This is a genomic window from Nocardia sp. NPDC059154 (genome assembly GCF_042755705.1).
Classification (GTDB): domain Bacteria; phylum Actinomycetota; class Actinomycetes; order Mycobacteriales; family Mycobacteriaceae; genus Nocardia.
Genome location: NZ_JBHZCS010000040.1, coordinates 55905 through 100632, shown reverse-complemented (window position 1 = coordinate 100632; position 44728 = coordinate 55905). Strand labels below are relative to the sequence as shown.

Here is a 44728-nt window from a genome sequence, read left to right as displayed (position 1 = left end):
CCCTCGACCTCCGCCGTGGCACTCGATGCCCCGGCGCCGACGGGCGGGGCCACCACCTCCGGCGCCCCGGCTCCGGCGGCCGGGAACCCGGTCTCCGCGACCAGGCCCGCGTCGCAGCCGGGCGCGGCCAATCCCGGCAGCCCGGCCACCACCGGCGCTGCGGCCCCCGCACCGGCCGCCGCCGACCCGACCACCCCCGCCGCGCAGGCCGATACCCCGGCGCCGCAACAGAATCCGGCGAGCCCCCAGCCGCCGCAACAGCAGCAGCAACAACAACCGGTCCAGATGCCGACGGTGCCGCAGATCCAGCCGCCGACGGTCCCCAGCGTGACGCTCCCCACGGGCGCACTGAACAATGCAGTTGATCAGCTCGGCAACGCCGTTCCACCGGTCGTTCCGCACACCGGCCGCTGAGAGTTGGTTCCTCGTGACAGGCATGACCCCCGTCGCACTGGATTCCATCCCGTGCGCCCGTGAGATTTTCCGGGACCTCGATTCCGACGATTCCGCCTCGGTGCTCTACCTCGTCCGGGGCCGCTCCGGCACCGGAAAGTCCACCCTGCTGGGCGCCCTCCGAGCGCGGTTGCGCGCCCGGGGCGTCCCGCACACCGACAATCCGGCGCACGCATTGCGCGCATCGGCCCCGGGCCGTGCGGACGGCAACAGCCGCGCCCGCGGCGCCCTCATCGTCGACGACGCCCACGCGCTGAACCCGGCCGAATTCGACCTGCTGTGCGCCGCAGCCGAATCCGGGGAGTACCCGGTGGTGATCGCGCTGCGCCCGCGCCCGCACGACCCCCGGCTGCGGGGCCTGACCGATCTGGTGGCCCGCCGCGGCCGGGTGGTCGATCTGCGCGCCCTGGGCGCCACCGAGATCGCCCCGTTCGCCCGCGAACTGGGCATGATGGTGCCGCGCGGGCTGGCCCAGCACATCCACCGCCAGACCGGCGGCATCCACGGTGGTGTGGTAGCCGCGCTGACCGCCGCCTGCGCCACCCGCCTGGACGCGGGCGTGACCGCGGTGGACCAGGCGGTGACGGCCTGGGCGCGAGCGCGTCTCGACGACGCCGATCCGGACCTGCTGGACGCCCTGGTGGTGGCGGCCATCGGCGCGGGCCTGGATACCGGCGAGCTCACCGAGGTGCTCGACGTCTCCCCGCCGGCCGCCCAGGATCTGGTGGACCGGGCCCGGGGCAGCGCCCTGGTCACCGATGCCGATCTACTGCTGGCCCCGGCCGTCCCGCCGCTGCGCACCCTGGTCGGCGACCGCCGCTTCCTGACCGTCGCCCGCCGCCTGCTGCACGCGCGCCTGGACGCCGGACTGCTGCGCGACCACACCGCACTGCTGCTCGCCGAATCGGGCGTCCGCGACGAGCGGCTGGCCGAATTCCTGTGTGCCGCAGCGGAACGCGCCGGTGACGAGGCGGTCCGGCACTACGCGGCCGCGGCCGCCGCCGGCGCGGATCCGGAGGCCCTGGCCGTGCGCTGGGCCGATGCCGCCGCCCGGGCCGGGGACGGCGACACCGCCCTGCGCCTGGCCGAACCCACGCTGGCCAATCCGGCGATCCCGCTCGCGGATCTGGCTGCCGCCGTGCGCATCTGCGCCGGTGTGTGGACCCGGCGCGGCCTGGCCGGCCGGGCCGCCCAGCTCTACACCTGGCTCGGACCGACCAGGGTCGGCCCGGACTGGGCGGTCGCCGCCACGGTGCTGTCGCTGTCCGGTGACGCCCACGGCGCACAGGCGCTGTCGGTCAATGCCGCCCAGTGGCCGCCGACCGAGGCCACCGCGCGCGCGGCCTCGATCGCCAATGCCCTGTTCGACACGATCGGATCGACCAGTGCCCCCGGCGATTTCAGCGCGGCGACGCGCACCGATCGCGGAAACGGCCACACCGGCACCCCATTCCCGCCGCCGCACCGGACTTTTGCCGCGCCGGCCGCCGGAACCGGCGCACCGGCCCGGGCCGCGAGCCCCGCGGCCCGGCCCGCCGGCGACCGATCGCGCCCCGACGACACCGCACCGGCGAGACCCGCTGCGAGCGCGGCGAATACCTTCGGAGCCGGGTCGGCCCCGACCGGTTTCACCGCCGAGATGCGGGCCATCGCGCCGACAACCCTTGCCGTACAGCGCTTCACCAGCCCCGCGCAGGCGCGGCGCGGCGCGGCCGTCACGGCGGCGTCCGCGCTCATCCACGCCGCGCACTCCGGTCCGGCCCCCACCGATGACGGCGGCGATCGCTTCCTGCCGTGCTCGGCGGTGTCGATCGCGGTGCTGCTGTGCCTGAGCATGGGCGATCCGCGCCGGGCCGCGGACGCCCTGCGGCAGGGCACCCAGGACCGCGGCCCCGGCCGCGATCCGCAGAGCCTGGTGCTGGGCGCGTGGGTCGCCATGCTGGGCGGCGACGAACATTCGGCGGCCACCCTGATGTCGGAAGTCCGGCTGACGGAACTGGATCCGCGCGATCGGCTGCTCGCGCACGGCGTGATCGTCGGCCTGGCCCGGCGCAGCGGCGATCACGCGGCGCTGGCCATGGCCTGGCAGCAGGCCTTCCCGCTGTTCGACGAGGTCGGCGCGGATCTGCTGGCGCTGCTGCCCATCGGCGAGCTGTGGCTGGCCGGCATCCGCCTGCGTGACGAGGCCCGGATGACCGCCCTGGTGACCGGCGCCGACGAACTGCTGCGCCGGCTCGGTGAACCGCCCGCCTGGTCGAATGCCTTCCACTGGTACGCGATTCAGGCTGCCATCGCCCAGGAGAGCCCCGAAGCCCTGCTGCCGCACGCCCATCGGCTCAAGACCTCCGCCGCGGCGGGCGATCCGCAGGCCGCGGTGCTGGCGGACGCGGGCCGCACCTGGGTGCTGGTGCTGCGCGGTCAGGTGGTGCGCGAGCAGGTGGAGGGCGCGGTGGCCCGGCTGGCCGGGCTCGGCCTGCGATGGGACGCGGCCCGGCTGGCCAGTGAGGCCGCGCTGGCGGCGGGTGATTCCGCCACCGCGACCGCGCTGCTCAAGCTGGCGCGCACGGTGCGCGCGCAGTCTCGGCCGCCGGAGTCTCCGGTGCGCGCGCCCGAGCCCGCGGCCCCGCAGCCACGCCCGGAACCGATCACCGATACCGTGCTGAGCGAACGCGAGCGTGAGGTGGCCGAACTGGTCCTACTGGGGTTGACGTACCGGGAGATCGGGGCCCGGCTCTACATTTCGGCCAAAACCGTGGAACATCACGTGGCTCGGATGAGACGTCGAATCGGTGCCGGCTCGCGTTCGGAGCTATTGTCAATGCTTCGCGCCATGGGTCACGGTTCACTCCTCGTCTGACCTCGGCGCGGAGAGCACCCGGACGCATCGAGCGAGGTAGAAGAGGATGGCCACTGGGGTGGGCCTGCGGATCGCGGACGACGAATCCGTCGTTGCCGTGGTGACAGGCGATGACGCCACACTCCCGGTGCACTACACCGTGCGCGAGTCCGTGCTGCACATGTCCGAGGACGGCGACGCCGTGCTCGGCGGCGACGCACCGGAGGGCTACAGCCATTCCATCCGGGGCTTCGTGGGCGCGGTCGGGGATCCGGCCGGGCTCGCGGTGGACGACGGTGAGGCGTACCGGGCCGAGGACCTGATGGCCACGGCGGTCTTCTGTCTGATCAGTCAGGCCGCCGAACATCTCAACGGTCCCGCCGAGTTCTATCTGGCCCACCCGACCGGCTGGCCCGACGCCCACGTGCGATCCCTGCGCGAGGCGCTGGACTATCTGGGCCTGAAGTCGGTGGTGCTGGTCAGCGAGCGGGACCTACCCCAGGCGGACGCGGAGACCGGGAAGACCCTGGCCTACAACGCGGCCCGCGCGGCGCTGGCGGCGGTGCTGTCCACCCCGGCCGGCCTCACGCCGCCCGATGCCACCGCGGCCACCGAGCACGCCGCCGACGTCACCGACGTGCTGCCCGCGCTCAAGTCCTCCGAACTGGCCCAGGCGTATTCGGCCGCGGTCCCGGCCGTCACCACCGCCGAGCCGGCCGTCACCCGAGCGACAGCGGCGGTCGCGGTCACCCACGCGCCACGCGCCAACCGCGGCCCGTACATCATCGCCGCGACGGCCGCCCTGATCGGTTTGCTGCTCGGTGGCGTCGGGGTGGCGGCCGTGTTGCGCACCGACGACTCCACCCCGGGCCCGCCGCGCGGCGAGGTGCGTTCGGAGCCGGTGGCCACCGCGGGGGTGGCCCCGCCGCTGCTACCGCCGACCGGTTCGGACAATCCGACCGCGGCCGCGCCGCCCGCCGATGCCGCGGACGTCCCGGTCACCTCGGACCCCTCGACCACGCCGCCACCGCCGACGACCACGCCGGACCCGCCGGCCACCACACCGAGCCCCACCCCGCACACCACGCCGCCCACGACGACACGCCCGTATCCGCCGATCTACCAGTATCCGTCGGTGCCGACCTTCGAGCTGCCGCAAGCGCCGGTGCTGCAGGATCCATGGGGACAGAATCCGCGTTGATTTCGTAGAGACCTTCGGTGGTTGATGCCCTAAAGTGGTGCGCTGACCGACCTTCCGGAAGGTAACCGGATCCGGGCCCGGGACATCGGTCTGCTGGTGCACTTACGAAGGGACTCCATGCGCAAGTTCATGGCGCGTCGCGCCACGGTTCGAGCAGCCACCGTCGCGTTCGCCTCGACCGTCCTCATCGGTCCCTTGCTCAGCACCGCCACCGCCGACCCGGCGTCCCCGGATCAGCTTGCCGCCGACAAACTTCCGGCCGAGCTGGTCACCGCCATCCAGCGCGATCTGAAGATGACGCCCGCCGAATATCTGGACCGGGCCAACCAGGCCCAGCAATTGCGGGACTACGCAACGACTTTCCGCAGCCAGCGTCCTGACGACTTCGCGGGCGCGTGGCTGGGCACCGACGGCAAGCCGGTCATGGCCGTCACCTCGCTCGATGCCGCCAAGATCGCCGCCGCCGACGGCTACCAGACCCGGCTGGCCCCGATCAGCGCCGACAACCTCGAGAGTTCGGCCGATCAGCTGAACATGTGGATCACCAGCCTGCCGCGCGATCTGTCCAATGCCATCAACTCGGTCGCCATCGACTTCCTCAACAGCCAGCTGGTGCTCAGCGTGGCGAACACCCCGGCCGGGCATTTGCTGAATCTGCCGACGCTGATCGCGAATATCAAGGTGATGCTGTCCCCGGATTCCGGCGGGCCGGTCGAACGGCGCCCCATGGGCGGTGACACCTACATCACCGCACCGACCGCGCTCAGTGATTCGTCGCTGCGCAGCGTCGATGTGTGCTCGTTCGGCTTCAACAGTGTGGATTCCGCCGGAAACGCCCTGAACATCAGTGCCGGACACTGCAATCCGAATGTGGACAAGGGCACCAGCGCCGATGTCTACATTCCGAATGTGAAAAACCTGGTGTCGAGCCCGAAGGCCGGCAGCTTCGTCTCCTCGAATCTGGGCGGCAGCAGCGCACTCGACTATTCGGTCATCAAGCTGAACGACGACGCGGTGCGGTCCGGCATGGATCAGCCGTCGGTGCGCGGCGCCAACGGCACCACCCTGACCATCACCGGGGTGGCCGACCCGATCACCGGCGCGCCGGTCTGCAAGTCCGGTCAATCCTCCACCTTCACTTGTGGTTTCGTGGTGGCCGACCGGGTCGAGACCCAGTTGTTCACCGCCGAGGGCCAGTCCAAGACGGTGCGTGGCTTCGCCTCCAGCGCCTGCACCCTGGGTGGTGACAGCGGCGGCGCGATCGTGACCGGCACGCTGGCGCTGGGCATCACCAGCGGCTCGAATGCGGCCGACGCGCCGAACTGCAACGAGGCCAATACCGCGCTGGCGCAGTACGGTGGTACCGCGTCGCTGGGCATCCCGGTGCGCGCGATCCTCACCGAAATCAACGCCAATTCCGGCGGCGGCGTCGGCAGCGGAATTCAGGTCCGGACGCGTTCCAACGCGTGATGATTCGCGGCCCGTACCAGCGGGCCGCGAAAATCGGACACCTTTCTCTTGGCGTGTTTGAGGCACGCCCGCCGTTTGCCCGCCGAATACCGAAACGTCATCTCACAATAAGTAGGCATAACCGGCCCGACACCATATAGTCGGGGCCATGCTCCTGCCACGTATGCGCTTCTCCATGCCTGCTGTGGGCCGCCGCCCACGGTCCCTCGTCCGTACTGCGGCGATCGCGGCCACCACTGTGCTCGTCGCCGGACCACTGGCGGCGAGTGCGCACGCGGAGCCCGCGACCCCCGCGGCCCCGGACCTGCCGGCCGAGCTGGTCACCGCCATCACCCGCGACCTGAAGATCTCCCCGCAGGACTACCTGCAGCGCGCCGACACCGCGCAGAAGGTGGCCAGCTTCGCCACCACCGCCCAGCGGCAGTTCCCGGGCGTCTTCGGTGGCGCCTGGCTGGACGAGACCGGCAAGGCCATCGTGGCGCTGGCCCCCGGCGACAGCCTGGACCAGGCCCGCAAGGCCGTGGCGGACGCCGGCTTCACCGCCAAGGACGTCGCCAAGAGCGAGACCACGCTGCGCGGTGAGAAGAACGCCTTCCAGCAGTGGCTCAAGGACCAGCCGGAGTCCGTGTCCAAGGCCATCCGGGGCGTGGCCGTCGACACCCTGAACAACAGCATCGCGGTGCGGGTGGACAAGCCCGACCTGCCGCTGCCCGGCTTCGTGGACCCGGCCCGTGTCATCGTCATGACCGCCCCGCCGGTCGGCGGCGAGGGCCAGGACGTCCCGAAGGCTTCCGACATCGCCGGTGCCGGCCCGCAGACCATGGCCGCCGGCCAGGCCTACGCCTCGGTGGCCGGTCGCATGTCGCTGCGCTGCTCGCTCGGCTTCAACGGCACCGATGGCAACGGCAACGTCGTGAACATCACCGCCGGCCACTGCAACCCCAACATCTCGGCCACCCCAGGCGCCAACTCGCCGGGCGTCTACCAGATGGTCGGCGGCGAGAACCTGGGCCCGCAGGTCGGCGTGTTCCAGAAGTCGGTGCTGGGCAACCAGGACTACTCCATCATCGGGATCAGCGACCAGTACCGGGACGCCTTCTCCAACCCGCTGGTGAACGTCCCGGGCGCGGCCCCGGTCAACATCACCGGCGTGGCCGTGCCGGTGGTCGGCGCCCCGGTCTGCAAGTCGGGTGCGCGCACCGGCTTCAGCTGCGGCGTGGTGAACGCCGTCGACCAGACCGTCCAGGTCGGCGACCGCATGCTCACCCAGTCGTTCTCCGCCAATATCTGCGCCCTGCCCGGTGATTCGGGCGGCCCGCTGGTGACCGGCACCCTGGCCCTGGGCATCTCCAGCGCCTCCTCGGTCGCCGATTACCCGGTCTGCGAGATCCCGAACCTGATCGGTCTCATCACCGGCAACACCCCGCAGCTGTTCGCGCAGCCGGTGAGCACCGTGCTCTCCGACAACCCGGGCCTGCGCGTGCGCACCCTCTGATCACAGCACCCTCGAAAAGGCCGGTAGCCCAACCGCTACCGGCCTTTTCGCATTCCGGGGTACCCGGGGTGTGCCCTCGGATGGCAGCGCAGGGGCGGCGGGCGGCAGCGGGCGGGGAGCGATCGGGCGTGGTCCCGGCGAGCCCCGGTCGGGCATGCTGGGGTTATGTGTTTGGTGTTGCTCGGCTGGCGGGCGCATCCGGAGTACCGGTTGATCGTGGCCGCCAATCGGGACGAATTCTTCACCCGCCCAACGGAATCGCTGCGGCCCTGGGGCGAGGTGCCCGGTCTGCTGGCGGGCCGGGATCTGGGTGCGGCGGGGCCGGTGCCGGGCACCTGGCTGGGTCTGCTGTCCGACCGGCACCGCTTCGCGACGGTCACCAATGTGCGCCGGGCCGGCGACTTCCGCCCCGATGCCCGCTCCCGGGGCGCGCTGCTGATGGATTTCCTGCGCGGCGATCCGGTGCCGGAGAAGTTCGTGCGCGGCGTCGCGGCCGCGCCCGACGACTACAACGGCTACAACCTGGTGGTCTCGGATCTGGAAACGCTGTGGTGGCACAGCAATCGGAGCGATCGGACCCCGCACGAACTCGCGCCGGGTTTCCACGGCCTGTCCAACAATGCGCTCGTGGGATCCCTCGAACCCGACGGCAGCGTATCGACCGGCACCGATGATCCGGCCTGGCCCAAGGTCCGCGAGGGCGTGCGCGCGCTGGCCGCCGTGGCCACGGCCGATCCGGGCGATGTCGAGAGCTATCTGGCCGTCCTGGCCGACCGCACCCCCGCCGCCGCCTCCGAATTGCCGGAGACCGGACTGGACCCGCTCGCCGAACGCGCGGCCTCTGCGCGCTTCGTCGATTATCCAGTGCACGGAACCCGATGCAGCACAGTTCTTCTGGTGCGCGAGGACGGCAGCTACGTGATGACCGAGCACACCTTCGCCCGATTCGCCCACCGCCGCGACACGGTGTCGTTCACCGGCCACCTCGAACTGCCGGCCTGACCGGTCCGATCCTCACCGCGGAACGCATTCGGCCCGCCTCCAACGAGTGGGGGCGGGCCGAATGGTTCAGTGCGCGGAGGCCGAGACCCCCGCAGTTCTCAGTTCTGAGTGACCGGTGCCGGAGCAGGGGTCGTGGTAGCTGCCCACTTCGTGGTGCCGTCCGGAGCCTGCAGCGTCTGCAGGAGGTCGATACCAGCGGCGACCAGAGTCGGGCCACCCGCGGCGATGGTGCCGAGGATGCCGCCGATGCCGGCGCCGGCCACCAGGCCCGGAACGCATCCGGCCACGATGGTCACGACGCAACCGATGAGCGCGCCGAGCGCGGTGCCCACGAAGCTGCCGATGCCGACGGCCAGGCCGAACTGGGTGGAGAAGTAGCTCATCGCCGACTGGTTCTCCGACGCCGAGGCGATCGGCTTGGCGGCGAGCACGGTGGTGCCGGGCTGGAAGTTGTCCGGCTTCTCCGGGACCACCTCGAGCACCTTGCCGTCGTCCTTGACCTCGGACTTCACCGGGATGTCGGTGCCGTCGGCGTCGAACTTCAGCGGGAAGGAGATGGCTGTCGCACCCTGCTGGTCCTTGACGTTCACCACCGTGACCTTCGGGTCCTCGGGCGTCGCCCCGTCCTGCTGGGCGAGCTCGAAGGTGCCGTTCTTCAGGGTGGAGACGATCGTCTTGCCGTCGACCAGCTTGGTGGAGTAGTTGATTCCAGCAGCCTGTGCGGGAGCGTCGTCGGCGTGGGCGGTCGTCATCCCGACGGTCATTGCGCCGATGACCAGGGCAGCAGCCGCAGTGGTACTGCGAAGCTTCATTCGGTTGGTATCCAATCCGTCATGAGGTATATCCGCTGTGCGCTTCTTCGCCACGCGAGGCCCGGCTTCCCTCGGGCCATGCCACGCGCTAGGACGAGTCCTCCCCGAGCATGTGAAGACGCGCACAGCTGTTGGACAGCGTGAGCCTAGTCGATCACCCTACGATTTGCGAGATCCGTTTCTTTCTGCTGGACACCGCGTTTCGCGAGTAAGCCTGCCCTTGGTTACCGCACCGATTTGCCGGGATTTACGGTGTGGGAAACCCTGGACAGCTAAGTTACCGACGGGTAACTTACCGTCCATTAGGATACGAGCAACTCGAGGCGGAACCAGGCTGCCTCGCAAGACGCTCGTAGAACCGTAAGAGAGGTCGCGACATGAATGCCCTGACAGTGACGCTGGGCACGATTGGGGCGGTGTTCACAGTCTTCTGTTGGGCATCGTTCATCGGAGGTGTGCGGAACATCGCGCGCACCGTCATGGTCGGGCAGTCCGCACCCGATCGCTGGCGGCCATTCTTCCCCCGTTTCAAGACCATGATCGTGGAATTCCTCGCGCACACGCGCATGAACAAATTCCGCACGGTCGGCTGGGCCCACTGGCTCGTCATGATCGGCTTCCTCGCCGGGTTCATCCTGTGGTTCGAGGCGTACGGCCAGATCTTCGACCCCGAATTCCACTGGCCCATCGTCGGATCCTGGGGCATCTACCACCTGGTGGACGAGATCCTCGGCATCGGCACGGTGATCGGCATTCTGGTGCTGATCGTCATCCGCCAGCTGAATCACCCGCGCGTGCCGCAGCGGCTGTCCCGGTTCAGCGGTTCCCGGTTCGCACCCGCGTACGTCATCGAGGCGATCGTCCTCGTCGAGGGCCTGGGCATGACCTTCGTGAAGGCCGGCAAGATCGCCACCTACCACGAATCCCACACCTGGAGCGATTTCTTCACCGAGCAGGTGGCCAAGCTGCTGCCCGACTCGGTGATCATGGTGTCGATCTTCGCGTTCATCAAGCTGGTCTCCGGCGCGACCTTCCTGCTGCTGGTCGGCCGCAATGTCACCTGGGGTGTGGCGTGGCACCGGTTCGCCGCCTTCCCGAACATCTATTTCAAGCGTGAGGCCGACGGTGACGTCGCTCTCGGTGCGGCCAAGCCGATGATGTCGAACGGTAAGCCGATCGAGATGGAGACCGCGGACCCGGACAACGACACCTTCGGCGTCGGCAAGTTCGAGGACTTCTCCTGGAAGGACATCCTCGACGTCACCACGTGTACCGAGTGTGGTCGTTGTCAGTCGCAGTGCCCGGCCTGGAATACCGGTAAGCCGTTGTCGCCGAAGTTGTTGATCATGTCGCTGCGTGATCATGGTTACGCGAAGGCCCCGTACCTGCTCGCTGGTGGCCGTAAGGACATGGGCGGCGAGGAGATCGGCCTGGTCGACGCCGACGGCAAGCCGGACGAGCGTGCGTTGGCCCGGGTCTCGGAGGCGGCGCGTGCGGAGGCGGAGCGTCCGCTGGTCGGTGGCGAGGATGTCAACGGCATCATCGATCCCGAGGTGTTGTGGTCGTGCACGACCTGTGGTGCGTGTGTGGAGCAGTGCCCGGTGGACATCGAACATGTCGATCACATCATCGATATGCGCCGTTACCAGGTGCTGATCGAGTCGGAGTTCCCTTCCGAGCTGGCGGGGTTGTTCAAGAATCTGGAGAACAAGGGCAACCCGTGGGGTCAGAACGCCAAGGACCGGCTGAACTGGATCTCGGAGGTGGACTTCGAGATCCCGGTGTTCGGTCGCGATGCGGATTCCTTCGACGGGTATGAGTATCTGTTCTGGGTCGGCTGCGCGGGTGCGTATGAGGATCGGGCGAAGAAGACGACCAAGGCCGTCGCGGAGTTGTTGGCGACGGCGGGTGTGAAGTTCATGGTGCTGGGTCAGGAGGAGACCTGTACCGGTGACTCGGCGCGTCGTGCGGGTAACGAGTTCTTGTTCCAGCAGTTGGCGATGCAGAACATCGAGTTGTTGAACTCGGTGTTCGACGGTGTGGAGCAGGCCAAGAAGAAGATCGTGGTCACGTGTGCGCACTGTTTCAACGCGCTCAACAACGAGTACCCGCAGGTCGGTGGCACCTATGAGGTGGTGCATCACACGCAGTTGCTGAACCGTCTGGTGCGGGGCAAGGCGTTGGTGCCGGTGTCGCCGGTGGCGCAGAACGTGACCTATCACGACCCGTGCTATCTGGGCCGGCACAACAAGATCTACAACGCGCCGCGTGAGTTGATGGAGGCCTCGGGTTCGACGTTGGTCGAGATGCCGCGTCACGCCGAGCGTTCCATGTGCTGTGGTGCGGGTGGTGCGCGGATGTGGATGGAAGAGCAGCTCGGTAAGCGCATCAACATCGACCGCGTCGATGAGGCCCTGGACACGCTCAAGGGCGGTAACGAGCCGTCGATGATCGCGACGGGTTGCCCGTTCTGCCGGGTGATGCTGACCGATGGTGTGACCGCCCGCAAGGACGGCGGCGAGGTCGGCCAGGGTGTCGAGGTCGTGGATGTGGCGCAGTTGATGCTGCAGTCCATCAACCGTGTCGAGGCCGCGACGCTGACCGAGAACCTGAAGGTTGTGCAGGCACCGAAGGTCGAAGAGCCCGAACCGGTTTCGGTGCCCGAGCCGGTCAAGGCCGAAGCCGCGGTGGCGGCTCCCACCGAGGCTGCGCCGAAGGCTGCTCCGGCCGGTGGCGGTCTGGGCATGAAGGGCGGCGCGAAGGCTCCCGGTGGTAAGGGTCTGGCCATGAAGGGCGGACTCAAGGCCCCGGGCGCGAAGGCCGCCGCCCCGGGCGCGAAGGCCGCCGCCCCGGCCGCCGCTCCGGCCGAGGCTGCACCTGCCGCCGAGGCCGCGTCCGAGGCGACCGCGGCTCCGGCACCGGTCAAGGGCCTGGGCATGAAGGGCGGCGCGAAGGCTCCCGGCAAGGGTTTGCAGATGAAGGGCGGTCTGAAGGCGCCGGGTGCGAAGGCTCCCGCCGCCGAATCCGCTTCCGCCGCTGCGGCTCCCACCGAGACCCCTGCCGCAGAGGTCGTTGCGGAGGCTCCGGCGGCTCCGGCTGCCAAGCCGGGCGGGCTGGCCATGAAGGGCGGGCTCAAGGCCCCCGGTGGCAAGGGTCTGCAGATGAAGGGCGCCGCCAAGGCGCCGGGCGCCAAGCCCGCCACCGCGGCCGAGACCGTGGAGGCCGCCGCCCCGGCCACCGCGGTTGCCGCCCCGGCCACCGAGGCTGCGGCTCCGGTCGCCGAGGCCAAGCCGTCCATCGCGCCCAAGGGTCTGGCCATGAAGTCCGGCCTCAAGCGCCCCGGCCCGAAGGCTCCCGGCGCTGCGGCCCCGGCCGCCGCTCCGGCTCCGGAAGCGCCTGCGGCTCCGTCGGATTCGGCTCCGGCCGAGGCCGCTCCGGCTCCGGCCGCCGAGCCCGCCGCTCCGGCCGCGACGGAGGGCAATGGCACCTCGGAGGGCAATGGCGCGGCCAAGCCGCCCGCCGCCAAGCCGGGTGGCCTCGGCTTCAAGTCGGGCATGAAGGCTCCGGGCCGGAAGAACTAGGCCCCGGCCCGAAACAGCGGGCAGCCGAACCTGATTGACGAGGGCGGCGCTACCAACCCGGTAGCGCCGCCTTCGTCGTTCCCGCCGCGTACCAGCCCGTTCGCGCCGATTCGCCGGGGCGCTGCGGCGGCAATTCACGGGCCATTCGCAGCCCGTTGGCTAATCTCAGGCAACATGAGGGGCCGGAGTTCGCCATACTGCAAGGTATGACGGATGCGCGGGCGGTGCGGGTCGAGATCGGGGTGGAGTCTCTGGACGGGGTCCGGATCGCCGAACAGGCGGGGGCCGCACGGGTGGAATTGTGTACGGGGCTCACGGTCGGGGGACTCACACCCGGGCCGGCGCTCATCGAGGCGGCGGTCGAGGCGGCGGGACATACCCAGGTGCACGTGCTGATCCGGCCGCGACCGGGCGATTTCCGCTACTCGGCCGACGAGGTGGCACTGATGCGCACCGATATCGAGCGGGTGCGGGCGGCGGGTGCGCACGGGGTGGTGATCGGAGTCCTCGACGAGGACGGCCATGTCGACCCGGCCGCCAATACCGAGCTGCTGGCCGTCGCGGACGAGCTGGAGGTCACCTTCCACCGCGCGTTCGATGTGTGCGCGGATCCGTATGCGGGTTTCGACCAATTGCTGGAGCTGGGCTTCACCCGGTTGCTCACCTCGGGGCGCCAGGAGTCGGTGCTCGACGGCGCGGCCCTGATCGGCCGGCTGGTGACGCTGGCCGACGGCCGCATCGACGTGATGGCCTGCGGCGGCCTGCGGGCCGACAATGCCCGCCGGGTGATCGAGCTGACCGGAACCCGCGATCTGCATGCGGCCGTGCGCATTCCGGTGCCCGGCCGCCCGCAGTCCGACTCCGAGGTCTCCTTCGCCGAATTCGGAGTGCCCAGTGGCTTCGATCATTTCGCCACGGACGCCGACGGCGTATCGGCGCTCTGTGAGGCGGCGCGGAACACACACTGACGGTCGCCGCCCAGAAATCAGGACCGGGAGTGCCGTCCGCCACGCGGCGGCTCGGGCGGCCATCCCTGATCATCGGAGAAGCCCTGATCCTGCTGCCACCCCTGATCCTGCTGCCGGGCCTGGCCCCGCGTTCCCGAATCCGACCACGGCTCGCTCGGATTGAACCACGACGAGGTCGTGTACTGCCGCTCCTCCGGCGGATTCGGATTCGGCTGCACCACACCGGTTCTCGGCACTGTCGGCGGCTCACTCCCACCGGACACACCGGGCTGGGCGCCGGTTCGCGCCACCGGCTGTTCCCCGGTCCACGAATCCCGCTGTTGTGCACCGGTTCTCGGCACGGCCTGTTGCTCCCCGCTGTACGGTCCGCTCTGCTGAGCACCTCGGCGCACCACAGGTTGCGATCCCGAGGCGTACTCGCCGGCACTACGCATCGCGGGCCGGGATCCGGTGCGCGGCCCACCCGCGCGGCGCGGCGTATTCCGTTGCGCCCCCGCACTTCGCGTCCGCTTGGCGCCCGCACCCGCGCGCACCTCGGCCGGCTTGGCACCCAGCGGCCGGGCCAGCAGTACCGCGATGGCGGTGGTGAGCGGCACCGACAGGGCCAGCGCGATGCCGCCGACCGCCGACCGCGCGATCTCGATGCCCACCGCGTCGCCGGTCAGCACGTCCCGCATGGGCCGTCCGGCCACGCTGAACAGCAGCAGCAGCGGCAGCGCCCCACCGGCGTAGGCGAGCACCAGGGTGTAGACGGTACTGGCGATATGGTCCCGGCCGACCCGCATGGCCGCGGAGAAGATGCTGCGGCGGTTGGCCTGCTGGTCCAGCGCCGCCAGCTCGAAGGCGGCCGAGGCCTGGGTGATGGTGACATCGTTGAGCACACCGAGCGAGCCGATGATGAATCCGGCCAGTAGCAGCCCGGTAATGCTCACGTGCTGGATGTAGGCGGCGACATTGGTGTTCTGCTCTTCGGACAACCCGGTGAGATGGGTGACCTTCAACGACACCCAGGACAGCACCGCCGCCAGCACCATCGAGGTCAGCGTCCCCAGCAATGCCGAACTGGTGCGCAGATTCACCCCGTGCGCCAGATACAACACGGAGTAGAGGATCACCGCCCCCGCGACCAACGCCACCGGTATCGCCGGCTTCCCGTCCAGCAGCGCCGGCAGCAGGAACATCACCAGCACCCCGAATGCGATGACGAGCCCGATCAACGCCCGCAACCCCCGCCACCGCGCCACCGCGATGATGACCACCGCGAAAACGATCCCGATGATGCTCAACGGCAACCCACGCGCGAAATCATCGAACGAGTACAGCGTCGCCCCACCCGGATCCTGCGGCGTCTTCGGCGCCGCCTGCGGCACAATCCGAATCTTGTCCCCCACACTCAAATTCGGCTGATCCGGCGTAGGCGAATTGACGAAGACCGTCCAACTGCCCTTGTCCGCCCCCGAATCGATCGAGATCACACTCCGCGCACACTGCCGCTGAGCCGCCGCGAGCAACTCCGGCTCGACAGTGAAAACCTTCCCGTTCGACACATCCCCACAGGGCCCGAGATCCTGCTTGACCACGGTCCCCGCCTCGGAGTGCACCGCACCCCCGCCCCCGTTCTGCATGGGCAACGGAATATCGATGTGCTGAGAACTAGGCCAAAGCCAAACCAGCCCAACAACCACCGCCACCCCGATCACCGCCAATAGCGCGACAACGACACGGCCCGCATTCGTCCCAATAGCAATGGGTCCGGAGTGGTCATGATGATGGTGATGAGAGTGCTGGTGATCGCTCACCCGCAGAGCCTAAACGAAAACCATTCCTGACATGCTGAGAGGTTCGCCCCGCCCGTCAAACGAAGGTTTCTTCCCGATCCCCAAGGCGACAACTGATTTCGCAACGTTCGGGGTAACTCACCGGGTACCCCCAAAATCATCTCGGCTTCCAACGCAGGCACGGATGCGAAACCGACAACGGCTCCAAGCTGTCCGCTAAACACTCGGGGAGGCGGGGGAGCGGGAGGGGCGGCGGAGAGCAGGGGGATGTCTCCGCCGCCCGGGTCAGCGGCCCAGGGGGGGTAGGCCGGCTAACCAGGGCCGGACGGCCCAGGGGGGGTAGGCGGTCCGGCCGGGCACCTGAGTGCCGAGGACCACTGTACACAAAAGACGGTTCTTTGCGCTAGCTAAGTCTCTAAAAACCCAACTTTTTCGTACCAGCGGTTTGTTTTAGCCAGGGTCTCACCCGCGCCATCCACCCCGAGCAGGAGTGTCCACGGGCGGACAAGACCGAATAACCGCAGGTCAGACCAGGTGTTCGCGAAGGCGCGCCGGTACCCCACCGTACCCCGCGCGTACTCGGTGGTCGAGAATTTCCGGCTGGAATTACTGGCGATAGCTCGCGAGGAAGTTCCCGAATCGCTCGATGGCGACCGAGAGATCGCGGGCCCAGGGCAGCGTGACGATGCGCAAGTGGTCATGGTGCGGCCAGTTGAACCCTGTCCCCTGCACCATCAGGATCTTCTCCTGCAGCAGCAGATCCAGCACCAGCTTCGAATCGTCGTGGATCTCATGGACTTCCGGGTCCAGCCGCGGGAACGCGTACAGCGCGCCGGTGGGCTTCACGCACGAGACGCCCGGAATGGTATTGAGCTTCTCCCAGGCCACATCCCGCTGCTCGAGCAGCCGCCCGCCCGGCAGCACCAGATCGTCGATGCTCTGATGTCCGCCCAGCGCCACCTGAATGGCATGCTGCGCGGGCACATTCGGGCACAGTCGGGTGGAGGCCAGCAGGTCGATGCCCTCCAGGAAGCCGCCCGCGTGATCCTTGGGACCGGTGATGACCAGCCAGCCCGAGCGGTAGCCCGCCACCCGGTACGCCTTGGACAGGCCGTTGAAGGTGAGGCACAGCAGGTCCGGGGCGAGCGTCGCCAGCGAGACGTGCTTGGCGCCGTCGTAGAGGATCTTGTCGTAGATCTCGTCGGCCAGCAGCAGCAGCTGATGTTTGCGGGCCAGGTCCACCACCTGCTGCAGCACCTCGGCGGAGTACACCGCGCCGGTGGGGTTGTTGGGGTTGATCACGACAATCGCCTTGGTCTTGTCGGTGATCTTGGATTCCATGTCGGCGATGTCCGGCTGCCAGCCATTGGACTCGTCGCACAGGTAGTGCACCGGGGTGCCGCCCGCGAGCGAGGTCATGGCCGTCCACAGCGGATAGTCCGGCGCGGGGATGAGCACCTCGTCGCCATTGTCGAGCAGCGCCTGCATGACGATGGTGATCAGCTCGGAGACGCCGTTGCCCAGGTAGACGTCGTCCACATCGAATTCCGGGAAGCCGGGCACCAATTCGTAGCGGGTGAAGATGGCCCGCCGCGCCGGCAGGATGCCCTTCGACTCCGAGTAGCCCTGCGCGTAGGGCAGCGCCGCGATCATGTCGCGCATGATGACGTCGGGTGCGTCGAATCCGAACGGCGCGGGATTGCCGATGTTCAGCTTCAGAATCCGGTGCCCCTCGGCCTCCAACCGTGCCGCGTGTGCGTGTACCGGACCCCGGATCTCGTAGAGCACGTTCTGGAGTTTGGTGGACTGTTCCAGGACGCGGGGGGACCGATGCGGAAGGTGACTCGATGGGCTCACCCCGTTAATGGTGCCATTCGCCCGCAACCAGGTTTCTTCGTGTCCAGCACAGGACTACCGGACGGTAGCGGGGCGGCTACCTCGAGGTATCGGGCGGCAGCACGCTGCGGGCGGCGGTGGAGCCGCAGAAGTCCTCGATCCTCTCGTCCAGGTCCTGCGCTTCACCGGCGTCCCGGAACTCCGGGCCGGCCAGCCGCTGGCGCACCGCGCTGAGCCGTTCCTCCAACTGCGCGATCCGCTTGTCCTCGTCCAGTTCCAGCACCGGCTCCAGGGCGGCAGCGGCGCCGTCGAGGCTGCCGTTGATCAGGTGGGCGGCCGCATTGTCCACCCGGGCCAGCGACTCCGCGCCGTAGGAGCGCTTGTCGGTCGGGCCGTTCACGTACAGGTCGATGGCCCGGCTGGTGGCGTCCAGGGCGGGCTCGGCCTGGCCCAGATGGATATAGGTGGCGCCGGCGTAGTAGTGGCTCTTGGGCTGGTCGAACCCGAACACGCCGCCGACGTCGTCGTGCAGGTTGTCGCTGGATTCGCTGTCGCGGGCGTCGTCGGCGGCGCGGATGCAGCGCTCGGTGTCGGCGGTGCTGCCCAGCCGCGACCAGATGCGGGCCTCGATGTTCAGCAGCCGCACCCGCGAGGTCGCGGATTCGGCGTAGCGCTGGCCGCTCTGGGCCAGCAGGACCGCGCGGCGCGGCCGCTCGGACCGGTACTCGATGAGCGCCTGCATGCCGCGGGTCCAGGCGCGCAGCGGATCGTGCTCGCACAGTTCGGCGTAAGCCCAAGCGGCCCTTGCCTGTTCACCGGCCGCGTCGAAATAGCCCAGATCCGTACTGGCATTCGCCAGCAGACCGGACAGGGTGCCCGCCAAAAGGTACAGGTGCGCCGTATCGGACGGACGCTGATGGCCTTCCAGCAACCGGTAGACCCGACGCCGCACCCGCAGCATCTCCACCATCATCGGCACCGGCGGCATGTGTACGTAATCGTTGGCGATGCGCGTGACATCCGCATCGAGCTGTTCCAGCAGGGTCGCACCCACATTGGTGCCCTCGGCCCTCCCCGCGTGCTCGCTTGCTTCGTGAGCAGCCGCCATGATCAGATCCCTCTCCGAAATCGCCGCTAACGCATCGCCCCTCATCGCACCCGTATCGACGAGTGCCAGCAGTTCCGCGTCGCTGGAATAACTGGCCTGCGCCGGCATCCCGCTCCGAAACTCGGAACCGCCTTGGCGCACATCGAAACCGGGAACGGCGGGGCGGTCGATCAAGGGCTGGTCGATCAAGGCCGCGAACCGTGCCCGCACAACATCGTCGGACCTGGCAAGGGAAGTATCGAGGGCGGCCTGATTGATGGGGCGGGGATGCACCCGATCGCCCCCGGCCTCCCATTTCGAGACCAGTCGTTCGTGCACACCCAGGTGGGCGGCGAACTCCCGGATACTCATGCGTTTGGCATCGCGGAGGGCCCGGGCCTCTTTGCCTGACCAGTGCCGGACCACGGTGCCATCCCTTCCGAACGAACTCCGAACTCCAGGGTACGAGCGGAAAGTGGCCGCGACCACATCCGAAACCTTCTCGGTACCAGGCGTTATACGCACCGGTAATAGTGGCGGCGGAAAGGCAGCGGAATGCGGGTGTACGGGCGTTCTCACCGTGGCACCCGGCAGGCGACCCTGGTGACCGGGGGAAGGAGGCGGGGACGTGAACGCGGACAGGCTCAGAACAGTCGAAGACTGGGTTTCCTACTACCGGCACGAGTTCGGGCTGCCGGTCATCGAACGCGGCGGATTCGTCATGCTTCCCGTCACCGCGCAGATCGGGGTGCTACACCTACCGGTCGCGCGGGCCGAAATGGTGCGCGGCGCACTGCAACAGCAACGCTGCGGCGGGCCCATGCTGGCCCGGCAGATTCGCTGGAGCTTTCTGGCCGAACCGGATTCGCGGCCCGGCGACCAGATCATGATGGCGCTCAACCGGCTCGATATCGGCATTCCGGCCATCGGCAGCGCGGTCATGCTCCCCACCGGCCTCGGCCGCTGGACGCGCGAGGGCTGCCACTGGGTGACGCCACCCGCACGTGATTCCGAACTCCCACCCCTGTCGGCGATCATCACGACAGCTCTGGCGGTGGGAGCGGAAAGCGAGGACTGAACGCAGCCGGTCCTCGCACCACCGAGTCCGCCCCTCCTGGCAGTCGACGGGGCGGACTCGGCTCTTTTCGATGAGTCTGACCCACAACGGCTTTCGGGCTCGACGGGGAGCGAAGGACGTCAGCGCGCCTGCTGGGGCGGGGCCGGGGGGAAGAGCGGGGGGAGGGTGGGAACGACCACGGGTGGGAGGCCCGGGATGATCGTGATGGTGTTCGGGCCGGGCGTGGTGGTGGGCGCCTCGGTGGTGGTGGTGTAGATGTGAGGCTGAGGTGCGGCCAGGGACTCGTTGGTGGCGTCGGTGGTGGTGGGCGACGCGGCCGCGGGTTCGGTGGCGGGGCGGGTGGTGCTGGCCGGGACCGAGCTGGTGACGGCGTCCTGGCGCTGCGAATCATGGGTCAGGACTTGGGATCCCCAGCCGAGGGTGATGCCGATGGCGGCCACCACGACGAGCGCGCCGACGGCGACGCCGGCCAGGCTGACCTCACGGCGGCGGCCGAATTTCTCCGCCGCACCCGGGTGGGCCGGCCAGGACTGGCTGGGCTCCGAGGGTGTGGGTACGGCGTCCTCGCGCGGGGCGGTGGGGAACGGCGCGGGTGCAGGCCGGTGCAGGACCGGGCGGGCCAGCATGGCCGCGCCGCGGGTGACCACGGTGTCGGGGGCGGCCGGGACGATGACGGGGACGCCCAGCCAGCGTCGCAAAACCTTTGCCACCAGCGGAATCTGGGCGCAGCCGCCGAGCAGGGCGACCGCCTGCACCGGCTGCTCGGAGCGCAGGATGACATCGCGCGTCATGCGTGCGGAGGATTCGACGGCCAGCATGATGAGGGCCTCGAAGTTCTCCTGCGACAGCAGCACCAGGCCCTCGGTGGAGGGCAGTGCCACCGCGCTGCTGCTGGAGAGCTGCTCCTTGGCCTCGCGGCAGAGCTTGTCGAGCGCGATGAGCCCGGTGTGGTCCGGCGGATGTGCGATTCGCCCGGAGGCGATCTGCTGTTCGCGGATCAGCGCGTCGAGGTAGTCGCCGCTGATATCGCTGGTGCGTTCGCTGAAGCAGACCTGCCGGGTGCCGGTATCGACGACCGTCACCGACAACCCGGACGCGCCTAGGTCATAGAGCGCGACGGTGCCGAAACCCTGCAGCTCCCCGGAGTATTCGAGGAATTCCAGCGCCGCCACCACGTCGGGCACCAGCTCGTAATTGGTGAACTGCCGCCGCGCCAGCTCGGCCCGGATGGCCCGCGCGTGATTCTCGTCCCGGTAGGCGATGGCGGTGGCGCTGATCCGCGAATCCGCGGCGAGCACCGCCCCGACCGCGTCGGCGACCAGCTCGTCGACCCGGCGTTCGCCGACCGGCACCGCCTGCACATCGAACGCGTCCGGCGGGCCGTCGAATCCGCTGCGGGCCCGGGCGTATCGCTGCTGCGGGGGCGCGCCGAAATTGCGTGCGGCCTGTTCGGCGGAATCGCCGGTGAACGGACGTGCGACGCGAACCGCGCCCGCCCCCACCGAAACTCCCAGAACCGAACTCATCCGCTGCCCATCTCGTCGACACACACCCGTCGTCGCCACCTTACGACGTACCGGGCCATCCGTACACCCGCGTACCCGCCCATCGGACGGCGTATTCGCGCCACGGACGACGGTCAACTGTCCAGGCAGCGGCCGAATTACGCCGAGCGCCGGGTCGAAACCGCTACCCCGTAATGCAACTCACTTGGACACGGGAAAATTCAGATAGGCCCGCGACGGTGTCGGCCCCCGCTGACCCTGATATTTCGAGCCCGCCGCGGCACTGCCGTACGGGTGCTCGGCCGGACTGGTGAGCCGGATAAGACACAGCTGCCCGATTTTCATGCCGGGCCACAGGGTGATCGGCAGGTTCGCCACATTCGACAGTTCCAGCGTGATGTGCCCGCTGAATCCGGGATCGATGAAGCCCGCGGTGGAGTGGGTCAGCAGGCCCAGGCGGCCCAGGCTGGACTTGCCCTCCAGCCGGCCGGCCAGATCGTCGGGCAGCGAGCACACCTCGAGCGTGGAGCCGAGCACGAATTCGCCGGGATGCAGCACGAACGGCTCCCCCGCGGCGGGTTCCACCAGGGTGGTCAGCTCGTCCTGCCGCTGCGCCGGATCGATATGCGTGTAGCGGGTGTTGTTGAACACCCGGAAGAGACTGTCCAGCCGCACATCGATACTCGACGGCTGCACCAGCTTCTCGTCGAACGGCTCGACCCCGAGACGTCCATTGGCGATTTCCTTACGGATGTCGCGATCACTAAGCAGCACTGTGCCATTTTGCCCTCCGCTTCGCTCCGGGCGGTTCGCGGCCCCCAAGGTCTCGTTCTTCCCTCCCTCCGCTCCTCCGCTGCGCTCCGTCGCTCCGCTCAGTCCAGAACGAGACGGGCCGCGAACTTTCAGTACTCTACCGGCGGGTTTTCCTGCGTGGACACCTCGATGACCTGTTTCGGTTTACGCAGTCCCCAGGTGGCGTGGGCCTCGGCGCGCATGCGGGGGACCATGTGCGGGTAATGCAGTTCGAATGCCGGGCGCTCGGAGCGGATGCGCGGCAGTTCGTAGAAGTTGTGCCGGGGTGGTGGGCAGGTGGTGGCCCATTCCAGGGAATTGCCGTAACCCCACGGGTCGTCGACGGTCACCACTTCGCCGTAGCGGTAGCTCTTGAAGACATTCCACACGAACGTGACCATCGAGAATCCGAGGATGAACGAGCCGATGGTGGAAATGGTATTGAGCGTGGTGAATCCGTCGCTCGGCAGGTAATCCGCGTAGCGGCGCGGCATGCCCTGGTTACCCAGCCAGTGCTGCACCAGGAACGTGGTGTGGAAACCCAGGAACGTGGTCCAGAAATGCAGTTTCCCGAGCCGTTCGTCCAGCAGCCGCCCGGTCATCTTGGGGAACCAGAAGTAGATGCCGGCGAAGGTGGCGAACACGATGGTGCCGAACAGCACGTAATGGAAATGCGCCACAACGAAATACGTGTCCGAGACGTGGAAGTCCAGCGGCGGCGAGGCCAGGATGACGCCCGAGAGCCCGCCGAACAGGAATGTCACCAGGAAGCCCACCGAGAACAGCATGGGTGTCTCGAAGGTCAGCTGCCCGCGCCACATGGTGCCGACCCAGTTGAAGAACTTCACCCCCGTCGGCACCGCGATGAGGAAGGTCATGAACGAGAAGAACGGCAGCAGCACCGATCCCGTCGCGTACATGTGGTGTGCCCACACCGCGATGGACAGCGCGCCGATGGCCAGCGTCGCGTACACCAGCGTGGTGTAGCCGAACAGCGGTTTGCGGCTGAAAACCGGGAAGATCTCGGTCACGATGCCGAAGAACGGCAGCGCCACGATATAGACCTCGGGATGCCCGAAGAACCAGAACAGATGCTGGTAGAGGATGACCCCGCCATTGGCCGAGTCGTAGATGTGCCCGCCCAGGTGCCGGTCCACCTCCAGGCCCATGAGCGCCGCGGTGAGGATCGGAAACGCCAGCAGCACAAGCACACTCGTGACCAGGATGTTCCAGGTGAAGATGGGCATGCGCCACATGGTCATGCCGGGGCAGCGCAGGCAGATGACCGTGGTGATCATATTGACCCCGCCCAGGATGGTGCCGACGCCGGACACCGCCACGCCCATGATCCACAGGTCCGCGCCCACGCCCGGCGCGTGTTCGGCCAGGCTGAGCGGGGTGTAGGCGGTCCAGCCGAAGTCCGCCGCGCCGCCCGGCGTGATGAATCCGGCGGTCGCCATGGTGGCCCCGAACAGGTAGAGCCAGTAGCTGAGCGCGTTCAACCGCGGAAAGGCGACATCCGGCGCGCCGATCTGGAGCGGCAGCACCGCATTGGCGAATCCGAAGACGATGGGCGTCGCATAGAACAGCAGCATGATGGTGCCGTGCATGGTGAACAGCTGGTTGAACTGTTCCGGCGTCAGGAACTGCATGCCCGGCCGCGCCAGCTCCGTCCGCATCAGCAGCGCCATCAGGCCGCCGACCAGGAAGAACGCCATGGCGGTGAACAGGTACATGTTCCCGAGCATTTTGGGATCGGTGGTGGTGATGGCCTTCCACAGATACGACCCCTGGGGCCCCATCCGCCGTGGAAATGGCCGCACGGGTTCGAGCTCGGGAACTTCACGAGCGGGCACCGCGGTCATACGTCCTCCTCGACCGCCGAGCAGGAGCACCGAGCGCACGCTTCAGCTAACGTTCAGCGCATCCAAACTTCCTGTGGTGGACGGGTTTTCGACCCTGCGGGCCAGTCTACGACCGCCCGTAGGCGGAACCAGCTGCTTCTGCGAAAGAGCTCCGCGATCTTCGGCGCGTCGCCCCTGACACGGGGAACCCGGGGGCCGGACACACCTGCGCTCACTCGCCCGCGACCTGCGAGGAGATCCGAGAATTTGCACCGGGTGAGAAGTGGTCTGATAGAGTCGCGTGCGCAAGCAGGACCGCGCCGGTGTGGTGTAGTGGCAACACGCTACCTTCCCAAGGTCGAATTGCGGGTTCGATTCCCGTCACCGGCTCCATGTGAAAGGCCCCCGTCCGACGGACGGGGGCCTTTTGCATGTCACAGCAGGACTTTCCGCATGTCATCGCGCTACTTGACGCACTCCGTGGCGATTCGCTTGGTGGCCTTGCCCGCCTTGATCAGATCCTCGGTGCCGAGGCTGACCTTGGCCGGGTTGGTGCCGTTGGCGCTGTCGATGATCTTCTGGATGCCGCTGTCCGACAGGCCTTCCTGAAGGTAGATATTGGCGACACAGTCCGCGGTCGGCTGACTGAGTTTGCCCTTGTCCTGCAAGGCTTTCGAGATCTGCTCGGCGGTCAGCGCGCTGCCGCCCGGGCTGGTGGTCGCCCCCGCCGAGGTGGTGGGCGCGCCGGACACGCTGGTCGCGGCCGCCGAGGTGGCCGTCACCGCGGTCGTGGTGGCGGGGGTGGCCGATTGCTGGTCATTGCTGCACGCGGACAGCAGCGGCAGCGCCAGCAGCGCCACCACGACAACGAATTTCCGCATTTGTGATCCCTCCCGGACGCCGGGCCGATCCCGGTCGATGCTGAGATTGCACACCGGCACCCGGGAGTTAACAAGCGGAGATCGAAAACCGCGGGCCACCAAGGCCCCTGGCGATCGCGCTACCGCGGTGACGGGGGCGCTACTGCGCCGACTGCATGCAGGCGGTCACGATCTTGGTGGCCGCGGCCTGCGCCTTGTCCGTGTCGTCCTTGCTCATGCCGGCCGACTCCATGTCCGTCACATTGCCGGACTTGGCGTCGTTCTTGATCATGCGACGCAGTCCGTCCTGCGAAATACCCTGGTCCACGAAGACTTTCGCGGCGCAGTCGGCGAACTTGGCTTCGAGACCACCGGCCTGCAGGGATTTGGACACATCAGCCTGGGTGACATCGGCGGGCTTGTCGCCGCTGCCGCCGCACGCGGCCAGCAGGGGAAGCGCGACGAGCGCGGCGGCCAACAAGGAAATGCGCACTGGTGCCTCTACTCTCGAGGTTCGACGGGAGAACTGCCGCAGGCACCCTCTCACAGATCCATGGCGGCGCGCAGCGCTGTGTCGATTCGCTCGGCCGTTTCGCTGTCGACTTCGGCGATGCGACGCTCCAACCAGCCCCGATAGATGCGGCCCAGATTGCCGGCGTGGACCCAGCCGTGGCCGGGAATGGGCACGGCCAGGATGTCCCGGGGATCCCCGGTCTCGACCTCGGCGGCGATCAGCCAGGGGCGCGGCGACTCGTTGATGCCGTCGCTCGAGATGAGGATGATGGTGCGGGTTCGGGTGGTGCCGTGCGGGTGGTAGACCCAGAGTTCACCCCTGCGCACGCAGCTCCTTTTCGGCGGCGAGCTGTTCCGCCTCGTCGGCCGCGGCGAGTTCGACCGGGTCCGGCACCGGGCCGCACCCCAGCCGCACGGCTTCGCGGCGCGCGGCGCGGGAAATCCACGCCGACGGCGACATGCCTGCGCGGGCGGCGGCGTCCTGTGCATAGGACCAGGCCGCCTCGTCCAGCGACAGTGTCACTTTCCGGGTTGCCATACCTTTTATCGTACCGCCGGAGCGGAATTTTCCCGCCTGTTGGCGACACGTCAACGACTGTAGGGTGAGACTCGCAGGGGATCAGGACAGGGGAGAGTCGCGCATGACGAAGTTGAACCACCACCGGACCGGCAGCGGCGACCCCCTCGTGCTCGTGCACGGCGTCGGCAGCCGCTGGCAGGTGTGGGAGCCGATCATCGGCGCCCTGGCCGAATCCTTCGATGTGGTCGCGGTGGACCTGCCCGGATTCGGCGAGAGCGCACCGATCGAGCACACCACCGTCTCCACCCTCGCCGATGCCCTGGTCGATTTCCTCGCCGCCGAGGGCATCGAGAATCCGCATCTGGCAGGCAATTCCATGGGCGGCGGCATCGTGCTGGACCTGGCCGCGCGGGGCCTGGCGCGCTCGGTCACCGCCTACTCCCCCATCGCGTTCTGGGACACCGCGGGCCGCGTTTGGTGCCAGCAGGCGCTGGGTCGCGCCAAACAGCTCTCCAGGGTGCTGCATCCGGCCGTGCCCGCGGTGCTCGGAAACATCGTCGGCCGTTCCACTTTCCTCGGGCTGGTGTTCGGCAAGCCCTGGGCGATCGACGCCCAGGTGGCCGTGGACACCGTCGAGGGCCTGCTCGGCGCGGCGGGCTTCGATGCCGCGCTGGCCTCCTTCACCGACTTCCGGCTCCCCGACCGCACCGCCCTCGGCGACATCCCGATCACCATCGCCTGGGGCAACCGTGACATTCTGCTCACGTACGCCACGCAGTCCCGGCGCGCCCGCGCGGAACTGCCCGGCGCGCGGCACGTCACCCTGCACGGCAGCGGCCATACGCCCTTCTTCGACGATCCGGCCGGCTGTGCGCGCCTGCTCCTGGACCAGCTCGGATAAGGAAAGACCGTGAGCCACAACGTTTCCCTCACCTTCGACGGCGACCGGGCGTACGTGGCCCTGGACCGGCCGGACAAGCACAACGGCCTGACCATCGACATGCTGAACGAGCTGGTCCGGGTCGCCGGGATCATCGGGAAGCGCTCCGACATTCGCGCCGTAATCCTGTCGGGCAACGGACCCAGCTTCAGCTCCGGTCTGGATATCGCCAAGGCCATGGGCAACCCGCTGGACGTGGTGCGCAACTTCGTCCCGCTGCCCTGGCGCGGCACCAATACCTTCCAGGAGGCCTGCTGGGCCTGGCGGCGACTGCCGCAGCCGGTGATCGCCGTGGTGCACGGGCGCTGCTACGGCGGCGGACTACAGATCGCGCTGGCCGCCGACTTCCGGTTCGTCACACCGGATTCGGAGTTCGCGGTCATGGAGGCCAAGCACGGGCTGATCCCGGACATGACCGGCGCGGCCACCCTGTCCCGGCTCATCGGCCTCGACCAGGCGCTGCTGCTCACCATGACCGCCGATCCGGTCGACGCCGCCTACGCCGCGCGCATCGGCCTGGTCACCGAGGTCACCGCCGACCCGCGCGCGGCCGCCGAGAAACTGGCCGACCGCATCGCCGCCCGCTCCCCGCAGGCGGTGGCGAGCGCCAAGAAACTGTTCGACCGCTCCTGGCACGCGTCGGTGCGCCGGACCCTGGCCGTGGAACGCGCCACGCAGCTGCCGCTCATCCTGAAGCAGGCGCTCGAGCATGGTAGGAATGGAAAGTAAGCCAATTCACGGCAAATAAACCGGTTTGCAAGCCCCGAATTTCGGGTATGGCTGTTAGCATTTTCACACTTTGCCAACGAGTCGAACGCATTGTGCGGCCCGTCACATACGGTGTGGTCCGCGCATTATTCGGCGAGACCCGGAGGAAGCACCGCATTGACCAAGACCGCCCCGCTGCTGCTTTCCGCGATAGCAGGTGCCACGGCCTTGCTCCTTACCGTGACCATGCCGGCTGCAGCCAATCCGAATGCAATCAACCCGATTCCGGTGCTGAACGGCTCGAACGGTTTGCCGCAGCTGCCGGGCCGCACCAAGGCGGTCTTCCAGGTCACCGGAATGGCCAGCCCCAACAACACCCAGACCTACAACGTGCTCGGGACCGACCTGGGCATCATGTGGGACGACGGGAACGGCGAGATGCTCACCGCCTTCGGTGACACCGCCGGCCTGGGCCTGCCGAATCTGCTGGTCGGCAGCACCTGGGCGTGGCGTTCGAACATCCTGCTGCGCTCACACACCCAGGACCCTGCGAACGGCATCTACTTCGACTCGGTGGTGCGCGACATCTTCGGCCAGGCGCGGGATCTGATCCCCAGCCCGAAGATCCCGTTCATCGAGATCAGCCGCATCCCCACCGCGGGCATCTCGGTCGGCGGCACCCAGTTCATGAGCCTGATGTCGGTGAAGAGCTGGGACGACGTGGGCGAGTGGACCACCAACTACTCCAGCCTCGCGGTGTCCGGCGACAACGGCGAGAACTGGGTGGAGCTGCCCGCCACCCGCCGCCCCGACGACGGCGGCAACGCGAACTTCCAGATGAACGCCTTCGTCAAGCGCGACGGGTTCCTCTACGAGTTCGGCACCGCATCCGGCCGCAACCACCCGGCATACGTCGCCCGCGTCCCAGAAGGGGCGGTCACCGATATGGGCGCGTACGAGTACTGGGACGGCGGCAAGTGGCAGAAGGACGTCAATGCGGCGCAGCCGGTGATCGGCGGCGGCGTGGCGGAGATGTCGGTGCAGTGGAACGACTACCTGGGCCAGTACGTCATGCTCACCACGGATCCGTGGAACTCGGTGGTCATGTACACCTCGCCGAGTCCCGAAGGTCCTTGGAGCGCACCGTCGGTGCTCATCGACACGCGGGAACTGCCGACGGCGTACGCGCCGTACATCTTCCCGTACCAGACCGGGCGTGACCTGTACTTCCTCACCACGGTCCACAGCCAGTACAACGTGCTGCTGATGCACACCACGCTGTAGAAAACTCAATTCTCGGGAAACCCCGATGAGACACTCGGCCGCGAACGCCTCCGCGTTCGCGGCCGAACTCGTCTCGGCGCACAGCTCATAGACTCGTCCCCATGGATGCCGCCGAATGGGACGAGCACTACGCCAATACCGAATTGGTGTGGGGCGCACCTCCGAATGCCACGGTGGTCGAACAGGTCTTCGGGCTGGAGCGGCGGGCGCCGGTCGGCGGCGGGATCGGCGAGCCGCAGCCGGAGCTGCCACGGGTGCTGGACCTGGGGTGCGGTGAGGGCCGGAACGCGCTGTGGCTGGCCACCCACGGCTGGCGGGTGGACGCCGTCGACTTCTCCCAGACCGGCATCGACAAGGGCCGGACCGTCGCCTCGCGGCTGTCTCGCTCGGTGCGCGGGCGCATCCACTGGATCCACGCGAATGTCATGCAGCTGGACGCCGCCGGCATCACCGGACCCTACGAGCTCATCCTGTTCGCCTTCCTGCACCTGCCCGCCGCGGACCGCCGCTCCCTGCTGCTGCGCGCGACCGAGATGCTCTCCCCCGAGGGCACCCTGCTGGTGATCGGCAATGACACCCTGAACCTGGCGGAAGGCTATGGCGGCGAGCAGGATCCGGCCCGGACCTTCACCCCGGCCGACATCCTCGCCGACCTGTCCCCCGCCGAGCCCGATATCCGCATCCGCATCGCCGACCGCGTGCACCGTCCCACCGAGGACCGCGACGCCATCGACGCCCTGGTGGTGGCGACCAGGCTCGCGCCGGAACCCCGGGACGAGCCGCTCGCACTCGAGGCCCCGCAGCCGCCGGCGCTCGGCCTCTCCTGACGGCACCCGGCGCTAGCTGCGGACCGCAATTCCGGTGAGCCGCGCGCTCTCCGCCCACAACCGTGCGCGGCGGTCGGGGTCGGTGGTGTGCGCGGCGGTCGGAACATCCTCGCGGCGCACGAAGAATCGCCCGGTGATGCCGTTCAGGTCCGGCGAGGTGGCCAGCCAGACCGGGGTGTCCGCCCCGGCATCCGGACCGGGCAGCATCGGATTGATCCACTGCGACCAGGCGAAGGCCCGCAGCAGCCCGCGCGCGGACTCCCGGCCCAGCCCGGTGTGCCGGATGATGCCCGGATGCGCGCCGTTGACGGTGACGCCGGTGCCCGCCAGACGCTCGGCCAGGCTGTAGACGAACATCGCGTTCATGTTCTTGGTGCGCCCGTAGGCCACGAAAGGCCGGAAACTGGGCGGGAATCCGAGCGCGCGCGCATTCTCGAAACCCAGATCGTCCAGATCGGCGGGCACTCGCCGCAGGGCCGTCGGTGAGGCCCCGACCACCACCAGCCGCGCGGATCGTCCTGCGTCGGCAAGGTTCTCGCCGAGCGTGCGCAGCAGCAGGTACGGCGCCAGATGGTTGGTGACCAGCGTGCGCTGCAGGCCCTCGGGCGTGTGGTCGCCGAGGTGGGCGACCACCGCCGCATTGCTGATCAGAATGTCGATTCGGCTGTCGCGCAGGCGATCCGCGAGCTGACGCACGTCGGCCAGCAGTGACAGATCGGCGAGTTCGCCTCGCAGCACGGCCTGCGGAACGGCCGTCCGGATCCGCTGCTGTGCGGCGTTCAATCGGCCGCGGTCCCGCCCGACCAGCACCACTTCCGCTCCCAGGCCGGCCAGCTGTCGTGCGATCGCTTCTCCGATGCCGTTCGTCGAGCCCGTGACGACGGCCGTTGTTCCCCGGTCCATACCCACTCCCTCCTAGGTTGACAACGTCAACCTAAACGCACAGGTTGACGTTGTCAACCGCCGACTACGATGGACCGATGCCGCCGTCCACTCGCACCGTGCTGCTCGATTCCGCACTCCGCCTGCTCGACGCCGGCGGGGTCGAGGCCGTCACACTGCGCGAGGTCGGCAATGGCGCGGGCGTCTCGCACAACGCGCCGTACAAGCACTTCGCCAACAAGGAAGCCCTGCTCGCGGCGGTCGCCGCCCGCGAACTATCCGAGCGCGCAACGGATTTCGCCCGCATCGTCCAGGAACACCCGGAACCCGTCGAGATGCTGCGCGGGGTCCTGCACGGCTATATCGCCTGGGCGCTCGAGCACCCCGCCCGCTTCAAGCTCGTCTTCGGCCGCTGGGCCGACGAGACGCCCGAGCTCGCCGAAACCGGCCGCAATGCGCAGAACGCCCTGATCGCCCTGGTCGGGCAGGCGCAGGCCGCGGGCAGCCTGCCGGGCGGGGATACCGAACGGATGGCCTCACTGGTCCGCGCCCTGGCCCACGGCGCCGCCGACCTCGCCTCCTCGGGCCACCTCGACGCGAACGGCAAGGGCCACGCCGACCCCGCCGATCTGGTCGACGATCTCCTCGGCTACATGGGCAGAGCGCGCTGACCCGGTGCGGCGTTCAGCTCGCGGACCAGCGCTCCAGCCACGGCGTGAACACGGCGACGATCTCCTCGAACCCCGCCCGATACGAATGCGCCTGTCCCGCAATGACATGCACCTCGGTCGCGTCGGCGGCCTCCGGGATGCCGAACGGGTCGCGGGCGCCGTTGACCACGACGACCTCGATATCCCCGGGAGCGAGCAGTTCCTCGCGGCGCGACTTCTCGGGTTTGCCCGGCGGATGCAGGGGGAACGACAGCGCGACCACGCCCCGTGCTCCGGCCGCCCGCGCGGTCCGGCACGCCACCCGCGCGCCATTGCTGCGCCCGCCCTGGACCAGCGGCACCCCACGCACCTTCTTCCGCAGTGCCGCAATGATTTCCAGCCACGCCGCGTCCTGCACGTCGGCCTTGCCCGGCGCGCGCCGCCCCGCCACCCGGTACGGCTGGGTCACCAGCGCCACCGCGCCGCCCATTTCCACCGCCGAATCCCGCAGGGCCAGTATGTCTTTCGCCTCGACGCCGCCGCCGGCGCCATGGGTGAGCACGAGCAGGAACCGCGGCTTCGCCCGCCCGCGCCGCTCGATCTCCACCTCCGCCGGTCCGGCACTCGTCTCGATGCGCATGTAGGCACCGTAATGAGGGGCACGGACCGGGCTCGCGCGGCACACCGGCGGACCGCGCCACCGCCGCCGGACCTCGATCGACCAGGCCGCGACGAGCCCGGCAACCCCGGGTCCCGGCAACTCGCGTGCTTTCAGTCACATTCGGCCGTGATGACCTTGGCGCACCTCTTACCGGTCGGTAACATGGCGCATAAGTTACCCGCCAGTAGCGCTGCTTTACGGTGTCTACCCGGTGGAGACCTAACGGGCGGGAACGGCACACACCGAACCGCACCCATCTCAATGGAGAGTGAGTACGACCATGGGTCACTACAAGAGCAACGTTCGCGACCTCGAGTTCAACCTCTTCGAGTTCCTCGGCATCCAGAAGCTGCTCGACGCGGGCGCCTACGGCGACCTCGACGCCGACACCGTCAAGGAGATGCTGAACGAGGTCCGACGTCTGGCCGAGGGCCCGCTGGCGGATTCGTTCGTCGACGGCGACCGCAACCCGCCGACCTTCGACCCGGAGACCCACACGGTCACCCTCCCCGACTCCTTCAAGAAGTCCTACCGCGCCCTCGAGGACGGCGGCTGGTCCAAGGTTCCGGTCCGCGAGGAGCTGGGCGGCCTCGGTGCCCCGTCCGTTATCGGCTGGGCCCTGGGCGAGATGGTCCTCGGCGCCAACCCGCCGGCCCAGATGTACGCCGCCGGTGCGGGTTTCGCGCAGGTCTTCTACAACAACGGCACCGATGAGCAGAAGAAGTGGGCTCAGAAGATCGCCGACCGCAACTGGGGCGCCACCATGGTGCTGACCGAGCCCGACGCGGGCTCCGACGTCGGCGCCGGCCGCACCAAGGCGATCCAGCAGGAGGACGGCTCCTGGCACATCGAGGGCGTCAAGCGCTTCATCACCTCGGGCGACTCCGACGACCTGTTCGAGAACATCATGCACCTGGTGCTGGCCCGCCCCGAGGGCGCCGGCCCGGGCACCAAGGGCCTGTCGCTGTTCTACGTGCCGAAGTTCCACTTCGACTTCGACACCGACACCCTGGGTGAGCGCAACGGCGTGTTCGTCACCAATGTCGAGCACAAGATGGGCATCAAGGTCTCGGCCACCTGTGAGGTCACCTTCGGCGGCCACGGCGTTCCGGCCAAGGGCTGGCTGGTGGGCGAGGTCCACAACGGCATCGCGCAGATGTTCGACGTCATCGAGAACGCGCGAATGATGGTGGGCACCAAGGCCATCGCCACCCTGTCGACCGGTTACCTGAACGCGCTCGAGTACGCCAAGACCCGTGTGCAGGGCGCCGACCTGACCCAGATGACCGACAAGAGCGCCCCGCGCGTCACCATCACCCACCACCCGGACGTGCGTCGTTCGCTGGCCATGCAGAAGGCGTACGCCGAGGGCCTGCGCGCCGTGTACCTGTACACCGCCGCGCACCAGAACGCCGACATCGCCGAGCTGGTCTCGGGCGCCGACAAGGACACCGCGTTCCGCGTCAACGACCTGCTGCTGCCGATCGTCAAGGGTGTCGGTTCCGAGCGGGCCTACCAGTACCTGACCGACTCGCTGCAGACCTTCGGCGGCTCCGGCTTCCTGCAGGACTACCCGATCGAGCAGTACATCCGCGACGCCAAGATCGACTCGCTGTACGAGGGCACCACCGCCATCCAGGCGCAGGACTTCTTCTTCCGCAAGATCGCCCGCGACCGCGGCGTGGCGCTGGCCCACGTGGCCGGCCAGGTGCAGAAGTTCATCGAGCGTGAGGGCGGCAACGGCCGCCTGAAGGCCGAGCGCAAGCTGCTGGCCACCGCCCTCGAGGACGTGCAGGGCATGGCCGCCACCCTGACCGGGCACCTGATGGGCGCCCAGCAGGACCCGAAGGAGCTCTACAAGGTCGGCCTGGGCTCGGTCCGCTTCCTGCTGGCCGTCGGCGACCTGATCATCGGCTGGCTGCTGCTGGCCCAGGCCGAGGTCGCCATCAACGCCCTCGACAACGGCTCCAACGAGCCGTTCTACCAGGGCAAGATCGCCACCGCGCAGTTCTTCGCCCGCAACGTGCTGCCGGAGCTGACCTCGATCCGCACCGTCCTGTCCAACCTGGACAACGACATCATGGAGCTGGACGAAGCGGCCTTCTGACGCAGGGTCCCGGGGGCTGTGCCCCCGAACCCCCAGTACCAAGCGATGCGGCCCGGAATCTTCCGGGCCGCATCGCTTTTCGGCGTTTCTTCGGAGGCGGTCTACCAGTGCTCACCCGAGGCGGAGGCGGAGATGGTGCTGATGAAGCCGAGGATGAAGTGAGCCAGCCAGTCCATGGGGTACCCGTCTGTCGTACTGAAAAATGAATGCCTCAGAACGCTATCCACAACCGATGCCGAACGGTTGCCCCGAACTTCCCGGGCATGAACCTCACGACTGCTCGGTCCATGAGGCATCCGATCCCCGCCGCAACCGGCAGCACACTGGCGGCGATCTCAATTCGGTGGGCGATTTTCGAGTTCAGAAGTCAGAAAATGCCAGGAACTCCGCCGCTCACGGCCATCCCAATCAGCTGCTAGCAAATTTTCTGCAACGATAATCGGGGGGCAAAAATAGAGCTCCGTGCGGTTGCCGGGTCGGGGGTCTGGCAACAGCACGGAGCCATCCCTTCTATCGACACCCATTCCAGGGCGTTACACACCCGTTCCGCCCGAGTGGAAAAAAATTTCGCGGCCCACCGCTGGGGGGACAATCGAGACGGATCGGAACCGTACGACGCGAGGAGACCACTCATGGAGCTCGGAATGATCGGACTCGGCCGGATGGGCGCGAATATCGTGCGCCGGATCGTGCGGGACGGGCATACCGCCGTCGGCTACGAACGCCACCCGGAGCACATCGAGGAACTCTCCGCCGAACTCGGCGACAGTTTCCAGGGCAGCACCGAACTCCCCAAGTTCGTGGCCATGCTCACCGCCCCGCGCGTGGTGTGGGTGATGATCCCGGCGGGCGCCACCGGTGCGGTCATCGACACGCTGGCCGGGCTGCTGGAACCCGGCGACATCATCATCGACGGCGGCAACAGCCGCTACCACGAGGACATCGCGCGGGCGAAGGCCCTGCGGCCCAAGGGCATCCACTACGTGGACATCGGCACCTCGGGCGGCGTATTCGGGCTCGAGCGCGGCTTCTGCCTGATGATCGGCGGCGAGAACGACACCGTCGCCCACCTGGACCCGCTGCTGAAGTCGATCGCGCCCGGCGTGGACGCCGCGCCGCGCACCCCCGGTCGCACCGGTACGCCCTCCACCGCCGAACAGGGCTACCTGCACTGCGGCCCCGCGGGTGCGGGGCACTTCGTGAAGATGGTGCACAACGGGATCGAGTACGGCGCGATGGCCGCGTACGCGGAGGGCCTCAACATCCTCCACCGGGCCGATGCCGGCGAGCACCAGGACACCGAGCACTCCGCGGAGGTCACCCCGCTCGAACACCCCGAGTACTACCGCTACGACATCGACGTACCCGAGGTCACCGAGGTGTGGCGGCGTGGTTCGGTGGTCGCCTCCTGGCTGCTCGACCTCACCGCCGCCGAGCTCTACGCCGACCCGAACCTCGATTCCTTCGGCGGCCGCGTCTCCGATTCGGGCGAGGGTCGCTGGACCCTCGATGCTGCCATCGACGAGGGCGTGCCCGCCCCCGTCCTGTCCGCGGCCCTGTTCCAGCGCTTTTCCTCCCGCGGCGAGGGGCTCTACGCCGACAAGGTGCTTTCTGCCATGCGCCAGGCCTTCGGTGGTCATCATGAGCTACCGCAGGGGTGAATGCGCCACACGCGGTGGCGCACCCGGTGTCGATGGCGGGAGATCGAAGAACTCCGGCTACGGTCGGGGCATGCGCCTTGTACCGGGAATCGTCGTCGCGGTGACCGCACTCGTGCTGTCCGGCTGTTCCAGCAGCGACAACTCGTCCACTCAATCCGCGCAGACCAGCAGCGGATCCCCGAGCAGCACCACCACCATCGCACCGCCGGCCACGACTCCGGCACAGCAGGATTGCGCGGCCGGCTACCTGTCGCAGTTCACGCTGCGGCAGAAGCTGGCGCAGCTGCTCACCGTCGGCGTCACCGGCGAGTCCGATGCCGAGAACGTGGTGAAGACCGAGCAGATCGGCGGCATCTTCATCGGCAGCTGGACCGACAAGGCCATGCTGGCCCAGCACCAGGTGGACGCGGTCCAGAAGGCCTCGCGGACACCGCTCATGGTGACCATCGACGAGGAGGGCGGGCGGGTCTCACGCGCCAAGGACCTGATCGGGGCCGCGCCCTCGTCCCGGGTGATCGCGCAGACCATGAGCCCGGACGAGTTCTACACCTTCAGCCTGGACCGGGCGCAGAAGCTGAAGGCGCTCGGCGTGACCGTGGACTTCGCGCCCGACGCCGATGTCAGCAGCCAGCCCGACGATTCGGTGATCGGCGACCGCTCCTTCTCCGACGACCCGGACGTGGTGGTGCAGTACGCGGGCGCGTTCATCCGGGCCTTCAAGGACGCCGGGGTGGGCAGCGTCATGAAGCACTTCCCCGGCCACGGTTCGGGCTCGGGCGACTCGCACACCGGCGCGGTGCAGACCCCGCCGCTGGATCAGCTGCAGAACAAGGACCTGGTGCCGTTCCGGCAGCTGGTCGATTCGGGTGCGGCGGTCATGGTCGGCCACCTGGATGTGCCCGGGCTCACCACCCCGAATGTTCCGGCCAGTATCAGCCCGCAGGCCATGGCACTGCTGCGGCAGGGCACCGGCTACGGCGCAGCGCCCTTCGACGGCGTCATCTTCACCGACGATCTGGGCGGCATGGCGGCCATCACCAATCGCATGAGCATCGAGGACGCGGTGGAGGCCGCCCTGGTCGCGGGCGCCGACAATGCGCTGTGGATCACCACGGACGCGGTGCCGAAGGTGCTCGACCGGCTCGTCGACGCGGTCAGCAGCGGCCGCTTACCGGGAGCCCAGGTGGATGCCTCGGTCCTTCGCATGGCAAAGTTCAAGGGCTCCGCGCCGCACTGCTGAGCAAACTTCCGGTTTCGAGTACATCTCACGGATCGGCCCGCCGCGGCGCGAAAGCGCTGTTGAGCGCGGTATTGGCGAAGGACCGGCAATTCACGCTCGTGGAACTTACCATGGAGTAAGATAAGGACTTCGACGCTCGTCGAGAGCGTCGACTGTCCGGTCTTAGGAGAGTGAATGGCAGGCGGAACGAAACGGCTTCCTCGCGCGGTGCGCGAGCAGCAGATGCTCGACGCCGCCGTGGAGGTCTTCTCGCGCAAGGGGTACCACGACACCTCCATGGACGCCATCGCCGCCGAGGCGAAGATCTCCAAGCCGATGCTGTACCTCTACTACGGATCCAAGGACGAGCTCTTCCGCGCCTGCATCCACCGCGAGAGCATGCGGTTCATCGAGGCGGTCGCGGTCGCGGGCAACCCCAAGCTGACCCCGCACGAGCAGCTGCGCGCGGGCCTGGAGGCCTTCCTGTCCTACGTGGACCAGAACCGGCTGTCCTGGCAGGTCCTCTACCGGCAGGCGCTGGGCCAGCAGCCCTTCGCCTCCGAGATCGCCAACAGCCGCGACCGGGTCATCGAACTCACCGCGAAGCTGTTGGAATCCAGCGCCAAATACGCCGAACCGGGCACCAATTTCGAGGTGGTGTCGGTGGCCGTGATCGGCGCGGGCGAGGCCATCGCCGACCGGGTCGCCAGCGGGCAGATCGATATGGCCGAGGCCGTGAACCTGCTCGACGATCTGGCCTGGCGCGGTCTGTCCGGCAGCAAGAAGAAGACCGAACCGGTCTGACCCGGCGCCCGGACCGTCCATCGCCCGGCCGACTTGCCGCCGCGCCTCTCGCCTGCCACAGTTCGCTGCGATCGTGTTGCAGGACGGCCGCTTCGGCCGGGGATGGGGATCGTCGTTGTTCGGCTTGCTGAAGCCGTGTGCGCACAGTGCGGCGCGGCACGGTATCGACCCGTCGGCCTGGCAGACCCACCTGTGCGGTCTCTGCCTGGGTTTGCGTGACGGCCACGGCCAGCTCGCGCGCGCGGCGACCAATACCGATGCCATCGTCCTCGAAATACTCACCGAGGCACAGCAATCCGAGCCGTCCGCCCGCACCGGCGCGGGCCCCTGCCCATTGCGCGGCATGCGCCGCGCCGAGGTGGTCGCCGCCGACGCACCCGGCGTGCGCCTCGCCGCGACCGCCTCACTGCTGCTGGGCGCGGCCAAGATTCGCGACCATGTCGACGACGGCGATGCCCACCGCCTGGCGCGCCGCCCGCTCACCCGCGTCTCCACCCGGTGGCACACCCGGGCGCGCGCCGCCGCCGAGCCCCTCGGTCTCGACGTCGAACCGCTGATCGCCGCGATCGAATCGCAGCTGCGGCTGGAGAATTCACCCGAGAGCACGCTCGCCGAGCTGACCGCGCCGACCCAGCTCTGCGCGGCGGAATTGTTCGCGCACACCGCGATTCTCGCGAACCGGCCCGAGAACGCCGGCGCCCTGCGGGCGGCGGGATGGCATTTCGGCCGTATCGCGCACCTGGCCGACGCGCTCGAAGACCTCGACGCGGACAATGCCGAGGGTCACTTCAACCCGCTGTCGGCCACCGGAACCACCCCGGAACAGGCGCACGCCCTTGTGGCCGAATCGAATTCACTCCTGCGCGCGGCCCTCGCCCGCGTCGCCCTGGACCGCGCCGCCACGGTCCGCTGGATCCTGCTCGACCCGCTGGGAGGCGTGGTCCGCAAGCTGGGCCGGGCCGCGGGCATCGCGCACACCTGCACCACCCACACCTGTCGCACGCACTCCGCGACGGCATCCGGGGCGGCACCGCGCGGCGGGCAGCCCTGGCAGCCGAGTCCCGGACCGCACTACCCCGGGCCCGGCGGACCGCAGTATCCCGGCTCGGAGCCGCAGTTTCAGCCGCCGTGGCAGCCGGGCGCGCCGTTCACGCCGCAGCCGGGGCTGGTGCCGCCCGGGCCGGGAGGACCGCCGATGCAGCGGCCGAGCCTGCTCGAGGGGCTGGGGATCATCGGCACCCAGTACTGCACCGGCTACGCGTGTTTCAAGTGGCACACCCGCCCGTGCAGCGGGCATCACAAGGCGCCGTGGATCGACCGCTGCGACTGCGACTGCTGCGACTGCTGTAGCAACTGCAACTGCGGCGGCGGCCATCACCACGCCGCGGGTGGCGGTGGCGGCTGCTGCGACGGACACGGCTGCTGCGACTGCAATTGCGGCGGGTGTGATTGCGATTGCTGCGACGGCGACTGCTGCGACTGTGACTGCTGCGGATGCGATTGCAGCTGCTGAACGTCGCGAGCCGAGACCGGCACGGCCGCCCCGGTTGCGTCGTGTGATCGCCGTGCAAGGGGCGTGCAAGCGGTCGTGCCCAGGCTGGGGGCATGACAACGGCACATGTTCCGGTCCTGGTGGCCGGCGGCGGTCTGGTCGGGTTGTCCGCCGCGCTGTTCCTCGAATACCACGGCGTCCCTTACGTTCTGGTGGAGCGGCGGGCGACCGCCTCGCCGCTGCCACGTTCGCGGGGGCTGCACACCCGCACCGGTGAGATGTACCGGCAGGCCGGGGTCGAGGCGCAGATCCTGGAGGCGGCGGCGAGCGCGTTGCGGGCGGGGAAGTTCGGCGGCGCGTGGACCGGCGAGTCGGTGCGGACCGCGGAGTCGCTGGATCTGTCGGGGCTGGGCGCGGCCATGGCGGCCGCGGATCCGAGTCCGTCGCAGTTCGTGTTCCTGCCGCAGGTGCAGCTCGAACCGGTGCTCGCGCAGGCCGCCCGGGAGCGCGGCGGCGACCTCCGATTCGCTACGGAGCTGGTGGAATTCGAGCAGGACGGGACGGGTGTCAGCGCGCTGCTGCGGGACGCCTCGGGTGCGCGGTCGCCGCTGCGGGCCGATTACCTGATCGCGGCGGACGGTGCGGGGAGTCCGATCCGCCGGGCGCTGGGCATCACCGGCCGGGAGCTGCCACCGACCCACCACTATATGAATGTGTTCGCCCGCACCGACCTCACCGGCCTGCTCGACGGCCGCGCCTTCAGCCAGTGCGAGATCACCGGCCCGGCGGTGCGCGGACTCGTGTTGTCCAAGAACAACACCGACGAATGGTCCTTCCACATCGAATACGACCCGGCCACCGAATCGCCCGCCGACTGGCCGGATGCGCGCTGTGTCACGGCCATTCGCGCCATGGTCGGCGCGCCCGATCTCGAGGTGCGGATCCTGGCCCGCAGCGCCTGGGACACCGGCACTTTCGTGGCCGACGAGTACCGCCGCGATCGAATCTTCCTGGTCGGCGATGCGGCGCACCGCCACGCGCCCTGGGGCGGCTATGGCGGCAACACCGGCGTCGCCGACGCGCACAATCTGGTCTGGAAACTGGCGGCCACCCTGCACGGGAACGCCGGTCCGGCGCTGCTGGATTCCTATGCGGCCGAGCGCCGCCCGCGCGCCGAGGTGGCGGTCGAGCAGTCGCGTCTGGGCACCGACTTCCGGACCCGCTACGGCATCGAAACCCCTGGCAATGCCGACGATCTGGCCCGCAGGCTGGATACGGCGACGGTGATGACCCGCTACCGCTATACCTCGACAGCCGTCCTCACCGCTCCCGGCGCAGCCCCGCATGTCGCGACTCTGCAGGGCCGGACGGGAACCCGCCTCCCGCACTGGTGCGTCGACGCCGGCTGGTGGACCCCCTCCACCCTGGACCTGTGCGGCCCGGGCTTCACCCTGCTGGTCGCGGGTCCGGCCGGGGCGTGGCGCACGGCCGCCGCGCAGGCGCGGCGCGCCACCGGTATCGACCTGGCCGTGCACGCCCTGCCGGCGGCCGACTGCGCGACGCATGCCGGGCTGGCCGCGGGCGAAGCCCTACTGGTCCGGCCGGATCACCACATCGCGGCCGGTCCCGATTCCGGGCTGACGCCGGACTGGCTCGGTGACGTGCTGACGCTGCTGGTGGACGGCAGCAGTGCGCCGATGCGCTCGCCCATCGCCTGACCCGCTCCGGAAATACAAGAGCCGCACACTGTTTCGGCCGGATGTAGAAACCCCTGCGTGGCGACATCCGAATTCGAAACGGTGTGCGGCTCTTCACCCCCGTCGGGCGGACCGCCGGATGGCGGCCGCGCCCGAACCTTCGGGTGTCAGGCTCGACACTTCCTCGCACTGCGGGTTTTCGACACTACCCGCGCGGCGAGGTTTCAGCGCAGCGTAGCGGTCAGGTGCGGGAAGCCCTTCTTCGGGTTCTTCAAGGACAGGTCCCACCCACCGGACACCTGGTCCGCATACAGGTTCACCGTGGACGGCAGGAAGATCGGCTTGCCGAACTTCACCGCGTAGGTGACCTGGTCGGGGATCCGGCCCTCGAGCGCGCCGAGCACGGTGGCGGCCGACCACATGCCGTGCGCGATCGGCTTCGGGAACCCGAAGGCCTTGGCGCCCAGCGCCGAGGTGTGGATCGGGTTGTGGTCGCCCGAGGCGCCCGCGTAGCGGTTGATCATCTTCTGATCGACGCGCAGCGCGCGCAGCGGCGGGGGCGGCACCTCGTCCGGCTTGGGCTCGGGCTTGGGCCCGCCCGACAGCGAGGTGCGCTGCTGGTGCAGGAAGGTGGTGACCTGACGCCACACCAGCTCCCGGCCCACACTGACCTCGGTGACGGCGTCCACCAGCAGGCCCTTGGGGTGCTCACGCAGGTTCTCGATGTGGGTCTCGAAGTCCAGCGGCTCGGACACCGAGATCTCGCGGGTGCGCTCGATGACGTTCTCCGCGTGCACCGCGCCCACGGCCACGAACGGGAAGTCGCGGGCGACGACCAGCTGCATGGCCAGCGGGAAGCTGAGCACGAACGGGTAGGTCAGCGGCAGTGCGTCGCCGAAGCGCAGGCCGGTGGCCCGGCAGTAGGAGGCGAGGTGGTCCGGGTCGACCTTGAAGCCCTCGAGCCGGACACTGCGGTCCGGCAGGGTGGCCTTGCGGGCCGACAGACCCGGCACCGGCAGCGCGCCCAGGGCGGCCTTGACGAACAGGCCGCCGTTCTTGGGCACCTCGGAGAGGTTGACGGTCTGCGTCATCATGCTCCGATCAGGGCCTGGCCGCAGACGCGAACGATATTGCCGGACACCGCGTTCGACGCCGGGGAGGCGAAGTAGGCGATGGTCTCGGCGACGTCCACGGTCTGACCGCCCTGCAGCAGCGAGGACAGCAGGCGCCCGCCCTCGCGGGTGGCCAGCGGGATGGCGGCGGTCATGGCGGTCTCGATGAAACCGGGGGCCACCGCGTTGATGGTGATGCCCTGCTCGGCCAGCTTCGGGGCCTCGGCGTTCACCATGCCGATGACACCGGCCTTGGAGGCGCCGTAGTTGGTCTGGCCGCGGTTGCCGGCGATGCCCGCGATGGAGGACACGTCGATGACCCGGCCACCCGTGCGGAGCGCGCCCGCGGCCACCAGGCCCTCGGTAATGCGGTGCGGCGCGGCCAGGTTCACGTTGATGACCGAGTTCCAGCGGCCCTCGTCCATATTGGCGAGCAGCTTGTCGCGGGTGATGCCGGCGTTGTGGACGACGATGTCGATGCCGCCGAAGCGCTCGGTGGCGAAAGCGGCCAGCTTCTCGGCGGCGTCGGTGGCGGTGACGTCGAGGGCGAGCGCGGTGGCGCCGACCTTGTTGGCGGTCTCCGACAGCGCCTCGCCGGCGGCCGGGATGTCGGCCACGATCACGGTCGCGCCGTCCCGGGCGAAGACCTCGGCGATGGTGGCGCCGATGCCGCGGGCGGCACCGGTGACCACGGCGACCTTGCCCTCCAGGGGCTTGTCCCACGAGGCCGGGGCGGTCGAGTCGTCCTTGCCGACCCGGAAGACCTGGCCGTCGACGAACGCCGACTTGCCGGACAGCACGAAGCGCAGGGTGGACTCCAGACCCGTTGCGGCCGTGGCGGCCTCGGGGTGGAGGTAGACCAGGTTGCTGGTGGCGCCGCGCAGCAGCTCCTTGCCGACCGAGCGGGTGAAGCCCTCCAGCGCGCGCTGCGCGATCTGGGCGTCGACCGAATCGGTGAGCTCGGGGGTGGTGCCGATGACCAGCACGCGGCCGGAGGCGGCGATGCTGCGCATGGCGGGCTGGAAGAACTCGAACAGCTGCTGCAGCTCCTCGATGGTGCGGATGCCGGTGGCGTCGAAGACCAGCGCGCCGAACTTCACGCCCGGGGTGACCGCATCCACGAAGGTGTAGTCGCTCAGCAGGTTCCGCACGGCGTCGGCGACGCGGCCCTTGCCGCCCACCAGCACCGGGCCCGGGAGCGCGGCCTCGCCGGCCTTGTAGCGGCGCAGCGTCTCCGGCTGCGGCAGGCCCAGTTTCGAGGCCAGGAACGCGCCCGGCGCGGAGTGAACGAACGATCCGTACAGGTTGGGAGCGCCCTTGCTCTTGCTGGCAGCCACGTTTCCTACCTTCTCTTGTGTGGGTGAGTGGTCCGCGCCCGCTCGGGCCTTGCGCACCGGCCTCGGGAGCGGCGTTGCGCACATGTGCGGGGTACGGTGTCGACAATGAACTTACTCCAGAGTAAGTTTAATGTAAACCGAGTGGCGCGCATCCACCGGATCGCGCGTGCCGGAAATCCCACCGACGAGACACTGGAGACTCGAGTGACCACCAAAGCCCGTTCGGCGAAGGCCGCGGCCAAGACCACCAAGCAGGCCCGCCCGGTTGCCATCCTCGGCGGTAACCGCATCCCGTTCGCTCGTTCCGACGGCAAGTACGCCCACGCTTCCAACCAGGACATGTTCACCGCGGCCCTGAACGGCCTGGTCGCCCGCTTCGGCCTGCAGGGCGAGCGCCTGGGCATGGTCGTCGGCGGCGCGGTCCTCAAGCGCGTCGGCGAGCACGGCATGATCCGGGAGAGCGTGCTCGGCTCCACCCTGTCGCCCTACACCGCGGCCCACGACCTGCAGCTGGCCTGCGGCACCGGCCTGCAGTCCATCGTCACCGTGGCCGACGGCATCGCCCTGGGCCGCATCGAGAACGGCGTCGGCGGCGGCACCGACACCACCTCCGACGCGCCGATCGGCGTGAGCGAGGGCATGCGCGAGTGGATGCTCGACGCCAACCGCGCCAAGAAGAACTCCGACTACGTGAAGCTCGTCGGCCGGCTGCGTCCCTCGATGGTCGGCATCGAGATCCCGCGCAATGCCGAGCCGCGCACCGGGCTGTCCATGGGTGAGCACGCCGCCATCACCGCCAAGGAATTCGGCATCTCCCGCGAGGCGCAGGACGAGCTGGCCTACCTGTCGCACAAGAACATGGCCGCCGCCTACGACCGCGGCTTCATGGACGACCTCGTCACCCCGTTCCTGGGCCTGACCCGCGACGACAACCTGCGACCGGGTTCCACCATCGAGAAGCTGGCCACCCTGAAGCCGGTCTTCGGCACCAAGCTGGGCGACGCCACCATGACCGCCGGCAACTCCACCCCGCTCACCGACGGCGCGTCCGCGGTGCTGCTGGGCTCCGAGGAGTGGGCGGCCTCGCGCAACCTGTCGCCGCTGGCCTACCTGGTGGACTCCGAGGTCGCCGCGGTGGACTACATCCACGGCCCCGACGGCCTGCTCATGGCCCCCACCTACGCGGTGCCGCGCATGCTGGCCCGCAACGGCCTGACCCTGCAGGATTTCGACTACTACGAGATCCACGAGGCCTTCGCCTCCGTGGTGCTCGCCACCCTGCAGGCCTGGGAGTCGGACCAGTACTGCAAGGAGCGCCTGGGCCTGGACGGCGCGCTCGGCAAGATCGACCGCGCCAAGCTGAACGTGAACGGCTCCTCGCTCGCCGCGGGCCACCCGTTCGCCGCCACCGGCGGCCGGATCATCGCCCAGACCGCCAAGCAGCTGGCCGAGAAGGGTGGCGGCCGCGCGCTGGTCTCCATCTGCGCCGCAGGCGGCCAGGGCGTCGTCGCCATCGTCGAGCGGTAGTTCGTCAGGGGCTACGCCCCTGAAAACCCTTGGAGGTTGGGGGCATTGCCCCCAAACCCCCGCTTCTGTGTTCGAGGGCGGTGCCCGGCCGGGACGACGGCCGGGGGGCCACCGCGACCGCGTTGGGGGTCCCCCCCACCGCCCCGTTCCGTGTCCGCGTCCCAAAGTCCGTAGTCGGCAGGGCCGGTT

At 68.8% G+C, this 44728-nt stretch carries 34 protein-coding genes, 1 tRNA gene and 2 pseudogenes; 22 read left to right on the top strand and 15 right to left on the bottom strand.

What is annotated here, in order from left to right; genetic code table 11:
* The 6 genes and pseudogenes from ACFXN1_RS30675 to ACFXN1_RS30650 all read left to right on the top strand — a co-directional run.
* Positions 1-414 (top strand): annotated as a pseudogene (locus ACFXN1_RS30675) (hypothetical protein); the annotation flags it as partial.
* Between the two features lie 22 nt (positions 415-436).
* A complete protein-coding gene (locus ACFXN1_RS30670; RefSeq protein WP_379443707.1) occupies positions 437-3310 on the top strand; it encodes a LuxR C-terminal-related transcriptional regulator in 2874 nt (957 codons plus the stop codon).
* Positions 3311-3356: 46 nt separating this feature from the next.
* The gene (locus tag ACFXN1_RS30665) at positions 3357-4490 is read left to right on the top strand and encodes a hypothetical protein (RefSeq protein WP_379443706.1); all 1134 of its coding nucleotides are present in this window, start codon (positions 3357-3359) and stop codon (positions 4488-4490) included.
* Positions 4491-4607: 117 nt separating this feature from the next.
* Complete coding sequence (locus ACFXN1_RS30660) at positions 4608-5960, top strand: S1 family peptidase (protein ID WP_379443705.1); 1353 nt, start codon at positions 4608-4610, stop codon at positions 5958-5960.
* 148 nt (positions 5961-6108) lie between these two features.
* Positions 6109-7455, top strand: coding sequence for a S1 family peptidase (locus ACFXN1_RS30655; RefSeq protein ID WP_379443704.1), 1347 nt, complete (start codon positions 6109-6111; stop codon positions 7453-7455).
* 165 nt (positions 7456-7620) lie between these two features.
* The gene (locus ACFXN1_RS30650; RefSeq protein ID WP_379443702.1) at positions 7621-8457 is read left to right on the top strand and encodes an NRDE family protein; all 837 of its coding nucleotides are present in this window, start codon (positions 7621-7623) and stop codon (positions 8455-8457) included.
* A gap of 98 nt (positions 8458-8555) precedes the next feature.
* On the opposite strand, the gene ACFXN1_RS30645 is transcribed toward ACFXN1_RS30650, so the two are convergent.
* Entirely contained in the window at positions 8556-9269 is a 714-nt protein-coding gene (locus tag ACFXN1_RS30645) for a hypothetical protein (RefSeq protein WP_379443701.1), read from the bottom strand.
* Between the two features lie 377 nt (positions 9270-9646).
* Here ACFXN1_RS30645 and ACFXN1_RS30640 point away from each other — a divergent pair, with 377 nt between their 5' ends.
* Positions 9647-12850, top strand: a complete 3204-nt coding sequence (locus ACFXN1_RS30640) for a (Fe-S)-binding protein (protein WP_379463724.1) — start codon at positions 9647-9649, stop codon at positions 12848-12850.
* A gap of 206 nt (positions 12851-13056) precedes the next feature.
* A complete protein-coding gene (locus ACFXN1_RS30635) occupies positions 13057-13818 on the top strand; it encodes a copper homeostasis protein CutC (protein ID WP_379441308.1) in 762 nt (253 codons plus the stop codon).
* A gap of 506 nt (positions 13819-14324) precedes the next feature.
* Here ACFXN1_RS30635 and ACFXN1_RS30630 read toward each other — a convergent pair.
* The 3 genes and pseudogenes from ACFXN1_RS30630 to ACFXN1_RS30620 all read right to left on the bottom strand — a co-directional run.
* Positions 14325-15617: pseudogene (locus tag ACFXN1_RS30630) on the bottom strand (YibE/F family protein); the annotation flags it as partial.
* Positions 15618-16202: 585 nt separating this feature from the next.
* Complete coding sequence (locus ACFXN1_RS30625) at positions 16203-17462, bottom strand: pyridoxal phosphate-dependent aminotransferase (RefSeq protein WP_379390644.1); 1260 nt, start codon at positions 17460-17462, stop codon at positions 16203-16205.
* Positions 17463-17529: 67 nt separating this feature from the next.
* Positions 17530-18891, bottom strand: a complete 1362-nt coding sequence (locus ACFXN1_RS30620; RefSeq protein WP_379441306.1) for an XRE family transcriptional regulator — start codon at positions 18889-18891, stop codon at positions 17530-17532.
* 256 nt (positions 18892-19147) lie between these two features.
* Here ACFXN1_RS30620 and ACFXN1_RS30615 point away from each other — a divergent pair, with 256 nt between their 5' ends.
* Entirely contained in the window at positions 19148-19597 is a 450-nt protein-coding gene (locus tag ACFXN1_RS30615) for a hypothetical protein (RefSeq protein ID WP_379404276.1), read from the top strand.
* A 119-nt stretch (positions 19598-19716) separates the two neighbouring features.
* Here ACFXN1_RS30615 and ACFXN1_RS30610 read toward each other — a convergent pair whose 3' ends face one another.
* From ACFXN1_RS30610 to ctaD, 3 genes are all read right to left on the bottom strand, one after another.
* Positions 19717-21123 (bottom strand): Hsp70 family protein, encoded by a 1407-nt coding sequence (locus ACFXN1_RS30610; protein WP_379441305.1) that lies wholly within the window; start codon positions 21121-21123, stop codon positions 19717-19719.
* A 180-nt stretch (positions 21124-21303) separates the two neighbouring features.
* Positions 21304-21876: a dCTP deaminase gene (gene dcd / locus ACFXN1_RS30605; RefSeq protein ID WP_379404272.1), complete on the bottom strand. Its 573-nt coding sequence runs from the start codon at positions 21874-21876 to the stop codon at positions 21304-21306.
* 128 nt (positions 21877-22004) lie between these two features.
* Positions 22005-23759 (bottom strand): cytochrome c oxidase subunit I, encoded by a 1755-nt coding sequence (ctaD, locus tag ACFXN1_RS30600; RefSeq protein ID WP_379441303.1) that lies wholly within the window; start codon positions 23757-23759, stop codon positions 22005-22007.
* Between the two features lie 298 nt (positions 23760-24057).
* Here ctaD and ACFXN1_RS30595 point away from each other — a divergent pair.
* Positions 24058-24131 (top strand) — tRNA-Gly (locus ACFXN1_RS30595).
* Positions 24132-24202: 71 nt separating this feature from the next.
* Here the strand turns inward: ACFXN1_RS30595 and ACFXN1_RS30590 are convergent.
* The 4 genes from ACFXN1_RS30590 to ACFXN1_RS30575 form a co-directional block, all read right to left on the bottom strand.
* Positions 24203-24619, bottom strand: coding sequence for a hypothetical protein (locus ACFXN1_RS30590; protein ID WP_379404268.1), 417 nt, complete (start codon positions 24617-24619; stop codon positions 24203-24205).
* A gap of 139 nt (positions 24620-24758) precedes the next feature.
* Positions 24759-25091, bottom strand: coding sequence for a hypothetical protein (locus ACFXN1_RS30585; protein ID WP_354841288.1), 333 nt, complete (start codon positions 25089-25091; stop codon positions 24759-24761).
* 50 nt (positions 25092-25141) lie between these two features.
* Positions 25142-25438, bottom strand: a complete 297-nt coding sequence (locus ACFXN1_RS30580; protein ID WP_379441302.1) for a hypothetical protein — start codon at positions 25436-25438, stop codon at positions 25142-25144.
* Positions 25425-25649: a hypothetical protein gene (locus ACFXN1_RS30575; protein WP_379404266.1), complete on the bottom strand. Its 225-nt coding sequence runs from the start codon at positions 25647-25649 to the stop codon at positions 25425-25427. Before ACFXN1_RS30575 ends, ACFXN1_RS30580 begins: the two co-directional genes overlap by 14 nt.
* Positions 25650-25752: 103 nt before the next feature.
* On the opposite strand from ACFXN1_RS30575, the gene ACFXN1_RS30570 reads away from it, so the two are divergent.
* The 4 genes from ACFXN1_RS30570 to ACFXN1_RS30555 all read left to right on the top strand — a co-directional run bounded on the left by ACFXN1_RS30570 (position 25753) and on the right by ACFXN1_RS30555 (position 29390).
* A complete protein-coding gene (locus ACFXN1_RS30570) occupies positions 25753-26532 on the top strand; it encodes an alpha/beta fold hydrolase (protein WP_379441301.1) in 780 nt (259 codons plus the stop codon).
* 9 nt (positions 26533-26541) lie between these two features.
* Positions 26542-27300 (top strand): crotonase/enoyl-CoA hydratase family protein, encoded by a 759-nt coding sequence (locus ACFXN1_RS30565; RefSeq protein WP_379404262.1) that lies wholly within the window; start codon positions 26542-26544, stop codon positions 27298-27300.
* A gap of 156 nt (positions 27301-27456) precedes the next feature.
* Entirely contained in the window at positions 27457-28563 is a 1107-nt protein-coding gene (locus ACFXN1_RS30560; protein ID WP_379441299.1) for a DUF4185 domain-containing protein, read from the top strand.
* Positions 28564-28664: 101 nt separating this feature from the next.
* The gene (locus tag ACFXN1_RS30555; protein WP_379441298.1) at positions 28665-29390 is read left to right on the top strand and encodes a class I SAM-dependent methyltransferase; all 726 of its coding nucleotides are present in this window, start codon (positions 28665-28667) and stop codon (positions 29388-29390) included.
* Positions 29391-29402: 12 nt separating this feature from the next.
* Here ACFXN1_RS30555 and ACFXN1_RS30550 read toward each other — a convergent pair whose 3' ends face one another.
* Entirely contained in the window at positions 29403-30293 is an 891-nt protein-coding gene (locus tag ACFXN1_RS30550; RefSeq protein ID WP_379441297.1) for an SDR family NAD(P)-dependent oxidoreductase, read from the bottom strand.
* Positions 30294-30370: 77 nt separating this feature from the next.
* On the opposite strand from ACFXN1_RS30550, the gene ACFXN1_RS30545 reads away from it, so the two are divergent.
* A complete protein-coding gene (locus ACFXN1_RS30545; RefSeq protein WP_379441295.1) occupies positions 30371-30943 on the top strand; it encodes a TetR/AcrR family transcriptional regulator in 573 nt (190 codons plus the stop codon).
* Between the two features lie 13 nt (positions 30944-30956).
* On the opposite strand, the gene ACFXN1_RS30540 is transcribed toward ACFXN1_RS30545, so the two are convergent.
* On the bottom strand, positions 30957-31562 hold the full coding sequence (locus tag ACFXN1_RS30540; RefSeq protein ID WP_379441294.1) for an alpha/beta family hydrolase: 606 nt from the start codon (positions 31560-31562) through the stop codon (positions 30957-30959).
* Between the two features lie 301 nt (positions 31563-31863).
* Between ACFXN1_RS30540 and ACFXN1_RS30535 the strand changes: the two genes are divergently transcribed.
* The 6 genes from ACFXN1_RS30535 to ACFXN1_RS30510 all read left to right on the top strand — a co-directional run bounded on the left by ACFXN1_RS30535 (position 31864) and on the right by ACFXN1_RS30510 (position 40584).
* Positions 31864-33690, top strand: coding sequence for an acyl-CoA dehydrogenase (locus ACFXN1_RS30535; protein WP_379441293.1), 1827 nt, complete (start codon positions 31864-31866; stop codon positions 33688-33690).
* Positions 33691-34322: 632 nt separating this feature from the next.
* Positions 34323-35351: a phosphogluconate dehydrogenase (NAD(+)-dependent, decarboxylating) gene (gene gnd / locus ACFXN1_RS30530; RefSeq protein ID WP_379404250.1), complete on the top strand. Its 1029-nt coding sequence runs from the start codon at positions 34323-34325 to the stop codon at positions 35349-35351.
* A gap of 70 nt (positions 35352-35421) precedes the next feature.
* The gene (locus tag ACFXN1_RS30525) at positions 35422-36591 is read left to right on the top strand and encodes a glycoside hydrolase family 3 N-terminal domain-containing protein (protein WP_379441290.1); all 1170 of its coding nucleotides are present in this window, start codon (positions 35422-35424) and stop codon (positions 36589-36591) included.
* A 174-nt stretch (positions 36592-36765) separates the two neighbouring features.
* Entirely contained in the window at positions 36766-37374 is a 609-nt protein-coding gene (locus tag ACFXN1_RS30520; protein WP_356995924.1) for a TetR/AcrR family transcriptional regulator, read from the top strand.
* 115 nt (positions 37375-37489) lie between these two features.
* On the top strand, positions 37490-38887 hold the full coding sequence (locus ACFXN1_RS30515) for a DUF5685 family protein (protein WP_379441289.1): 1398 nt from the start codon (positions 37490-37492) through the stop codon (positions 38885-38887).
* A 92-nt stretch (positions 38888-38979) separates the two neighbouring features.
* Positions 38980-40584, top strand: a complete 1605-nt coding sequence (locus tag ACFXN1_RS30510; protein ID WP_379441287.1) for an FAD-dependent monooxygenase — start codon at positions 38980-38982, stop codon at positions 40582-40584.
* Positions 40585-40787: 203 nt separating this feature from the next.
* On the opposite strand, the gene ACFXN1_RS30505 is transcribed toward ACFXN1_RS30510, so the two are convergent.
* Positions 40788-41657, bottom strand: a complete 870-nt coding sequence (locus tag ACFXN1_RS30505) for a MaoC family dehydratase (protein WP_379441286.1) — start codon at positions 41655-41657, stop codon at positions 40788-40790.
* Entirely contained in the window at positions 41654-43012 is a 1359-nt protein-coding gene (locus tag ACFXN1_RS30500; RefSeq protein WP_379404238.1) for a 3-oxoacyl-ACP reductase, read from the bottom strand. Before ACFXN1_RS30500 ends, ACFXN1_RS30505 begins: the two co-directional genes overlap by 4 nt.
* A 204-nt stretch (positions 43013-43216) precedes the next feature.
* Here ACFXN1_RS30500 and ACFXN1_RS30495 point away from each other — a divergent pair, with 204 nt between their 5' ends.
* On the top strand, positions 43217-44539 hold the full coding sequence (locus ACFXN1_RS30495) for an acetyl-CoA C-acetyltransferase (protein WP_379404236.1): 1323 nt from the start codon (positions 43217-43219) through the stop codon (positions 44537-44539).
* Positions 44540-44728 lie beyond the last annotated feature (189 nt).

Bases quoted from the DNA above. Each gene is read 5' to 3' on its own strand.
- ACFXN1_RS30670 (WP_379443707.1), top strand. From the start codon at position 437: ATGACCCCCGTCGCACTGGATTCCATCCCGTGCGCCCGTGAGATTTTC.
- ACFXN1_RS30665 (WP_379443706.1), top strand. From the start codon at position 3,357: ATGGCCACTGGGGTGGGCCTGCGGATCGCGGACGACGAATCCGTCGTT.
- ACFXN1_RS30660 (WP_379443705.1), top strand. From the start codon at position 4,608: ATGCGCAAGTTCATGGCGCGTCGCGCCACGGTTCGAGCAGCCACCGTC.
- ACFXN1_RS30655 (WP_379443704.1), top strand. From the start codon at position 6,109: ATGCTCCTGCCACGTATGCGCTTCTCCATGCCTGCTGTGGGCCGCCGC.
- ACFXN1_RS30650 (WP_379443702.1), top strand. From the start codon at position 7,621: ATGTGTTTGGTGTTGCTCGGCTGGCGGGCGCATCCGGAGTACCGGTTG.
- ACFXN1_RS30645 (WP_379443701.1), bottom strand. From the start codon at position 9,269: ATGAAGCTTCGCAGTACCACTGCGGCTGCTGCCCTGGTCATCGGCGCA.
- ACFXN1_RS30640 (WP_379463724.1), top strand. From the start codon at position 9,647: ATGAATGCCCTGACAGTGACGCTGGGCACGATTGGGGCGGTGTTCACA.
- ACFXN1_RS30635 (WP_379441308.1), top strand. From the start codon at position 13,057: ATGACGGATGCGCGGGCGGTGCGGGTCGAGATCGGGGTGGAGTCTCTG.
- ACFXN1_RS30620 (WP_379441306.1), bottom strand. From the start codon at position 18,891: ATGAGTATCCGGGAGTTCGCCGCCCACCTGGGTGTGCACGAACGACTG.
- ACFXN1_RS30610 (WP_379441305.1), bottom strand. From the start codon at position 21,123: ATGAGTTCGGTTCTGGGAGTTTCGGTGGGGGCGGGCGCGGTTCGCGTC.
- ctaD (WP_379441303.1), bottom strand. From the start codon at position 23,759: ATGACCGCGGTGCCCGCTCGTGAAGTTCCCGAGCTCGAACCCGTGCGG.
- ACFXN1_RS30590 (WP_379404268.1), bottom strand. From the start codon at position 24,619: ATGCGGAAATTCGTTGTCGTGGTGGCGCTGCTGGCGCTGCCGCTGCTG.
- ACFXN1_RS30575 (WP_379404266.1), bottom strand. From the start codon at position 25,649: ATGGCAACCCGGAAAGTGACACTGTCGCTGGACGAGGCGGCCTGGTCC.
- ACFXN1_RS30570 (WP_379441301.1), top strand. From the start codon at position 25,753: ATGACGAAGTTGAACCACCACCGGACCGGCAGCGGCGACCCCCTCGTG.
- ACFXN1_RS30555 (WP_379441298.1), top strand. From the start codon at position 28,665: ATGGATGCCGCCGAATGGGACGAGCACTACGCCAATACCGAATTGGTG.
- ACFXN1_RS30550 (WP_379441297.1), bottom strand. From the start codon at position 30,293: ATGGACCGGGGAACAACGGCCGTCGTCACGGGCTCGACGAACGGCATC.
- ACFXN1_RS30545 (WP_379441295.1), top strand. From the start codon at position 30,371: ATGCCGCCGTCCACTCGCACCGTGCTGCTCGATTCCGCACTCCGCCTG.
- ACFXN1_RS30540 (WP_379441294.1), bottom strand. From the start codon at position 31,562: ATGCGCATCGAGACGAGTGCCGGACCGGCGGAGGTGGAGATCGAGCGG.
- ACFXN1_RS30535 (WP_379441293.1), top strand. From the start codon at position 31,864: ATGGGTCACTACAAGAGCAACGTTCGCGACCTCGAGTTCAACCTCTTC.
- gnd (WP_379404250.1), top strand. From the start codon at position 34,323: ATGGAGCTCGGAATGATCGGACTCGGCCGGATGGGCGCGAATATCGTG.
- ACFXN1_RS30525 (WP_379441290.1), top strand. From the start codon at position 35,422: ATGCGCCTTGTACCGGGAATCGTCGTCGCGGTGACCGCACTCGTGCTG.
- ACFXN1_RS30520 (WP_356995924.1), top strand. From the start codon at position 36,766: ATGGCAGGCGGAACGAAACGGCTTCCTCGCGCGGTGCGCGAGCAGCAG.
- ACFXN1_RS30510 (WP_379441287.1), top strand. From the start codon at position 38,980: ATGACAACGGCACATGTTCCGGTCCTGGTGGCCGGCGGCGGTCTGGTC.
- ACFXN1_RS30505 (WP_379441286.1), bottom strand. From the start codon at position 41,657: ATGATGACGCAGACCGTCAACCTCTCCGAGGTGCCCAAGAACGGCGGC.